48 protein-coding genes, 2 tRNA genes and 1 pseudogene (1 of these 51 only partly in view) are annotated in these 56,925 nt (G+C 70.8%); 28 read left to right on the top strand and 23 right to left on the bottom strand.

Annotation, left to right across the window (positions count from 1 at the left end; translation table 11 throughout):
• Window positions 1-383 carry the 3' portion of a hypothetical protein gene (locus FCN18_RS17605; protein ID WP_112265083.1) on the top strand. The gene continues 76 nt to the left of window position 1, outside the view, so 383 of the gene's 459 nt are visible here — the last part of the coding sequence; its start codon lies off the left edge, out of view; its stop codon occupies window positions 381-383.
• Window positions 384-423: 40 nt separating this feature from the next.
• Here the strand turns inward: FCN18_RS17605 and FCN18_RS17600 are convergent.
• Window positions 424-2,270: pseudogene (locus FCN18_RS17600) on the bottom strand (transketolase).
• Between the two features lie 129 nt (window positions 2,271-2,399).
• Here FCN18_RS17600 and FCN18_RS17595 point away from each other — a divergent pair.
• From FCN18_RS17595 to FCN18_RS17570, 6 genes are all read left to right on the top strand, one after another.
• Complete coding sequence (locus FCN18_RS17595) at window positions 2,400-3,821, top strand: selenium-binding family protein (protein ID WP_112265087.1); 1,422 nt, start codon at window positions 2,400-2,402, stop codon at window positions 3,819-3,821.
• A gap of 248 nt (window positions 3,822-4,069) precedes the next feature.
• Window positions 4,070-4,594: a TetR/AcrR family transcriptional regulator gene (locus tag FCN18_RS17590; RefSeq protein ID WP_228714020.1), complete on the top strand. Its 525-nt coding sequence runs from the start codon at window positions 4,070-4,072 to the stop codon at window positions 4,592-4,594.
• 53 nt (window positions 4,595-4,647) lie between these two features.
• Entirely contained in the window at window positions 4,648-5,529 is an 882-nt protein-coding gene (locus tag FCN18_RS17585; RefSeq protein ID WP_112265091.1) for a sigma-70 family RNA polymerase sigma factor, read from the top strand.
• Window positions 5,530-5,586: 57 nt separating this feature from the next.
• On the top strand, window positions 5,587-6,948 hold the full coding sequence (locus FCN18_RS17580) for an HNH endonuclease signature motif containing protein (RefSeq protein WP_158303136.1): 1,362 nt from the start codon (window positions 5,587-5,589) through the stop codon (window positions 6,946-6,948).
• Window positions 6,949-6,979: 31 nt separating this feature from the next.
• Window positions 6,980-7,639: a GNAT family N-acetyltransferase gene (locus FCN18_RS17575; protein WP_137095641.1), complete on the top strand. Its 660-nt coding sequence runs from the start codon at window positions 6,980-6,982 to the stop codon at window positions 7,637-7,639.
• 36 nt (window positions 7,640-7,675) lie between these two features.
• A tRNA-Ser gene (locus FCN18_RS17570) sits at window positions 7,676-7,765 on the top strand.
• 945 nt (window positions 7,766-8,710) lie between these two features.
• On the opposite strand, the gene FCN18_RS17560 is transcribed toward FCN18_RS17570, so the two are convergent.
• The 3 genes from FCN18_RS17560 to FCN18_RS17550 form a co-directional block, all read right to left on the bottom strand.
• Window positions 8,711-9,595, bottom strand: a complete 885-nt coding sequence (locus FCN18_RS17560; protein WP_137095640.1) for a helix-turn-helix domain-containing protein — start codon at window positions 9,593-9,595, stop codon at window positions 8,711-8,713.
• A gap of 120 nt (window positions 9,596-9,715) precedes the next feature.
• Complete coding sequence (locus tag FCN18_RS17555; protein ID WP_113641296.1) at window positions 9,716-10,558, bottom strand: oxidoreductase; 843 nt, start codon at window positions 10,556-10,558, stop codon at window positions 9,716-9,718.
• A 190-nt stretch (window positions 10,559-10,748) separates the two neighbouring features.
• Window positions 10,749-12,278: an aldehyde dehydrogenase family protein gene (locus tag FCN18_RS17550; protein WP_206077932.1), complete on the bottom strand. Its 1,530-nt coding sequence runs from the start codon at window positions 12,276-12,278 to the stop codon at window positions 10,749-10,751.
• Window positions 12,279-12,593: 315 nt separating this feature from the next.
• Here FCN18_RS17550 and FCN18_RS17545 point away from each other — a divergent pair, with 315 nt between their 5' ends.
• The 6 genes from FCN18_RS17545 (at window position 12,594) to FCN18_RS17520 (ending at window position 18,195) form a co-directional block, all read left to right on the top strand.
• The gene (locus tag FCN18_RS17545) at window positions 12,594-13,250 is read left to right on the top strand and encodes a DUF1326 domain-containing protein (RefSeq protein ID WP_137095639.1); all 657 of its coding nucleotides are present in this window, start codon (window positions 12,594-12,596) and stop codon (window positions 13,248-13,250) included.
• A complete protein-coding gene (locus tag FCN18_RS17540; RefSeq protein WP_112265099.1) occupies window positions 13,226-14,074 on the top strand; it encodes a DUF2182 domain-containing protein in 849 nt (282 codons plus the stop codon). Before FCN18_RS17545 ends, FCN18_RS17540 begins: the two co-directional genes overlap by 25 nt.
• Before the next feature lie 487 nt (window positions 14,075-14,561).
• Entirely contained in the window at window positions 14,562-14,822 is a 261-nt protein-coding gene (locus tag FCN18_RS17535; protein ID WP_110340774.1) for a hypothetical protein, read from the top strand.
• A gap of 2 nt (window positions 14,823-14,824) precedes the next feature.
• The gene (locus FCN18_RS17530; protein ID WP_112265101.1) at window positions 14,825-15,070 is read left to right on the top strand and encodes a hypothetical protein; all 246 of its coding nucleotides are present in this window, start codon (window positions 14,825-14,827) and stop codon (window positions 15,068-15,070) included.
• 7 nt (window positions 15,071-15,077) lie between these two features.
• Window positions 15,078-17,837: an FtsK/SpoIIIE domain-containing protein gene (locus FCN18_RS17525; RefSeq protein WP_137095638.1), complete on the top strand. Its 2,760-nt coding sequence runs from the start codon at window positions 15,078-15,080 to the stop codon at window positions 17,835-17,837.
• Window positions 17,830-18,195 carry a hypothetical protein gene (locus FCN18_RS17520; protein WP_137095637.1) on the top strand — a complete coding sequence of 122 codons (366 nt, stop codon included), beginning with the start codon at window positions 17,830-17,832 and terminating at the stop codon, window positions 18,193-18,195. Before FCN18_RS17525 ends, FCN18_RS17520 begins: the two co-directional genes overlap by 8 nt.
• A gap of 1 nt (window position 18,196) precedes the next feature.
• Here FCN18_RS17520 and FCN18_RS17515 read toward each other — a convergent pair whose 3' ends face one another.
• The 4 genes from FCN18_RS17515 to FCN18_RS17500 all read right to left on the bottom strand — a co-directional run bounded on the left by FCN18_RS17515 (window position 18,197) and on the right by FCN18_RS17500 (window position 25,287).
• Window positions 18,197-20,584 carry an endonuclease/exonuclease/phosphatase family protein gene (locus tag FCN18_RS17515; RefSeq protein WP_228714018.1) on the bottom strand — a complete coding sequence of 796 codons (2,388 nt, stop codon included), beginning with the start codon at window positions 20,582-20,584 and terminating at the stop codon, window positions 18,197-18,199.
• Between the two features lie 126 nt (window positions 20,585-20,710).
• Window positions 20,711-21,970, bottom strand: a complete 1,260-nt coding sequence (locus tag FCN18_RS17510) for a GTPase (RefSeq protein WP_112265107.1) — start codon at window positions 21,968-21,970, stop codon at window positions 20,711-20,713.
• Window positions 21,967-23,769, bottom strand: coding sequence for a dynamin family protein (locus tag FCN18_RS17505; protein ID WP_113641301.1), 1,803 nt, complete (start codon window positions 23,767-23,769; stop codon window positions 21,967-21,969). The genes FCN18_RS17510 and FCN18_RS17505 overlap by 4 nt, the downstream gene beginning before the upstream one ends.
• Before the next feature lie 96 nt (window positions 23,770-23,865).
• Entirely contained in the window at window positions 23,866-25,287 is a 1,422-nt protein-coding gene (locus FCN18_RS17500) for an IniB N-terminal domain-containing protein (protein ID WP_137095636.1), read from the bottom strand.
• Between the two features lie 251 nt (window positions 25,288-25,538).
• Here FCN18_RS17500 and FCN18_RS17495 point away from each other — a divergent pair, with 251 nt between their 5' ends.
• A complete protein-coding gene (locus FCN18_RS17495; protein ID WP_113641303.1) occupies window positions 25,539-26,774 on the top strand; it encodes an Hsp70 family protein in 1,236 nt (411 codons plus the stop codon).
• Complete coding sequence (locus tag FCN18_RS17490; RefSeq protein ID WP_206077931.1) at window positions 26,771-29,203, top strand: LuxR family transcriptional regulator; 2,433 nt, start codon at window positions 26,771-26,773, stop codon at window positions 29,201-29,203. The genes FCN18_RS17495 and FCN18_RS17490 overlap by 4 nt, the downstream gene beginning before the upstream one ends.
• A gap of 107 nt (window positions 29,204-29,310) precedes the next feature.
• On the opposite strand, the gene FCN18_RS17485 is transcribed toward FCN18_RS17490, so the two are convergent.
• The 4 genes from FCN18_RS17485 to FCN18_RS17470 all read right to left on the bottom strand — a co-directional run bounded on the left by FCN18_RS17485 (window position 29,311) and on the right by FCN18_RS17470 (window position 33,362).
• The gene (locus FCN18_RS17485) at window positions 29,311-32,151 is read right to left on the bottom strand and encodes a PQQ-dependent sugar dehydrogenase (protein ID WP_137095635.1); all 2,841 of its coding nucleotides are present in this window, start codon (window positions 32,149-32,151) and stop codon (window positions 29,311-29,313) included.
• A gap of 135 nt (window positions 32,152-32,286) precedes the next feature.
• Window positions 32,287-32,374 (bottom strand) — tRNA-Ser (locus FCN18_RS17480).
• A gap of 23 nt (window positions 32,375-32,397) precedes the next feature.
• A complete protein-coding gene (locus FCN18_RS17475; RefSeq protein ID WP_112265117.1) occupies window positions 32,398-32,883 on the bottom strand; it encodes a nucleoside deaminase in 486 nt (161 codons plus the stop codon).
• A complete protein-coding gene (locus FCN18_RS17470; RefSeq protein ID WP_112265119.1) occupies window positions 32,880-33,362 on the bottom strand; it encodes a tRNA adenosine deaminase-associated protein in 483 nt (160 codons plus the stop codon). The genes FCN18_RS17475 and FCN18_RS17470 overlap by 4 nt, the downstream gene beginning before the upstream one ends.
• Window positions 33,363-33,435: 73 nt before the next feature.
• Here FCN18_RS17470 and FCN18_RS17465 point away from each other — a divergent pair, with 73 nt between their 5' ends.
• Complete coding sequence (locus FCN18_RS17465; RefSeq protein ID WP_112265121.1) at window positions 33,436-34,665, top strand: M20 metallopeptidase family protein; 1,230 nt, start codon at window positions 33,436-33,438, stop codon at window positions 34,663-34,665.
• Between the two features lie 9 nt (window positions 34,666-34,674).
• Window positions 34,675-35,652: a prephenate dehydrogenase gene (locus FCN18_RS17460; protein WP_255565661.1), complete on the top strand. Its 978-nt coding sequence runs from the start codon at window positions 34,675-34,677 to the stop codon at window positions 35,650-35,652.
• 9 nt (window positions 35,653-35,661) lie between these two features.
• On the opposite strand, the gene FCN18_RS17455 is transcribed toward FCN18_RS17460, so the two are convergent.
• Window positions 35,662-35,934: an antitoxin gene (locus FCN18_RS17455; protein ID WP_137095634.1), complete on the bottom strand. Its 273-nt coding sequence runs from the start codon at window positions 35,932-35,934 to the stop codon at window positions 35,662-35,664.
• Between the two features lie 55 nt (window positions 35,935-35,989).
• Window positions 35,990-37,927, bottom strand: a complete 1,938-nt coding sequence (locus FCN18_RS17450; protein WP_137095633.1) for an FUSC family protein — start codon at window positions 37,925-37,927, stop codon at window positions 35,990-35,992.
• Window positions 37,928-37,963: 36 nt separating this feature from the next.
• Here FCN18_RS17450 and FCN18_RS17445 point away from each other — a divergent pair, with 36 nt between their 5' ends.
• Window positions 37,964-38,416: an SRPBCC family protein gene (locus tag FCN18_RS17445; protein WP_113641329.1), complete on the top strand. Its 453-nt coding sequence runs from the start codon at window positions 37,964-37,966 to the stop codon at window positions 38,414-38,416.
• Window positions 38,417-38,481: 65 nt separating this feature from the next.
• Here FCN18_RS17445 and FCN18_RS17440 read toward each other — a convergent pair whose 3' ends face one another.
• The 7 genes from FCN18_RS17440 to FCN18_RS17410 all read right to left on the bottom strand — a co-directional run bounded on the left by FCN18_RS17440 (window position 38,482) and on the right by FCN18_RS17410 (window position 45,113).
• Entirely contained in the window at window positions 38,482-40,974 is a 2,493-nt protein-coding gene (locus FCN18_RS17440) for a CHAT domain-containing protein (RefSeq protein WP_113641330.1), read from the bottom strand.
• Between the two features lie 138 nt (window positions 40,975-41,112).
• Entirely contained in the window at window positions 41,113-41,577 is a 465-nt protein-coding gene (locus FCN18_RS17435) for a carboxypeptidase regulatory-like domain-containing protein (protein WP_112265125.1), read from the bottom strand.
• Complete coding sequence (locus FCN18_RS17430) at window positions 41,574-42,179, bottom strand: RNA polymerase sigma factor (RefSeq protein WP_112265127.1); 606 nt, start codon at window positions 42,177-42,179, stop codon at window positions 41,574-41,576. The genes FCN18_RS17435 and FCN18_RS17430 overlap by 4 nt, the downstream gene beginning before the upstream one ends.
• A gap of 100 nt (window positions 42,180-42,279) precedes the next feature.
• Window positions 42,280-42,630: a protease inhibitor I42 family protein gene (locus FCN18_RS17425; protein WP_137095632.1), complete on the bottom strand. Its 351-nt coding sequence runs from the start codon at window positions 42,628-42,630 to the stop codon at window positions 42,280-42,282.
• A gap of 88 nt (window positions 42,631-42,718) precedes the next feature.
• Complete coding sequence (locus FCN18_RS17420) at window positions 42,719-43,291, bottom strand: hypothetical protein (protein ID WP_137095631.1); 573 nt, start codon at window positions 43,289-43,291, stop codon at window positions 42,719-42,721.
• A gap of 19 nt (window positions 43,292-43,310) precedes the next feature.
• Entirely contained in the window at window positions 43,311-44,462 is a 1,152-nt protein-coding gene (locus FCN18_RS17415; protein WP_137095630.1) for a C1 family peptidase, read from the bottom strand.
• Window positions 44,463-44,591: 129 nt separating this feature from the next.
• Window positions 44,592-45,113 carry a GbsR/MarR family transcriptional regulator gene (locus tag FCN18_RS17410; RefSeq protein WP_113641307.1) on the bottom strand — a complete coding sequence of 174 codons (522 nt, stop codon included), beginning with the start codon at window positions 45,111-45,113 and terminating at the stop codon, window positions 44,592-44,594.
• A gap of 91 nt (window positions 45,114-45,204) precedes the next feature.
• On the opposite strand from FCN18_RS17410, the gene FCN18_RS17405 reads away from it, so the two are divergent.
• The 3 genes from FCN18_RS17405 (at window position 45,205) to FCN18_RS17395 (ending at window position 48,527) form a co-directional block, all read left to right on the top strand.
• Window positions 45,205-46,110, top strand: coding sequence for an ABC transporter ATP-binding protein (locus tag FCN18_RS17405; protein WP_112265137.1), 906 nt, complete (start codon window positions 45,205-45,207; stop codon window positions 46,108-46,110).
• Complete coding sequence (locus tag FCN18_RS17400; protein WP_112265139.1) at window positions 46,107-47,753, top strand: ABC transporter permease; 1,647 nt, start codon at window positions 46,107-46,109, stop codon at window positions 47,751-47,753. Before FCN18_RS17405 ends, FCN18_RS17400 begins: the two co-directional genes overlap by 4 nt.
• 171 nt (window positions 47,754-47,924) lie before the next feature.
• A complete protein-coding gene (locus FCN18_RS17395; RefSeq protein WP_137095629.1) occupies window positions 47,925-48,527 on the top strand; it encodes a Uma2 family endonuclease in 603 nt (200 codons plus the stop codon).
• 4 nt (window positions 48,528-48,531) lie between these two features.
• Here FCN18_RS17395 and FCN18_RS17390 read toward each other — a convergent pair whose 3' ends face one another.
• On the bottom strand, window positions 48,532-49,038 hold the full coding sequence (locus tag FCN18_RS17390) for a hypothetical protein (RefSeq protein WP_137095628.1): 507 nt from the start codon (window positions 49,036-49,038) through the stop codon (window positions 48,532-48,534).
• A gap of 56 nt (window positions 49,039-49,094) precedes the next feature.
• Here FCN18_RS17390 and FCN18_RS17385 point away from each other — a divergent pair, with 56 nt between their 5' ends.
• Both FCN18_RS17385 and FCN18_RS17380 read left to right on the top strand, forming a co-directional pair.
• Complete coding sequence (locus FCN18_RS17385) at window positions 49,095-50,288, top strand: winged helix DNA-binding domain-containing protein (RefSeq protein ID WP_137095627.1); 1,194 nt, start codon at window positions 49,095-49,097, stop codon at window positions 50,286-50,288.
• Between the two features lie 9 nt (window positions 50,289-50,297).
• Window positions 50,298-51,755 carry an NAD-dependent succinate-semialdehyde dehydrogenase gene (locus FCN18_RS17380; protein WP_137095626.1) on the top strand — a complete coding sequence of 486 codons (1,458 nt, stop codon included), beginning with the start codon at window positions 50,298-50,300 and terminating at the stop codon, window positions 51,753-51,755.
• On the opposite strand, the gene FCN18_RS17375 is transcribed toward FCN18_RS17380, so the two are convergent.
• A complete protein-coding gene (locus tag FCN18_RS17375) occupies window positions 51,752-52,687 on the bottom strand; it encodes a hypothetical protein (RefSeq protein ID WP_206077930.1) in 936 nt (311 codons plus the stop codon). The genes FCN18_RS17380 and FCN18_RS17375 overlap by 4 nt on opposite strands.
• A 63-nt stretch (window positions 52,688-52,750) precedes the next feature.
• Here FCN18_RS17375 and FCN18_RS17370 point away from each other — a divergent pair, with 63 nt between their 5' ends.
• The 5 genes from FCN18_RS17370 to FCN18_RS17350 all read left to right on the top strand — a co-directional run.
• The gene (locus FCN18_RS17370; RefSeq protein ID WP_137095625.1) at window positions 52,751-53,017 is read left to right on the top strand and encodes a glutaredoxin domain-containing protein; all 267 of its coding nucleotides are present in this window, start codon (window positions 52,751-52,753) and stop codon (window positions 53,015-53,017) included.
• Between the two features lie 71 nt (window positions 53,018-53,088).
• Window positions 53,089-54,921 carry an NAD(P)/FAD-dependent oxidoreductase gene (locus tag FCN18_RS17365; protein WP_137095624.1) on the top strand — a complete coding sequence of 611 codons (1,833 nt, stop codon included), beginning with the start codon at window positions 53,089-53,091 and terminating at the stop codon, window positions 54,919-54,921.
• Window positions 54,922-54,932: 11 nt separating this feature from the next.
• Window positions 54,933-55,988, top strand: coding sequence for a 2,3-butanediol dehydrogenase (locus FCN18_RS17360; protein ID WP_137095623.1), 1,056 nt, complete (start codon window positions 54,933-54,935; stop codon window positions 55,986-55,988).
• Between the two features lie 184 nt (window positions 55,989-56,172).
• Window positions 56,173-56,706 carry a flavin reductase family protein gene (locus FCN18_RS17355; RefSeq protein WP_137095622.1) on the top strand — a complete coding sequence of 178 codons (534 nt, stop codon included), beginning with the start codon at window positions 56,173-56,175 and terminating at the stop codon, window positions 56,704-56,706.
• 44 nt (window positions 56,707-56,750) lie between these two features.
• A partial coding sequence (locus FCN18_RS17350) for a 4-hydroxyphenylacetate 3-hydroxylase N-terminal domain-containing protein (protein ID WP_323808365.1) occupies window positions 56,751-56,925 on the top strand: 175 nt, incomplete at its 3' end.

Here is a 56,925-nt window from a genome sequence, read left to right as displayed (position 1 = left end):
ACATGGCGGTACGCGGCAGGCAGGCCAGCAGCACACCCGAGCGATCCGTCGAGAAGCTCGCGGCGACCGTCGGCGTACAGGTGCCCGGCAGGGGCGAGACACGACAGAGCCGGTTGTCGGGCCTGGGCTCCCTGCTGGGTGCGCTGACCGGTACGACGGTCGGTGCGGCCTACGGCGCCCTGCGCGGGCTCGGCTGGCGACCCCCGCTGCTGGTCGGCGCGCTCGCCGCCACAGGGGCGGCCATGGTCGCGGGGGCCGGGCCCATGACTGTCCTCGGCATCACGGACCCTCGCCGGTGGAGCGCCGACGACTGGCTCAGCGACGTGGTCCCACACGTGGCCTACGGCCTCGTCACCGCGGCCACCTTCCGCGCCACGGAGTAGGCACCCACACCCGTCAGCTCTGCCACGGAGTAGGCCCCCGTCAGCTGTCCAGCAGCAGTTCGTGCGCCGCCTCGACGATCGCCGTCGAGTCGATGCCCGCGTGCTGCCGCTGCTCCACCGGCGACGCCGACCCCGGCATCGCCAGCACGCCGAGCTTCGCCAGCCGGGGCACGCAGGTGACCCGGGTGAACGCGTCGAAGACCGCATCACCCAGCCCGCCCTGCGGCCAGTGGTCCTCCACGGTCAGAACGCGGCCCGTGTCCGCCGCCGCCTGCTGCAACGTGGCGACATCGACCGGTTTGACGGAGTACAGGTCGATCACCCGCACCGCGACGCCGAGGTCGGCGAGCCGGTCTGCGGCGAGCAGCGCCTCGTGCACCGTGACCCCTGCGGCCACGATCGTCAGTCGATCACCCGGCGACGACCTCAAGACCTTGCTGCCACCGACCGGGAACGATTCGGCCGGCCCGTACAGCACCGGCGTCTCCCCGCGGGTGGTGCGGAGATAGCTGACCCCGGAGAGGTCCGCCATCGCCGCCGTCAGGTGTGCAGTCTGGTTCGCATCGCACGGGTACAGCACCGTGCTCCGCCACAACGCGCGGAAGAACGCCAAGTCCTCGAGGCCCATCTGCGATGGGCCGTCGGGCCCGATCGAGACCCCGGCGTGCGAACCCACCACGCACAGCCTCGCTCCGCTGACCGTCGCCATGCGCAGGAAGTCCGCGGCCCGGCTCAGGAACGCAGCGAACGTCGCCACGTACGGCGTCCATCCCCGCACCTGCAGTCCGACCGCCGCCGCGACCATCTGCTGTTCGGCGATGTAGCACTGGATGAATCTCTCCGGTCGCACCTCCTCGAAGTACCTGCTGCGAGTGGAATCCCCGACCTCGCCGTCCAAAGCCACGACATCGGAGCGGGCCTTGCCGAGCGCCGCGAGGGTTTCGCCGAACGCGGTCCGGGTGCCACCTCGTCACCTTGCTCGTACTCCGGCAGCCGCAGCGACCCCGTGTCCGGCCTCAGCCGTTCGGGCTCCCCGTTCGGTGCCGTCACCTCGACCCGCATCGACCGCCTGCCACCGAGCTCCGCGATCGCCGCCTCGGCGTCCGGCACCGGTTTCCCGTGCTGCCCTTCCCTGTCCTCGACTGCCGCGACACCGCTGCCCTTTCGCGTACGGGCAAGGATCGCCGTGGGCCGGGAGGTGCCGATCGCCTCGGCGTAGGCACGATCGATCTGGTCGATGTCGTGGCCATCGATCTCGATCGTGTGCCAGCCGAACGACCCGATCCTTCGCGCATAGGCTTGCGTGTCCCAGCCGTGGCGGGTCGGCCCGCGTTGCCCGAGCCGGTTGACGTCCACGATCGCGACGAGGTTGCCGAGCCCGGCGTGGCCGGCGTGCTCGAACGCCTCCCACATCGATCCCTCGGCGAGCTCGCTGTCTCCGCACAGCACCCACACACGAAAGTCCCGCCGTTCGAGGTGCCGGCCCGAGATGGCGAGGCCGACGCCGATGGGCAGTCCCTGACCGAGCGACCCGGTCGCCACGTCGACCCACGGCAACTGCGGAGTCGGATGCCCTTCCAGCCTGCTGCCCGCCCTGCGGTAAGTCAGCAGCTCGTCGTCGGAGACGGCCCCCGCCGCGACGTACATCGCGTACAACAGCGGGGACGCATGCCCCTTCGAGAAGATCAGATGATCATTTCCCGGATTCTGGGTTTCCGCGAAGTCGTACCGCAGGTGTCTGCCCAGCAGCACCGCCATCAGGTCCGCCGCCGACATCGACGACGTGGGATGCCCGGAGCCGGCCGCCGCAGCGGCCCTCACCGCGTCCACGCGAAGTTGCCGGCCGAGCTCAGTCAACTGCTCCACGTCGAGGGTCGTCGCCGCCATGGCCCGCGAGTACCCGAGCCGACGGAGCGAAAACGCCACCGGAGCCGGGCCAAGTTTTGCACCGGCCTAGACAGCAGCCCTCCTCACGGAGAGGCTGAAGCTTCCGACGTCTCAGCGAGGAGACGAGCCATGCCTCACGCCAACGGTCACGACATCGACCCGACCTTCTACCGCAGCCCAGCTGACGCCATCGCGGCACCGCCCGAGCGCCTCGCCTACGTCGTCGCGTTCGACCGAACGGCGGAACGACCGGACGCACTCACCGTGGTGGACACCGACCCGCACTCCGATACGTACGGCGAAATCGTCGGCTGGGCCGACCTGCCCACACGGGGTGACGAGCTACACCACTTCGGCTGGAATGCCTGCAGCAGTGCGTTCGCGCACGCAGGCCACCATACGGACGGACTGGAACGCCGCTATCTCCTCCTTCCCGGTCTCCGCTCGTCCAACATCCACGTTTTCGACACGAAACCCGACCCCCGGCAACCGGCACTCGTACGCACGGTTGAAGCCGGCGAGCTCGCCAACAAGGCCGGCTATTCCCGGCCGCACACCCTGCACTGCGGCCCCGACGGCATCTTCCTGTCATGCCTTGGTGGCGCCAACGGGGCCGACGGCCCCGGCGGGATCGCGCTGCTCGACCACGACACCTTCGATGTGTTGCGCGCCTGGGAAACGGATCGCGGCCCTCAGTACCTGGCCTACGACGCATGGTGGCATCTCAATCAGAACATCGCCATCACCTCCGAATGGGGCACGCCGTCGATGATCGAAGACGGCATCAACCCGGATCTGCTGCTGGGCAACAAGTACGGCCACTGTCTGCATTTCTGGGACCTCGCCAAGGGCAGTCATATCCAGCAGGTCGACCTCGGCGCGCAACACCAGATGGTGCTGGAGCTGCGTCCCTCGCACGATCCCGAGGCGACGTGGGGCTTCGTCGGCGTGGTCGTCAGTACCGAAGACCTATCGGCATCCGTCTGGCGGTGGTACCTCGACGGCGCCACCTGGCGTGCCGACAAGGTGATCACAATCCCGGCGGAACCGGCTGACCCCGAACTGCTCCCGCCGGCGCTGAAGCCCTTCGGCGCAGTGCCACCGCTCGTCTCGGACATCAACCTGTCCGTGGACGACCGCTTCCTCTACGTGTCGTGCTGGGGCACGGGCGAGCTGAAACAGTACGACGTCAGCGACCCCACGAACCCGCGCGAGGCCGGGTCCGTCCGGCTCGGCGGCATCGTCGGACGCGTTCCGCATCCGTCCGCAAAGGACGAGTCGCTCGCGGGCGGTCCACAGATGGTGGAGGTCAGCCGTGACGGACAGCGGATCTACGTGACCAACTCGCTGTATGGTTCGTGGGATGACCAGTTCTACCCGGATGGTGTCGGCGCCTGGTTCGCCAAGATCGACACCGATCCGGACAGCGGCGGTGGCTTGACCATCGATGACCGGTTCTTCCCACACGGCAACGAGTTCCGCGGCCTGCGCGCACATCAGGTGCGGCTACAGGGCGGCGACGCGTCGTCAGACTCCTACTGCTTCCGCTGACCACGAACTCAGGGAGGAACGATTCGCTCGCAGCACCCGGGCGACATCGGAACACGACACGGGCACGAGCCGTCGCCTACTTCCCAGTGAGTCATCTTCACCTCCCCTTAAAGCAATGACTCTTGCTTTAAGGGGAGGCTAGCGTGCCGCCACGGCAAAGGCAACACCTATTGCTTTAAGCTGCCCACATGTCGACCCCACGCCCAGGTGGACGCAGCGCACGAGTGGTCGCTTCGGTTCATCGGGCCGTGGTCGACCTGATCTCCCGCGGCGATCTGGACATCACGATCAGCGCCGTGGCACACGAGGCAGGTGTGAATCCCACCAGCATCTATCGGAGGTGGGGCACTCGCGACCAGCTCGTACTGGACGCCACGGCGGCTCACCTGCGCAGAAACTCGTCAACCCCGGACACGGGCTCGCTCCGCGGCGACCTGCTGGACTGGATCGCGGACGTCGAACACAACCTGGGCACACCGGAGGGCCGCGCCCTGCTTCGCACCCTCACGACCGCCGACGACAGCCCCGGTCACGCGCGGGACGTGCTGCGGCATTTCGGTGACATCACGACCGTGCTCGACCGCGCCGGCCAGCGACAGGAGAACCCGCCTACACCCGATCAGGTACTCGACCGGATCCTGGCGCCGCTGACGCTGCGCACACTATTCGACCTGCCCGTCCCGGAAGGATACGGACGACACCTCGTGGAAGGATTGCTCGCAAGCGCGTCGAAGGTGCCTGAGCAGCCGGATCCCGTCGCCGGTCACATCTGAGCACACCGCGGGGTCTACCACTGTGACACCCCTGCGGACGAGGATCGTGAGCGATGAACGAGGGCACCTGGCTGGCGGAGCGATTCGACGCGCAGCGGGGTCGGCTGCGAGGCGTGGCCTTCCGCATGCTCGGCTCCCTCAGCGAGGCCGAAGACGCCGTTCAGGAGACGTGGCTGCGCCTCGACCGGACGGACTCCGAGGGTCTCCAGAATCTCGACGCGTGGTTGACCACCGTGATCACGCGCGTATGCCTCAACATGCTGCGCAGCCGCCGGACGCGTCGCGAGGAGAGCCTCGAGCTGCAGACATCGGACCAGGCCGCGCAACCCGACGAGGTAGGCGACCCCGAACAGGAGGCGGTGCTGGCCGACTCGGTCGGTACGGCCATGCTGGTCGTGCTCGACACCCTGTCTCCTGCCGAACGACTGGCGTTCGTGCTGCACGACATGTTCGCCGTGCCCTTCGACGAGATCGGCCCCATGATCGATCGCACTCCGACGGCCGCAAGACAGCTCGCGAGCCGCGCACGCCGCCGGGTGAAGGGTGGCACCACCGCGCACGAGGCCGACGTAGCCCGGCAGCGGAGCGTGGTCGAGGCGTTCCTGGCCGCCTCCCGAAGCGGTGACCTGGAAGCCTTGGTGGCGGTGCTCGACCCGAATGTGGTGCTTCACGCCGATCGACAGGCGGGTCCGACCGCGGAGCCCATCGTCATCCGGGGCGCCCACCACGTCGCCAGGGGCGCGCGGCTTGCCTCCGAGCGAGCCAAGTCTTCCGAGCCCGCGCTGGTTAACGGCGCTGTCGGCCTCGTGATGGCTCCCGGTGGCCGCCTCTCGCTGGTCCTCGCTTTCACCGTCGCGAACGGGAAAGTCACGGAGATCGACGTGATCGCGGACCCGGATCGCCTGCACAGCCTCGACCTCGCCGTGCTCGAATGAGCCTTTCACTCGATCGTGTCGAACACATGTTCGATCCATTCCGCTATCGTCAGACACGTGGACACGACAACCACCCTCACCGCACCGAGCCGGCTCACAGACGCCGAGCTCGCGACGGAACTCGTCGAGTGCGAAGCCACGCTTCGCCGTCAGTACTCACGAATGTTGACGATGCTCGGCGAAGCGGAGCGCAGGGACATAGCGCGCAAGCTCGGCTATCGCGGCCTGTTCGCCTTTCTCAAGGAGGAGCTTCGTCTGTCCACACGAGACTCTCATGCCAGGCTTCGCGAGGTCGCGGCGACCGAGCCGATCCGCACGATCACCGGCGAGGTTCGTCCGGCGCCACTCGCCGCCACCGGCGCCGCTCTGGCCACCGCGCGGATCAGCCGGGAACACCTGCGGGACATCACGACCGTCTTCTCGCGGGCACCCGCCGAACTGACCGTCGGCGAGCGCATCGAGGCCGAACGGAGCCTGCTCGCTCTCGCGGCGCAGGCGGCACCGGAGACGGTCCGGAAGGCCGGGCGCGAACTGCTCGCCTCCTGGACGACGCGAACCGAGTTGCCCTCGCCGGAAGACCTGGCATCACCACGACGCGAGTTCCGCTACCGCTACTCGAGTGCGGGCCACATGGAGTTCTCCGGATCCCTCGACAGGGAGACCGCAGCAACCCTCCAAAGCTTGTTGGCGCCGCTTGCCAAACCTCGGCCGCGAGACGAGCACGGCAGCCGTGATCCCCGGAGTGCGAGCCGCCGCCGGGGTGATGCACTTGCCGAGATCATCGAGGCCGCGTCACGCGCCGACGAGCTGACCGTTCAGGGCGGCGAACGGGCTGTGCTCACCGCCACCATCTCGCTGCGCGACCTCGAGGACCGTACCTTCCGGGCGATCTTCGACGTACCAGGGATCACCTCACTCGACGAGCTCCGCCGCCTGGCCTGTGAGTCACACGTCGTTCCGGCGATCTTCGGCGCACCGGGAGAGGTGCTCTACCTCGGTCGCTCCAGCCCGCACGCCACCAAGGCACAGCGGCGAGCGCTGGCCCTGCGAGACGGAGGGTGCGCCTTCCCCGGGTGCACCCGTAGCCCGAAATGGTGCGCGCCCCACCACGTCGACTGGTGGCCGCGCGGCGACGCCCCGACCGATATCGACACGATGGTGCTGGTCTGCGGCCGACATCACCGCATGCTCCACCACACCGACTGGCAGGTGCGCATCAACAGAGGTGACGGGTTGCCGGAGTTCGTCCCGCCCGCCTGGCGAGACTCACGACGACGTCCCATGCGCAACACCGCTCACCGCGTGTCGACCAGACGGGCGGGGCCATCGCGGCGGATCAGGTGCCACCAGCGCGCGTCAACGAAGCACAAGGCCGCGGGCAAGGCCGGCCGGACAACTACAGAGCGAAAAAAGGCATGACGCAGCATCAAGTCACGTCGAGAATGGCCGCATGCTGGCCGAGCATTTCCCGCTTGTCGGGCTGCGACTGACAACGCCGCGGCTCGAACTGCGGCTGCCGTCGCAGGAGGAGCTTGCCGAACTGGGCGAGCTCGCGGCCAAGGGCGTGCACGACCCCAGCGTGATGCCGTTCGTGGTCCCCTGGACCGACCAGACGCCCGAAGCGGTGGCGCGCTCGGTCATCCAGTATCACTGGCTGCGGCTCGGCGACTGGCTGCCACAGAGCTGGTCCTTGAACCTCGTCGTGTTCCGGGACGGGGTCCCGGTCGGCCAGCAGACGATAAACGGTCACGACTTCGGCGTCACCCGTGAGGTGAGCACCGGATCCTGGCTCGGGAAAGCACACCAGGGCAAAGGAATCGGCACCGAGATGCGGGCAGCGGTTCTGCACCTGGCGTTCGCCGGGCTGGGCGCCGCGGAGGCGGCTTCGGGCGCGTTCGAGCACAACCTCTCGTCGCTGACGGTCTCCCGCAAGCTGGGATACCGGCCCGACGGCACGAAGCGGCACGCCATCCGAGGCAAGCTGTCGGTCGAGCACAGGATGCGCCTGTCCCGGACGGACTGGGAGCTGCACAGGCGGGTGCCGGTGAGCGTGGAGGGACTGGAGCCCTGCCTACCGCTACTCGGGATCACCGCAGCTCAGACCCCGTAACCGCTGGTCAACGGCGCCCCTGCTACCCTCGTCCACGGAGGATTGGCCGAGCGGCCTAAGGCGCACGATTGGAAATCGTGTTGGGTGTAACAGCCCTCACGGGTTCGAATCCCGTATCCTCCGCCAGCTGAACAGGCGAAACGCCGGGTCACCCGCCAGAGTCGGGTCGCCCGGCGTTTCGCATGGGGCTCAGTTTGGCGCTCAAGTCGTGCCTGTTGCGCGACGGGACGGCGGCAACGCCGCCACGAGCACATCAGGCCGGGGGCGGCACCATCCTGCGGCTTCGTGATCATCGGCGTCACCGCCGTTACCAGATGTGGCCGCCAACCTCGTGGGCGACACCCTGACCACCTCGTCATTCACGCGCATACACCGCTTTGCCACGGCAGCGTCCGACGAGCCCATGAGCTCCATCACAGCCGGCAACGGCACCCTCAGGACGAGGAGAGGACCGTCGCAGCCGTGTGGCGGGCGTCGTGCAATCTCGCTGACTCCCGCAGTGCGGAACAGTGCCTTCCAGGCTTTGTGGTCGTCAGTTGGGTCAATCGGCCGGCCCCGGAGGTTCGTAAACGTCCAGTCACAGTCATTCCCCGGTGTCCGAAGGCCTGCCGCGCGAGCGCGACGACTGCGGTTGGTTCGTGCTCTACGTCGAAGGCCCGGAGGAATCCGCTACGCCCCGGCTCCTGTCGCGCGCCGAACGGCGTGACAGCGGATTGCCGCACCAGGTGCATGGCACACGCGCCGCAACCGCGATTAAGTGGTGCTGTCAAGCGACGCTTCTTGTCCAGACCTGCCGGTGGCCTGCCTTCTGGAGTTGTTGCGCTCGGGCCGTGGCCGCCGAGTCGATGCGATTCCGGCCGAGCCCCCATCAAACCCGTCGCGGTTCAGCACTGATCCGCGGCGGGCAGGCTCGCTCGGCCTGGGGTATCGGCAGTGTGGCAGCTGGCCGGGGCTGGTGCCGATACTGTCAGGTCGACCGATGCGCCCCAGTGAGCGCGAGTGCTTGCCGCTGCGAGCCAACCACCACAGTCGAGAAACTGCACTGCCTGCCCGCTGCACGGGGTTCCCCTGTCAGCTCCTGGTGTATTGCGTGGCAATGTTTACTGAGGGCTCGTGATTGGTCTCGGCCCATCCGCTGAGGAAGGTGAGGGCCTGCGCGGAGCGTGAGTGCGGTTCAGCCGTGTAGATGAGTAGAGTTTGATCGGCTGTACCGCGGACGTCGAGGACTTGGAAGTCCAAGGAGAGGTCCCCTGCGGTGGGGTGGAGGAACTCCTTGCGGCCGGAGCGTTGGGCGCGAACACGGTGGGTAGACCACCAGCGGCGGAAGTCCTCGTCCTTAATGGACAGCTCTCCGATGAGGCGGGCCAGCGCCGGGTCCTCGGGGTAGCGGCCGGCATCCATCCTAAGGTAAGCGACGCACTCCTGGGCAACCTTCTCCCAATCGCGGTAGAGCCCGCGGACTCGCGGGTCCAGGAACGTCAACCAGATGTGGTTACGATTCTGCGGCGCCAGTGCACCGAAGTCCGTGATGAGCGCCGCCCCCAAGGCATTCCACCCGATGATGTCCATCCGCCGCCCCAACACCAGCGCGGGCACGCCGGTCATGCTGTCCAGCAGGACGCGGATGGCGGTGGACACACGCTGCGCGGCAGGCGCCGCCGTATCCGCCCGCGTAGCCGACGAGCCGGTGGCCTCGGCCGCGCACCGCAGCAGATACTCCTGTTCGTCGGCGCGCAGGTCGAGTGCGCGTGCCAGGGCCAGGAGAATTTCCGGTGATGCGGTTTTCGCTCTGCCCTGCTCGAGGCGCACGATGTAGTCCACACTGACCCCTGCCAGCATGGCCAGCTCTTCGCGCCGCAGCCCTGGTACCCGGCGATGCCCGGAACTCGGTATTCCGGCGGCCTCGGGGCTCACCTGGGCCCGGCACGAGCGCAGATAATCACCCAGTTCGGTCACGGCCTCCCCCTCTCCTGGACTCTTCTTCCCCCAACGTGCCCATCCTGCGTTTACTTCCATCCGGAGGCGGCGATCACGGAGGAGTCGCCACCTCCGGAGGAACACCTGCCGTCCTTCCGCTCAGACCAGTGCGTCGTCGTGGTCGGTAGAGAGCGCCAAGTCCCGCCAGGCCTGCGATTCTGTGCGCAGCTGGGTGATCTTGCGGTCTAGCTCCTCCAGGCAGTCGCTGCCCAGCTGGGCACGCAACGGCGGAGCAGCCGCGTCGGCGAGGGTCAGGAAGGCGGTGGCGCCTTTGACGGGGTCACCGGGCTGGGCGTGGTTGAGGCCGGGGACCGCCCCGCGAACCACACCAGCGGTGCTCGCGTAGTCATCGATCACGGTGTCCTCGGTGTGCAGGCTCCGGTCGTCGAGGAAGTCGGTGCGGAAGTAGCCCGGTTCGACCACTGTCACCGCGATGCCCAGCCCCGCCAGTTCGGCGTGCATGGCCTCAGAGATCCCCTCCACAGCGAACTTGGTGGAGCAGTAGATCCCGAAGCCTGCCGAGCTGCTGAAGCCGCCCAGGGAGCTGACGTTGAGGATTCGGCCCGAGCGCTGAGCCCGCATGACGGGCAGCACTGCGCGGGTAACATTGAGCAGGCCGAAGACGTTGATGTCGTAGATCGCGCGGACCGCGGCATCGGAGGACTCTTCCACCGCGCCCAGCAGGCCGCGTCCGGCGTTGTTGACCAGAACATCAATCGAACCGAAGGCCTCGACCGCGGCGGTGACCGCCGCACGTGCCTGTGCTTCGTCAGTGACATCGAGTCCGGCCGCAAGCAGGCGGGCACCGTACCCGGGCAGTGCTTCCTTCACGGGCTCGGGATCACGGGCAGTGGCCACGACGTTGTCGCCGCGATCCAGTGCCTGACGGGCGATCTCGAGGCCGAAGCCGCGCGAAGCGCCAGTGATGAACCAAGTAGTCATGAACTACTCCTAGAAAAACGAGGGACCATGCGTGGTGGTTTTCTCAGGCTGGTCGCTTCCGATCGACTCAGCCAGGGAAGGATTTCCATAGGAACGGCCGGACGCCCATGGCCCGCCACCGTCCGGTTTGCTGACGGGACGAGCCATGGTGTCTGGCCTGGGAGAGCCCTGAGATCGGCGGCTGCGATGGTCAACCGCCGCGGATGACCTTGGTCTCCAGGTACTCGGTCATGCCGTCGAGCCCGAATTCGCGTCCGTTACCGGACTGCTTGTAGCCGCCCCAGGGTGCTGACCAGTCGAACTCGGCGTCGTTGATCATGACGTAGCCGACCCTGATCTGCTCCGCCACCGCGCGGGCCGCCTGCAGATCCTCGCCGGTGACGTAGGCGGCGAGTCCGAAGGGGGTGTCGTTGGCGATCTCGATCGCTTCGTCGACGGTGTCGTAGGCGATCACTGACATCACCGGGCCGAAGATCTCCTCCCGGGCGATGGTCATGGAGTTCTCGACGTCTGCGAACACGGTCGGTTTGGCGAAATGACCTGCTTCCAGCCCGGCCGGTTTGCCCAGCCCGCCGGTCACCAAGCGGGCACCTTCGTCCAGGCCCTGGCGGATGTAGCCCTGGACGGTGTTCCATTGCTCGGCGGAGATCAGCGGACCCATGGTGGTGTCCTCGGCGCGCGGGTCGCCGACGACGATGTTCTCGACCACCGGAACCAAGACGGAGAGGAACTCCTCGAGCCGCGCCCGGGGCACCAGGGTGCGGCTCGGGGCACTGCACAGCTGACCCGTCACGGCCATCAGCCAGGTCATCGCAGTATCCACGGCCACGTCCAGATCGGCATCGGGCAGCAGGATGTGCGGGGACTTCCCACCCAGCTCGGAGGTGACGCGCTTGACCGTCGGTGCCGCAGCGATCGCCACCTGAGTGGCCGCCGCGAGTGAACCGGTGAACGATACGATGCCGACACCCGGGTGTGAGCTCAAGCTCGCGCCGATTACCGAACCGCGACCGTTGACAAGGTTGAACACCCCAGCCGGGACACCGGCCGCTTCCATGATCTCCGCCAGGATGATCGCGGAGTACGGTGTCAGCTGAGCCGGTTTGAGCACTACCGTGCACCCGGCGGCCAGGGCGGACATGGTCTTGCCGACCGGCTGAAGAACCGGGAAGTTCCACGGAGTGATCAGCCCGGCGACGCCGAGTGCTTCTTTGCGGATGCAGGTCTCTCCACGCATCTCGGTGAACTCGTAGGACTTCAGAACCTCGATCGCTGTGGCGATCTGCACCCGGCCGGAGGGCACATGCGCGCCCCGAGCCAGCGCCAGTGGCGCACCCAGTTCCTCGGTGACTGCCTGCGCCAGATCCTCAGACCGCGCATCGTACTCGACCAGCACCCGCTCCAGCAGCGCGATCCGCTCCTGCGGAGTCGTCTGCGAGTACGAGACGAACGCTCGCTCTGCAGCGGCGACGGCGGCGTCGACATCTGCCTCACCACCTAGCACCACCCGGGCGTTGAGATTTCCAGTGGCCGGGGCTGCGAGCTCCATGACCGTCGGGTCAAGCGGGGCACGCCAAGCGCCGTCTAGATACAGCTCATTATGCTCACGCACGATGACTAACCAACTTTCGTTGACAGGAACAGGGTCGCGGCACGAACCGGTTGTCCCGGCGCGCCAAACCTGATCGGCTTCCATACTGGAACCGGCCCAGAAAGCCATCCAGAGACACGATTTCCCAGGCGTGCCCTGCGTAGGAACACCCGTGCCACCCTCATGCGGTAGACAGAGAGCGACCCGTCCACAGGTATTGCGAGACTGGGCCGTCGCTTCGCGGCCGAACGGACGACGGTCACGCTGGCAGCAATCTTGATTGGTCGCTCGCCAGTAATGGTCGAATTGTTCTGCGTGTCAAAAACAATCGATCTGACATGCGCCTGGCGAATAGTTTTCGCGGACGGTCCGTCGCTTGTTCGGGCGAGGGGCGGGAGGGACACTGATGCGACGTAGGTTGATTCCCGAAGGGAGGGTGTGGCGATGACTGATCTGTCCGTACAGCCGTGGCGCTTGCGTGGGGTGTGGTTTGACGCCTGCAAATGCGCGATTCCGTGCCCGTGTTCATTCGCCCAGCCGCCGACCTACGGCGATTGCGACGGTGTCCTTTTGTGGCATGTTCGCGACGGCAATTACGGCGAGGCACGACTCGACGGATTGAACGTCGTGATGCTTGCGTCCTTCGTCGGCAACGTGTGGGGCGAACACAGCGACGCCTACGGCGCGATATTCCTGGATGAGCGCGCCGACGAGGCGCAGCGCGGCGCCCTGCAGACGATCTTCGGCGGCCAGGCCGGGGGCTGGCCCGCTCAGTTCAACGAGATGTTCGGCGGTGAGATGCGCGGCATGGAGTTCGCCGCCATCGAGGCGTCGATCGCCGATGACTATTCCGACTGGAGCGTCAGCATCCCCGGTAAGGCGACCGCGCGGGTCGCGGCGCTGACCGGACCCACGAGCGGGGCGGGCACACGAGTGGAGGTCCACAACCTTCCGGGCGCCGAGGTGGGCCCTGGGCAACCGCCAGCGGTGTGGGGCCGGGTCACCGAGGAATTCGCGGACGCGTTCGGCTTCCGCTGGGAGCGCAGCGGCAACTCCAGCAAACTCATCCCGTTCGAGTGGAGCGGACCGGACGCGGCATGACCGCGCGACCGGGCCCGGATGGTGCGGCGCACGGTGGCACGTCGCGTGCGGACTTGATGCGGCAATGGTCACGCGCCGAGGCCCTGCTGGTGGTCGTGCTACTGGCGCTCGCGGCCGCCGCCTGGGTACTCACGAGCCGGCTCGCGACCGCGGACATGCGCATCGGGGTCCTGACCGGCGGGCCCACGATGAACGAGATGGATGTCGCGATGCGGCCGTGGCCCTGGGAAGCGGCACTGTTCCTCGCAGTGTGGGTCGTGATGATGGCGGCCATGATGCTGCCGAGCATCGTGCCGTTCAGCCTGGGCATGCGCCGGCTCCTCCGCAGCCGCGGCGTGCGCGGCGACGGCCTGTTCGTCGGCTACTTCATCGTGTGGGCCGCAGTGGGGATCGCGGCGTTCGCGTTCGTGCGGGGGCTGGAGACGGTCGTGACCGGCCCCAGCCTGACCGCCGTGCGGGCCGGCGGAATGGTGGTGCTGGTCGCCGGGGTCTATCAGTTGACCCCGTTGAAGCGGGTGTGCCTGCGACATTGTCGATCCCCGATGGCGCTGCTGCTCGAACACAGCAAGACGGCGGTGCACGGCCGCTTCGGTGTCCTTCGGGTCGGGCTCAGCCATGGCGCGTACTGCCTGGGATGCTGCTGGGCGCTGATGGCGGTGCTGCTCGCCGCCGGGATGATGAACCTGGTCTGGATGGCCGTGCTCGCGGTCGTCGTCGCTCTGGAGAAGGTCACCCGACATGGCGAGCTGGTCAGTCGGGTGGTTGGCGGCCTGCTCATCGTCACGGCGATCGTCCTCCTGGCGCACCCCGCCCTGCTGGCCTGAATCGCCGGTGCCCCGCCCGAGCCCTTCAGGACGGGCAGTGCCGCTGTACGCCGATCCAACAGAAGTCTGGCTTCGCCTCAGAACCTGTGGTAACGATCACACCTTGAGCGCCCCGGAGCCATGGGTCGAGCCCGATCGCAACAGACCTTGCGGGACGGCGCTCAGTTCGGGGCTCAGTTCATGCCCGTACCACCTGTCTACTAGTGTCTCTGCCGTCGCACGGACTCCGGCTCAGCGAAGCCAGAGTCGGTGTGGACATCTGGATGCGGAACTGGAGATCGTGTCGGGTGTAACGCCCCTCACGGGCTCGAATCCCGTATCCTCCGCGCGCTGAGCAGAACGCCGGAACCCCTTCTGGGCTCCGGCGTTCTCTCGTAGGCGGGCGCACAGAGTAACCAGCACGTCCCCCCACCTTCATCTGTCCGGAGTCGATCGGTCACGCTAAGTTTGTTACCGATAGACCCGACTTCATCAAGGAGTCCGCCCCATGCCCGGTGTGGAAGAGATCCGCGCGGGGATCGCCCTCGCGAACGAGAAGGCTTCCGCTGGCATTGCCGCACTGCAGCAGGCCGCCCAGTCTCTCGAAGAAGCCCAGCAGACGCTGGCGATGGCGACGTCCGGCAGCACCCAGCAGGAGGTGAACCAGGCTCACGGCCTGCTGGCCGAAGCGCTGCAGGGCATCAACGGCACCCAGAGCACCATCCAGGCCTGCATCTCGTCCGCCGAGAACTATTCCGCCCGGCTCTAGCGATGTCCTTCGACCAGCTGCGCCAGTCGCTCGCCGAGGTCCACAGCGGGCTCTCCGATGCCCGCGCGCACACCGATCGAGCGAAGGAACTGCTGGAGGAATACCGCCGGGTCATGGTCGACGCGCAGGTTCAGGCCCAGCCGTGGCTTCCGCCCCAGCTGGGCCGCGCGCTCGAGCAACTCGATACCGAGACCGGACGGCTCGCCGGCGCCGGCGAGCTGCTGAGCAACTACGAGGCGAGGCTGTAGGCGACACATGGGCAGGAAGGCCGGCGAGCAACGCGCGCGGGTGACGACGGCGCTCGATCACCTGCGGCAGCAGATCGGACTGGCCCTCGGAGCGGCCCGCAACGCCCGGGAGACGGCGGAGTACGAGCTGGCCAGGCTCCAGCTCGAGCAGCTCGTCGTGCGCACCGGGCTCGAGCGGGCCGCCCACGACCCCCAGATCGCCGAGCGCGCCAACGACCCCGCCATGGCGGAGGTCCTGTCCTGGCTACGCAGCGTTCGCAGCGAGTTCTACCGGGAGTGGGCTGACGGACCGAACCGGTTGCGCGAGCTCGTCGCCGCCAGCGCCCCCGGCCCGGCCGGTCGGCCACCCGGTGACTGGCTCGGTCGTGTCGGCTCGTCGCCGGGCGTCTCCGCCCCGCAGCTCTGGCGCATCGGAACTTCCACAGTGGACGGTTCGGCCGCCGGGCGCACCCCGGGCACGGAGCTGACGTTCGACGTCGCTGTTCCGCTGCTGGACGAGTCCCACCTCGCGATCACGTCGGCACCGAACACCAGGCCCGCCGTCGACGCGATCGTGGAGAACCTCCTGATGCGGGTGCTCAGCACGTTCGAGCCCGGCGCTGTGAAGATCCACCTGTGGGACGTCGGCCAGCTCACCGCCGTGCTGCCGAGCTTCTACGCGCTGAGCCGCACCAGCGCGGTCACGGTGCACGACCCCACCCGGCTCGTCGACCTGCTCGACGAGTTCGCCGGGCATATCCGCCGCATCCACAGCCACACCATGCAGGCCGGTTTCCCGTCACTGCGTGCACTGCGCACGGCGACCGGCAAGCGGGCGGAGCCGTGGCGCATCGCCGTGCTCTACGGCAACGGCGAGGACCTGCATCCAGAGCAGATCCGCGACCTCAAACGGGTCGCGAGCGGCGCGCTGGACGCCGGGATCTCACTCATTCTGGTGGACGTTCCCACCGTTCTCGGTGGCTCCGTGGAAACGATCAGCATGCTAGACGAGCGGCACGCGCTCACGAGCATGACCGGCTCCGACCTCGTGGTCACGCTCGATCCGCCGCTGCCGTCCGGCCAGGTCACCACGGCCGCCGGTCGCATCGCCGAGGCGCTCGTGGCCAAGCAGGGCGGTCCGCGCTCCTTCGCCGACCTGCTCCCGACCGAGTACGGCCGCGAAAGTTCGGCCCGTGAGCTCCGCGCCCCCGTCGGCTTCTTCGAGGGCGAGCCGGTGGAGGTGGTGATCGGCGACGCCACCCCGCACGCGCTGATCGGCGGACCGAGCGGATCCGGCAAGACGAACTTCCTGTACGCGCTGCTCGGCAGCCTCACCGCCCGCTACTCGCCGGACGAGCTCGCACTGTACCTGCTGGACTTCAAGGAAGGCGTGTCGTTCGCGGGCCTGGCGCCGGGGCGCAAGGACGAGAGCTGGCTGCCGCACGCCCGGCTGGTGGGTGTCAACGTCAACACCGACCGCGAGTTCGGGCTCGCGCTGCTGCGGTTCCTCGCCGACGAACTGCGGAGGCGCTCGGCCGCGGCCAAGGACCACGAGGTGACCAACCTCGCCGAGCTGCGGGAACAGGACCCCGGGGGCCACTGGCCGCGCATCGTGGCCGTGATCGACGAGTTCCAGTACCTCTTCGCCGAGCGGGACACGGTCACCTCGCTCGCCACCTCGCTGCTGGAGGACCTCGCCCGCCGGGGCCGCTCGCAGGGGATCCACTTGATCCTGGCCAGCCAGGACATCGCCGGCATCGATGCGTTCTGGGGCAAACCGGCGGTGTTCGAGCAGTGCACCCTGCGCATCGCGATGCCGAAGGCTCGCCGCGTGCTCGCAGAGACCAACCAGGCCGCCGTCGCCGCGCCCAAATGGCACGCGGTGGTCAACCACGACTCGGGCATCGCGCACGGCAACCAGCTCGCACACGTGCCCGACGCCAGCGGCAAGGGCGTGTTCCCCGCGCTGCAACGGGAACTGTGGCAGGCCTACGCCGGGCACGGGCAGCCCAGGCTGTTCGACGGCGCGCACGCTCCGGCGCTTGAGGAGTCGGCCGCGTTCACCTCGCTCGGCCCCGCGGAGCGGCCGCGCGCGCTCGTGGGTCAGTCCATCGACGTCGCCGACACCGCGCACAGCGTGGAGCTGTCCGCTTCGCCCGGCCGCAACCTCGCCGTGCTGGGCACGAGCGCCAAGGAGGCACTGTCGATCCTGGACTCCGCGACCCGTTCACTGGCCCGGCAGTACCGGCAGGGCGACGTGGAGTTCGTGCTGTGTTGCCTGGTGGACCGGTGCCTGCCCGCGGTCAGGGAACTGACCGACCGGCTCGTCGCGGAGGGGCACAAGGCCGGCCTCGTCGCCGCCGACGACCTCACCGAGGTGGTGACCACCTCCGCAGCCGCGCTGGCCGACCTGGACACGCCGCGCATCCTGGTGCTCTACGGCGTGGATGCCGCCCTGCCCGCGCTGGAGCACAAGGAGCCGGGCAAACAGAGCGGCCTCGACCACCTGCGCACGCTGCTCAAGCAGGGGCCCGGCCGAGGTTTGCACGTCCTCGGCTGGTGGCGTGGTGTCGCCCGGCTCAAGGACACCCTCGGTTTCGCGGGCACCGACGACATCGGCGCGTGGGCCGCGCTGGACGTGCAGGGCAACGAGCTCGCGCCGTTCTGCGCCGGCCAGGTGGTGCACTGGTCGCCGCGGCAGGATCGGGCGCTGTTCTTCGACCGGACAACCCACTCGTCGCCCGAAGTGATCATCCCCTTCCACCGCACGGAGCCGTCCGATGAGTGACGAACCGACCGCCGCGATGCGGTACAAGGAGATCATCGGCCTTGCCCGCAAGGCGGCCGAGGATCTCCGCACCTGGGAGCTCGCCAGGGCGGAGCAGCTGAACGGCGAGATCGCGGCCAAGGCGGAGGCCGTCACGGCCGCCGAGGAACGCGAACGAGCCATGACCGACCGGGCGAACCGCTGGTGGCGCATGGCGAAGGACAACGTGTCCCGGCTGTCCTGGCTGGAAGTGGGGGCTCCGCCGGAGCCGGCGGCCTCGGCGCGCGGCGAATGGCTCCACCGCTACGCCGAGGACGTCCGACCCGCTTACCACGAGCTGACGCAGGCCATCCTCAAGCTCGGCTGGCGCGCGCGGTAACTCACAGCCACCACCACGACCACCAGCCGCCCGGCCGGAAGCGCACCACCTGCGGGTCGTGGTCGCTGGCCTGTTCGGCGAACTCGGCGTTGATGTGCACCACGTCGTAGTCGACGCCGTAGGGCGCCCGCGAGATCAGCATGTGGTCGAGCACCTGGGAGTTGCCGTCGAAGACGTAGCCGTAGCGCTCCCGCTCCGGCAGGGTGTCGACGAGGACCTCCAGCGGACCGCGGAGCTTGCCGATCGTCGGCGAGAACTGGAAGTCGTTCAGATCGCCCGCCACCACGACGTTGGCCCCGCGGTCGGCGGCCAGCAGCTCGTCCACGAACCCGCGCAGCACCTCGGCCTGCCGCAGTCGCTGCACCTCGGAGCCGCGGACCGGCGGCTGGTTGACGCCGTGCGTCGGCTGGTCGCCGCCCTTGGACGCGAAGTGGTTCGCGACCACGAACACCGTCCGGCCGTGGAACCGGAACTCGCCGGCCAGCGGCTTGCGGCTGTCCTCCCACGCGTCGTTGCCAGGGTCGACCCGGCCGGGCGAGATCGAGAGCCGCGCCTTGCCGGCCTTGCGAACGACCTCGACGGGCGTCGTGGCGTCACCGCCTGGGCGATCCACAAAGGACACCCGCTTGGGGTTGAACAGGAAGCCCACCCTGATGTTGCCACCGGGCTCGCCGCCGTCGGTCCGGTCCTGGGGATCGATCTGCCGCCACTCGTACCGGGGACCGCCGGCCGCCACGATCGCGTCCACGAACCGGTCGAGCGTCCGGTCCGCCGCGACCACACCGTCTTCGACACCCTCGGCTCCGTTGTTGTCCTGGATCTCCTCCAGCGTCACGATGTCGGGCGCCGCCAGGTTCTCCACGACACCGCGGGCGAGCGCGTCGAACTTGGCCTGGTCGTCGACGGCGGACAGGTTCTCGACGTTGTAGGTCGCCACGGCGAGCTCACCGGCCCGCTGCTTGCGCGTGACCTCTCGCTCGAGCCCGTTGTCCTTGACCTCGCCCAGCACGTTGGCCATGAGCGTGTAGCCGCCGAAGCTGTCGTACTCGACCGGGCCCGACGTCACGCCCGCGAGCGTGTCGCCGGTGTTGGCCTGCGGAAACGGCCGCTGGGAGAACGGGATCAGCGACTCGATCTTGACGATTCCCGTGTTGGGCCGGTCGTAGCCGAGGTAGACCGCACCGCCGCGCGCGCTCGGGTTCTGGTCCGGCTTGGTCGTCACGTACAGCTCGTTGTAGTCGGTGCTGCGGCTCACCGCGCGCACGTCGGTGACGCTCACGAGCTCACCCTCGTGCGCCTCCCAGAAGTCCAGCGAGTACTTCTCCGGCTCCAGCGGCAGCCCCTCGATGTTGCCGCCCGGTTGCGGTGCCAGCTCGCCGGGAAGCGTGTCCTCGGTGACGGCCCGCGGCTCGGGGACCGCGTTGCCGCGGGACTCGACCGTCCACGTGGCACCCGTCAGCTGGGTGAGCGACTGCGCACCCGAGGCCGGGTAGTACTCCGCGACCCGGCCGGTGGCCGTCACCGCGTCACCGGGCGCCACCGAGGGTGTGCTCGAACCGGTGAAGACGAAGATCCCCTCGCTGGTACGGGGGTCGTCGTCGGGTTCGGGGTCCTGCAACCAGAAACCGCGCGCGGACCCGAAGGCCCGCGTTGCCGTGACGATGCCTGGCACCCGCACGGTCTCGCCGGTCAGCGGTGACAGCCGCGTGGTGCCCTGCACGTCGTGGATGCGGGCGTCGGTGGGCTCGGGCGCGCCACCGCCGGGTTCCTCGCCAGCCGCGTTGACCGGCGTCGGGTCGCCTGCGGCGAAGTCGGCCGAGTTGTCGTCGGTGTCGGTCAGGGCCGCGCGCGCGACGGACGTCGTGTTGCTCGCCGAGGGCGCGGGCCTCGTCTCCCGCACCACCGCGCTGCCGTAACCGACGAGGTCGACGATCCGGGAGTCGGCCGCGCAGTCGGCGGCGGTCAGGCACGTCAGCGGCGTCGTTCCCGCCACGAGCGCGACGGTGCCCGACCCGGCGGCCATCGAAATGGAGCCCACCGCGTCGGCCTCCGGCAGGGCGACCGTGCCGCCAGAGCCTTTGGCCTGGGCCACCAGGTAGCTCCCGCCCGGCTCGACGCTGCCCTTCAGCGTGGTCGACTGCCAGCGACTCGAAGGACTCGGCGAACCCGGCAGGTACTGCACGCTCAGCCCGTCGAGGCTCGCCGGCGCCGTTCCCACGGTCGCCAGCTCCACGAAGTCGTTGGTCAGGGTGGCACCGGAATTGCCGCCCCCGCCGTAGACCTCGGCGATCACCGGGCCTGAGCTGGGGGCTGCGGTGGCGGGCGCGGCGATCACGGCCAGGCCGGCCACGGTGGCGACGACCGTCGCACGGCGGAAGAGTGTGGTCACCGGGAGATCTTTACCCAGTCGGGTGAACGAAGGAAGGATTCCCGGGTACAGATCGGGAATGGGTCTCGACCACGTTCGAGACGAGCAACGTCGCCGGCGTCTTCGAGGAAGCGGCACGCCGTCCGGTTACAGGCCCGGTGCCATCGCCATCGCTTCGCAGCTCCGGACGACGGTCAGGGCCGCCCTGCGCTCCGCCGCGCCGAGCACTGGGTTCTCGGCGTACTCCTGCCACAGCCGCAGAGCACCGAGTGCCGCCTGCCGCAGTTGCGGCTCCGGGCCCGCGACTCCCAGCCGGGACGGCGGGTCGTCGCCATAGCCTCCGATCAGCCGCAGCGCTTCGTCCTTGAGCCCGTCGGGCAACCGCGCTCGACCGGTGTTCAGCGCCGCGAGCATCCGCAGCTCGGCGAATTCGTGCGCCCCCGCCAGCAGCCGCTCCAGCTCCGTCACCAGCGGCGCCGCGGCGGGCCGGGGCTCCATCCGCAGCACCACCTCGAGCCCGATCAGCGCCGACCTCGCCTTGAGGACCCTCGCGCGGTCGGTGAAGTACCGGGTGATCGCGTCGCGCAGTTCGGAGAGCCCGGCGCGCTGGAGCAGCTGCGCGGCGAGCGCCGCCTGACTGTCGACGCCACCTCGCACCAGGGTCGTCGCGAGCCGGACGCCGAACAGCCCGAACCGGGACAGCAACGCAGCGCGAGCCTCGTCGGCGGCGAACCGGTCGGCGGACAGCAACAGCGGCTCCAGCTCGGCTTTCGGGACCGCGGCGAGCGCCGCGATCGTCTCGAACTCGGCCTCGGTGATCGTCCGGCCGGCCTGCGCCGCCAGACCGGCCACCGGCACGATGTCCTGGCACAGGCCGGCCAGCTCGGTCTCCCTGCGGTAGCGGCGCGCCACCTGCCGCGCCGAGATCAGCGCGTCGACCCGGCCGCCGCCGAGCTCGTCGGCGCGGGAGAGGACCACGAGCGCGTTCACGGGCGCGGCCCTCGCCACCGGGTGGTCCTGCACCGTCCGCAGGAACGACAGGTCGGCGTTGTGCGGGTGCCCCATCAGGTGCAGCACCGCGTCGGCTTCCAGGCAGATCCGCTCGAGCGATCCCGGGTCGGCGCCCTCCGCGTCGACGGGCGGGGTGTCGATCAACGTCAGTTCCGGTTGCGAACGGCTCGCCGGCACGTGGTGGCGCGTGGGCTCCGGCCCGTTCGCCACGACCTCACCGGCGAGCGCGTTCACCAGCGTCGACCGGCCGGATCCGTGCGGCCCCGTCACGGCCAGCCGCAACGGCTCCGTGAACCGCGCGAGGTGCCCGCGCAGCCAGTTCGTCGCCCTCGGGCTGTCCGCGTACGCGTCCAGTGCCCGGCTGAGCAGCGACCAGGTCAGCTCCGGCAGGTTCACGCCGTCAACCCGCGGGCGGCTTGCGTGGTCGCGAGCGCGTGCCCTCGCCGGTACAGCAGGTTCAGCTGCTCGATCGCGCGGGTCAGCTCACGCGCGCTCGCGCCGCGCTCGGCGGTCTCGGCGTCGATGACCTGTTTGATGCGCTTGGCCGTGTCGGCGATCTCGGCACGCAGCTCGTGTGCGACGGCGGTGCAGCGGTCCCGCAGCTCGCGGTGGATGAGGCGGACCGTGTCCTTGCTCTGCTTGCCGTAGGTGAGGAAGAAGTCGTCCACGTGGCGGTGCGCGGCCGTCTTCGCGGCGGCCTGCCGCCGTTTGAGCCGGGCGCCGCGCTCCTCGAAGACACTCTTGGCACCGAACGCGGCACCGGCGCCGATCGAGATCGGGTTGATGAGCGGCATGCCCGCCAACGTCGTGGCCAGCCCGAACATGAGCAGGCCGCTGTAGGAGCCGCGCATGCCGACGAACAGCTTCTGCCCGAGGCTGAACCGTTCGACGTTCGGCATCCGCAGGTCACCGATGTGGTCGCGGGACTCCGCGTCCAGCAGGGCCTCCGGCAGCACGTCACCGCTGCGGGGAGCAACCTGCCGCGCGATCTTGCGGGCGATCCACTCGAACCGGTCGAGCAGCCAGTCCGAGTTCGTCTCCGCGACCGATCGCAGGTTCTCGCGCAGCCAGCCCTCGAACTCGGGCCAGTCCTTCGCCGGATCAGCGACCTCGAAGTACTCCTCGGCCTCCCGCAGGATCCGGCGCGTGCGCTCGCGCAGGTCGAAGTCGAGGTCTGCGATGAGATCGGCGACCTCGTCGGAGAGCACCGTCTGCCAGCGCGCCGACTCACGCTGCAGCTCCTCCAGCCGGTGGCCCGCTGCCCGCCAGCGCGCCGTCAGCTCGTCGGTCCCGCCCTCGCGCAGTTCGGCGAGCCGTTCCCGCAACGGGGCGCCGAGCTGTTCGACGGTCATGTGGATGAGGGCTGCGACAGAGCGCCTGCGCAACAGGTCGACGTGGCCCATCAGGTCCTGGTGCAGGTACCGGACGAGCGCGCCGTAGCCGGATTCCTCGTTGAGGGCCTTGTCGCCGCTGCGGGCAGCGGCGAGGCGGAGGGACGCCGACACCGGGATCACGGTCGCGGGCAGGCCGTCCTGTTGGAGGCGGGCGCGGTTGCGCTCGGCGACGCGGCGCCAGCCGGGCACCAGGTCCGTCTTGGTGAGCACGACGGCAACGGTCGGGCAGAACCGCTGCACCCTGCCGATCAGGTCGAGCTCCGAGGTGGTGAGCTCCTTCGTCGCGTCGGAGACGAGCAGCGCCGCGTCCGCCTGCGGGAGCACCGCGAGTGTGCGGTGGGTGTGCTGCGAGGCCGGGGAACCGATGGGCGGGGAGTCGACGAGCGCGAGGCCCGTTTCGAGGAGCTTGCGCGGCAGGCCGATCTCGGCCCGCACGGCGCCGGTGTCGCGGTTGGCCCGCGCGGTCACCGATTCGACGGGAGTCGGGACGCGGCCGGGGCCTTCGAGGTTGCGGGCGTCGTCGCCGGTCACGATCGCGCCCGCCGGGGCCTCGGCGTGCTGGACGATGGCGGGCACCGAGGTGGTGACGTCGTCGCCGACCGCGCACACCGGAGCGTTGACGAGGCCGTTGATCAGCTGGCTTTTGCCCTGGCCCGACTCGCCGAGCACGAGCACGCGCACCTTCGGTCCCGCCAGCTCTGCGCGGCGGGCCCGAAGGCGTTCGACCAGGTCTGGTCGCGCGTGCGCTCCGCACGCCTGGATGGTGTCATCCAGGACGCCGAGCCAGGGCGAAGCCATCATCGGACGAAGAGTGTGCCTCGGTCACTCTCCGCAGTGGAAGCTGGGCCCGTGATTCGCCCGAGCCCAGCTCGTTACCACTCCGATATCAGTTTGCCCTCAGAGGCCGAGGCCCAGGTCACCCGTGTTCGGCACGTCGGTCGGCAGCGCCTCGGTGGCGTTCGGCACGTCACCCAGCGGGCTCGAGCCGACGCTGTCCGTGACGGTGCCGGCCGGGTCGCAGGTGTCGGCCGGCAGGTCGCCGCGGGCGGCGGGCAGCGGGTTGGCCACCGGCAGCTCCGGCAGCTCGGTGGGCAGCTCGGCCGGGAGCCCTGCGGGCAGGTCCGTCGGCAGCTCGGCGGGCACGTCCGCGGGGACGTCCACCGGCACGGAGCCGACGTCCGGCAGTCCCGGCGCCGGAGCGGCGGGCAGGTCGACAGGCAGGTCACCCGCACCGGCCGGGATGTCGGCCGGGATGTCGGCCGGCAGGTCCCCGCGGGCGGCGGGCAGCTCGGCGGGGAGCTGCTCGGCGGCGGGCAGCTGCACCGGGGCGAGACCACCGAGAGCGGCACCGTCCGAGGTCACGTAGGTGGCGAGCGTGCTGGCGGCCGGCTCGGCGCCGCGGGTCAGGCTCTCCGAGTCAAGGGCGCCGGCGAGGTCACCCGTGGTGGCGAAGTCCGGCAGCGGGGCGTCGGCGGGCTCGCCGGCGAACTCGACACCGTAGGTGCCCAGCGGCGACTCCAGCTCACCACCGGCGGCGAACTCGTCGGTCGAACCGCCTGCGATGCCCTCGGCCTCGACGGCCTCGCTCTCCAGCGCCACGCCGCCCGCGGCACCGTCGGCGCTGCCGTCGGCGAAGCCCGCGACGCCGCCCTGCTCGGTGACGAACGACAGGTCGCCGGTCACGCCGTCGAGGCTCGCGTCGAGCATGCCGCTGCCGGTCGCCGCGTCGCCCTCGTAGGCCAGCGCGCCGCCCGAGCTCTCCAGCCCGGCGCCGCCGATGCCGGCGAAGTGGCCGAGGAGCGAGTCGCCGCTGGAGGCGAAGCTGGCGCCGTCCTCGCTCGCCTCACCGGCGAACTCGCCGGAACCGGCGTCGGAGTCGATGGCCGAGGCGACCGCGCCACCTTCGGTGGAAGCGGTGGCGGCGCCAACGGCGTCGAGGTGGTCGGTGAAAAGCTCGCCCGCACCGGCGATGCCCTCGGCGGTGCCGCCGAGCTCGGCGTCGAAGCCGCCGAGGTCGAGGCTGTCGTCGGAACGGCCCTGGCCCGCGGCGTCAGCGACGGTCCGCAGCTGCGCGATGGCGCCGTCCAGGCCCGCGACGTCGGCGGGGAGGTCGCCACCGAGCGCGTCGGCGCCGGGCAGCTGGCCGCTGTAGTCCATGACGAGCGGGACGACTTCCTGCACGTCCTGCGCGGTGATGTCACCGAGGCCCGCGCACTCGAGCACGTGAGTCGGGTCCTGGGTGAACTCGAGCCGCGAGGCGGGGTCGTTCAGCAGGCCGAGCACGAAGTCGTGCAGCGTCTGCTCCTCGTGGATGGACAACTAAATCTCCATTTCGTGGGGGGATCATCTGGGCGCTCGGGGACGCCGACCCGAGCAAGTTATGCCTCCGCTACGAGGCGGTCATCGGGGATCACTCCCTGTTGTAGGCGCCACACCTTGGGGGATTCGTTAGGGGGTTAGGGGATCGGCCTCCGGCCGGGCGGGGGCTGTCATCCGGCCGCAAGCCTTTGGTACGAAAGGACGCACATCAGGCCCGGCCACCAGAGAAGAAGTGAGGAAACCGCGGAAAAATGCGCTATGTCCTGGGTGTCCATCTCGGCACCACGCGCACGACCGCGGCCGTCTGCCGATCCGGTGGGCCCCACTGGGGACGGCCCGAGACGGTCCCCCTCGGGGGTGGGTTCCCATGGCTCGACTCGGTGTTGCACGTCGGCCCGAACGGCGACGTCCTCACCGGTCAGGCGGCGCTCCGGCGCGCGGCCACGGAGCCAGACCGGATCGCCCGCGGGCCGCTGCGCCGCACCGGCGACGCCGTCCCGTTCGTGCTCGGCGACATGTCGTACCCGGCCGAGACACTGGCCGCGGCGCTGATCGGCTGGGTCGCCGACCGCGTCGCCGACGCCGAGGGCACCGATCCGGAGCGGATCGTGGTGACCCACCCGCCCGGCTGGTCAGGGCACCGGCGCGGGGCCCTGCACGAGGCGCTCGACGCCGCCCAGCTGCCCGCTGTGCTGGCGTTGCCGAGCCCGATCGCAGCCGCGGAGAGTCACCACGCCCGTGAGCACGTGGACGTGGGCGCGACGCTGGCGGTCTGCCGCATCGGCGGGGAGGGCACCGACGCCGCGCTGCTGCGCAGGGGCCCACGCGGCTTCGAGCTGCTCGCCCACGCCGAGGGCCCCGAGCACGCCGCGGGCACGCACCTGGACGACCTGCTCGTCCGGCACCTGGTTCGCGCCGCCGGGGCGGACGAGAAGGACCCGGCGGCGATGGCACGGCTGCGCGCCGCGTGCACCGCGGCCAAGGAGCGGCTCTCACAGGTGCCCGAGACGACGGTGCTCGACGACGTGCCCCTCACCCGCAGCGAGTTCGACGAGCTGGCGCGGCCCGTGCTGGCCTCGGCGATCTCGTCGCTCGAGCGGCTGGCCTCCACCGTGCCGTCCGGGGATCTCGCCGCGGCGGTGCTGGTGGGTGGCACGGCGCGCACCCCGCTCGCGGCGCAGCTCGCGGAGACGATGCTGTCGTGCCCGGTCGCGGTCGACCACGACCCCGGCACTGCCCTGTGCCGGGGCGCGGCGCTCGCCGCCCGCCCCGTGCCCGAGCCGGAGCCCACACGGGAGAGCACGTCGACGTCGCTCGTCTCGGGCTCGTACGAGCTGCCCGTGGTGTACCGCGGCGACGACCTGGACGACATCGAACCGCCACCGGAGCGACCGCCGGTGGAGATCACGCCGCTCGAGCCGCCGCGGCGCCGGTTCTCGCTGGCCCGCAAGGCGGCTTCGACCACCGATCGAGACGAGGAACGGTGAGCCTTACCGGGATCAGGACCGAGCTGCTGCTCGACGAGCCGACGCGCGAGCTGTGCGCGGCCGTCGCGAGCGGGCGGCTCGCCCCCGCGCGGCTGGCGATCGTCGCGCCCGGCGGCTATGGCAAGACCGCGTTGCTCGACCACCTCGCCAGTGCCCGAACCCGCTCGGACCTGCCGGTCGCCCGCTTCGGCGAGCACACCGGCGGCTCGGAGCTGGTGCTGGTGGACGACGCCCACGAACTGGGCGACACCGGGCTCGCCGAGCTGAGTGAGCTGGCGGCCGACGACCGCACCGGGCTCGTGATCGCGGCCCGGCCATGGCCAAGGCCCCCCGCGCTCGACACCGCGCTCACGCGGCTGCGGGGTCAGATCGTCCTGCGCCCGCTGGACCGGCGCCGGATCGCGGCCCTGCTCGGAAGGGCGCACGCCGGGCTCGCGGAGTTCGTGCAGGCGGAGACCGCCGGCGTGCCGGGGTTCGTCAGCCGCCTCGCCGGTGTTCTCGAGCCGGAGGCGGAGGTGCCCTCGGCCGCGCTCGCGGAGTTCCGCCCCGAGTTCGACAGGCTCGCGCCCGACACGCTCCTGGTCCTGCTCGCCGCCGAGGCCGGCGCCGGGCTCGACACCGGGCTGCTCTCGGGCCTGCTCGGCAAGGCCGAGAACGAGGTCGCCGGCGCCGTCGACGCCGCGCGCTCGACCGGGCTCCTCGGCCCCGACGGCACGCTGCTGCCCATCGCGAGGCGCGCGCTCGCCGCGCTCGTTCCCTCCGACCGGCGGCTCGCCGTCTACCAGCGGCTCGTGCGGCTCCAGCTCGACCGGCGCGGCCCCGTGCTCTCGCTCGTGCGGCCGCTGCTCGGCAGTGGGCTCACCGGGCCGGAACCCGCCGCGGCGTTCGAGGCGGCGGCCGACGAGGCCGCCGGGACCGACCCGGCGCTGGCCGCGCGCCTCTTCGACGCCGCCGTGGCCGCTGGCCTGCCCCTGACCGGCGTCGGCACCCGCTGGGCGGAGGCCGCCGCGCGGGCGGGTGACCTCACCACGGCGGCGCGACTGGCCGACCAGGTGATCGCCGATCCGGAGGCGCGCGACCGCAGGGACGGCGCACGCGTGGCGGGCATCGCGCTCGTGCACCTCGGTCAGCTGGCCCGCAGCGCGGAGTTGTTCCGCTGGTCCGGCACCCGGCTGTGCACTGTGTACGCCGCCATCGGATTGCTCGGCAACGGGCGGCTCGCCGAAGCGGAGCGGGCACTCGACCCGCCTGCCGACGCCGACGAGCCGCCGACGCTGCTCTCCGGCTCGATGACCGCCGCGGCGCAGGGCGTGCTCGAGTCGGTGTCGGGCCCCCCGGCCGCCGCGTTGTCCACCTTGGTCAGCTCGGCGGAGATGCTGGAGCCCGTGGGCCGCTCGGCCCTGCTGCCCGACAGCCCGTCCGCACTGGGTGCGCTCGTCGGCATCCACTGTGGCGAGCTGGGGGTAGCCGAGACACTGCTGGAGCGGGCCGTCGCGGCGGAGTCCGGCGGCGCCGCGCTGGCCCCGCGCCACCGGTTGCTGCTCGGCTGGATCTCCGTGCTGCGCGGCAACACCGAGCTCGCGGCGGAGCGTCTCGCCGCGGCGGGCACCGATCTGTCGCCGCGCGACTGGCTGTTCGCCGCCGGCCTGCGGGCCGCGCTCGCGCGCCGGACGAGCGACCTCGCCGGCCTGCGCACCGTCTGGGGCGAGGCGTGCGACGCCGTCATCCGGCATCCCGTCGACCTGTTCGCACTGCTGCCCTTCGGTGAGCTCGCGGTGGCGGCCGCGCGGCTCGGCGACCGCGAGCGGCTCGCCCACCACCTGCGCCAGGCGTGGCGGCTGCTCGACTCGCTGGGCAACCCTGCACTGTGGACAGCGCCGCTGCACTGGAGCGGTCTGCACGCGGCGATCATGGCCGAGCAGTCCGACGAGGCCCGCGAGCATGTCACCGCGCTGACCTCGGCCGCGGGGCACAGCCCGTTTCACGCCGTGGTGGCCGCGGCCGCGGACTGCTGGCTGCACGTGGTGGCGGGCGAGGTCGACGCCGACCGGGTCGAGTCGGCGGCGCGGGGCCTTTACGACAACGGGCTCCGCTGGGACGCGGCGCGACTGGCGGGCCAGGCCGCGATCCGCACCACGGACCGCTCCGCGATGGTGTCGCTGTTGGACTGTGCCCGTGAACTGCGGGGCCGCGAGCCCGGCGAGGCGGTGACCGACGCGGGCGGCGCCCCGAAGCTGAGCGAGCGCGAAGCCCAGGTCGCCGAGCTCGTTGTTTCCGGCATGACGTACAAGCAGGTCGGCGACCAGCTGTTCATCTCGGCGAAGACCGTCGAACACCACATGGCCCGCATGCGCCAGCGCCTCGGCGCCACGAGCCGCAGCGACCTGCTGGCCCAGCTCCGCGCCCTGCTGGCCTCTCGCCCGCAGTGAAGGCCACCATGCCTGCGTTGATCGAACACAGCGGCGCGGAGCGCCTCCGTTTGGGGTGGTGGCGGGAGACGGGTGGGCGCAGTGAAGGTGGCCTTCACTGCAGTCGGCTAGTACCTCCGGTCGATCACGGCTCCCGTCGCGGCGGTCCACTGGATGTAGCCGTGCTGGAAGTTGTTCCTGCGCCCGCCCGTGACGGCGAACTCGCCGCTCGTCGGGTAACCGAGGTAGGAACGTTCCCACCCGAGCGCGGCCCAGCGGGTCCGGATCGCACCGTAGATGTCGCGGGCACCGGTGCCCGCGGTCCAGTAGATCGACCCGGTCTTGGAGAAGTGGTTGTACCGCCCACGACCGTCCGGCGTCACGCGCTCGTCCGTGGTCGGGTAGCCAAGCGGCCCGTTCTCCCAGCCCAGCGCCGCCCAACGCTTGCGGATCTCGCCCCAGATGCCGTGCGCACCCGTGGCCGCGGTCCAGTAGATCGACCCGGTCTTGGAGAAGTGGTTGTACCGCCCACGACCGTCCGGCGTCGCCGTCTCGTCGGTGGTCGGGTAGCCCAGCGGCCCGTTCTCCCACCCGAGCGAGGCCCACTTCTTGCGGATCTCGCCCCAGATGCCGTGGGCACCGGTGCTCGGTGTCCAGTAGACGGACGCCGGGCCACCGCCGGGCAGGCCGGCGAAGTGGTTGTACCGGCCGACGCGGTCCGGGGTCGCCGTCTCGTCGGTCATCGGCGGGCCGAGTGTCCGGTGCGCGCCGAGCGCGACGTACTTGTCGTGGATCGCGCCGATGACGGCCTTCGTGCCCGTCGACGCCGACCAGTAGAGGCGCCCGTTGGCGTACGGGCGGTAGTACACGCCGCCCTCGATCACCTCGGGTCCCACGGGGGAGCCGAGCACCGAGCGCAGCCCGGGATCAGAGTCGTAGCGCTGCTGCACCGGGGTCGTGTACTCGGCGTTGAGCGTCAGATCACTGTCGCCCATGGTGATCGTGCGACTCGCTGTGGCCGGGCCGTCGGTCCACCTCGCGAACTTCGAGAGCCCGTCGCTCGCCGTGACCGCGGCCTCGATCTTCAGCAGCGCGCCCTCGGTGACCATCGCGGTGCTGCCGCCGACCCCCTCGTCGGGCATCTGCAGCGCGGTCGGGACGTTGCTGGTGAGCGTCACGCGGTGTTCCCTCGGCGCGGCGACGTAGGTGTATGTCGTGGACACTCCGTCGCTGTCGGTCGCCTTGGCCGTGAACTCCATCCGCGAGTCCGGATGGTCGGTGAACGGCATGGTGATCGTCGGACCCGCAGCCGCGGGGCCGCTGTGCACGTGGCAGGTGTCCTCCTCCGCGCAGTGCACGACGGCACTGGTCCATTCCACGTCGAGGGGGCCGTCCTCGGCGTCCGTCGCGTTCACCGTCACCCGGACCTGCTCGCCGACGGCGAAGTCGAGCCCCTCCGGGGTCACGGGTGTGATCACGGGGGCGTAGTTGCCGGGCACCACGGTGATGTCGAGGCTCGCGGCCAGCCCCAGCTGGTCGGTCACGGTCAGCCGAGCGGTGAACCTGTCCGGCGTCGACGGGTAGGTGTGCGTGGCCCGCACGCCGGTGCCGGTGGTGCCGTCGCCGAAGTCCCATCTGTACGTGAGCCGGTCGCCGTCGTAGTCGATCGACTCGGAGGCGTCGAAGGTCACCGTGCGGGTGGCCGGGTCGGTGCTGGTGGACGCCTTCGCCACCGGCTCCGAGTTGCCCGGCACGTAGCTCAGCCTGCGCAGCTGGCCCGAGAGGATGTCGGCGTAGACGATGTCACCGCCCGGTCCGGTCGCGAACTTCACCGGGCCGCCGATGTCGAGGCCGAACGGCGGGTTCTCAATCGGCCTCGTCACGGTGCCCTGCGGCGTGAACTGCATCGTCCACAGCTTCTTGCCGACGTAGTCGCCGAAGAAGTACGTGTTCCGGTACTGCTCGGGGTAGGAGGTGCCGGTGTAGAAGACGCCGCCGGTGACGCTGTTGCCCTGGTCGATGGCGCTGCCGTGGCGGTAGGCCACGAGCGGCGGTGTGTTGCCGACGCCCGTGCACGCGGCGAGGCTGCTGTAGCCGGGCGTGCGCGAGTTGCCCTCCCAGCACGGCCAGCCGTAGCTCGCGCCGGGCTTCACGAGGTCGACCTCTTCCCACGTCTGATAACCGACGTCGCCGACCACGGGGTGTCCGGTGCGAGGGTCGAGCGAGAACCGGAACGGGCTGCGGAAACCGCTGGCGAACACTTTGCTCCTGGCCGAGCCGGGGTTCGCGGCGTCGTAGTACGGGTTGCCCGGCACGCCGTTGCCGTTGGGGAGGATGTGCAGGATCTTTCCCTGCACGGCGTTGACGTCGAGCGCGCGCAGCGCTCTGGTGTCGGTGCCGACGAAGTGGGCGACGTCTCCGATCGACACCCAGAGCGTGCCGTCGGCGGCGGCGATGATGCCCGTGATGCCGTGCACGGTGGCGTCGCCCGGCACCTGCAGCAGCGTGGTCTCGCCGGTGATGCCCGTCGGCTCACCGGAGCCCGTGACGGTCCAGGCGGCGAGGCGGATGTTGTAGGCGCCACCGCCGGTGGGCACCGAGCGCGCGAGGTAGATTTTGCGCGAGGTCTCGTAGTCGGGCGCGACGGCGAGGCCGACAAGGCCCATGTCCTGCACGGGCTCCACCGGGAGCGTCGCGACCGTCCTCGTGCGGGAGCCGTCCGCGGAGACCCAGGCGAGCTTGCCGCGCTTGCCGGTGGTCAGCACGCTGCCGTCGGGCAGGTAGGCGAAATCGGTCAGGTCGAAAGCGTCCTGGCCGCTCTGCTGGTCCCTGAGCACGAATCCGTCGGGCAGCGCCGGCGCGGCCGCGGCCTGGCGAGGAGCGAAGCCGACGAGCAAACCGACGGCCATGAGGGTGACCCCGAACAGCGCAAACGCGCGCGAGAACGAGCGCTTCCATGCGGACGACATGCCCGCTTTTCGCTAGATCGAGTGAGAATGTTTCACCTGACTGGGTGAAGTAATTCGACTGTGACCACAACAGGTAGCCCGTAGAAATGCGATCGGGGCGGGCATCCGCATGGGAATGCCCGCCCCGATCGAGAGCGGTAGCGGTGGGATTTGAACCCACGGACGGGGGTCACCCGTCACACGATTTCGAGTCGTGCTCCTTCGGCCGCTCGGACACGCTACCGCCGGATACGATACTGCATCGGCTCAACGCGCTTCGAATGGGTCGCCGGGTGCGCGCCTGCCTGCGAAGAAGTCCTCCAGCAGCGCCGAACACTCCTCGGCGAGGACCCCACCGACCACCTCCGGCCGGTGGTTCAGCCGCCGGTCGCGCACCACGTCCCACAGCGAGCCGACCGCGCCCGTCCTCGGCTCCCACGCCCCGAACACGAGCCGAGCCACGCGTGCGAGCACCAACGCGCCGGCGCACATCGTGCACGGCTCCACCGTCACCGCGAGCGTGCAGCCCTCCAGCCGCCAGCCGTCGCCGAAGCGGCTCGCCGCCGCCCGCAGCGCCAGCACCTCGGCGTGCGCGGTGGGGTCGCCGAGCTCCTCTCGGGCGTTGTGCGCACCGGCGAGCTCGGTGCCGTCGGGGGCGAGGACCACCGCCCCGATCGGGACGTCCTCCGTGCCCCGCGCGCGCCGCGCCGCGCGGATGGCCGCCCGGACGGCATCGGTGTCTTCGGGCCTCACAGGTCGTCGAGCAGCTTGCCGAACTCGTCGGCGAACCCGCAGCGCTGGGCGATCATCTGCAGCTGCTCGTCCGGGTACAGCTCGACCTCGTTGACGATGACCTCAAGCTCGGGGCCGGGCATGCCGAGATCGGCCAGCACCTCGAGGTCGCCCTCCGGCCAGATCACGTCGTCGTCCTCGTCGGGCGGGTCGACGCGCAACAGGTCCAGCACGTCGGCCGCGATGTCGTAGTCCAGCGCCGCCGCGGCATCGGAGAGCAGCAGCGCCGCGCCTCCAGGCGTCGGCCGGACGATGACGAAGAACTCGTCATCGACGGCGAGCAGGCCGAAGACCGCTCCGGTCGAGCGCAACTTCCGCAGCTCCGTGATCGCGGCATCCAGTTCGCTGAGAGCGGCCGTGTCGAGCGGACTGCACCGCCACTTGCCGTCCTCGCGCACGACGGCCACCGCGAACCCCGTGATCGGCTCCTTCACCGCCATGGGCCCACCGTATACCCGCAGGCCCCCTCCCCGATCGCCGAAACCACAACCGGGTCCGTGTCAATATCGAGCCATGACGGGACCCACCGAGTTGCCCTCCCTGCCCGACGCCCGCTTCGCCGGGCTGCGTGCCGAAGCCGAGGCCCTTCAGCCGACGACGATCGCTCTGCGCAGGCGGCTGCACCGGCATCCGGAGATCGGGCTGAGCCTGCCCCGGTCGCAGGAAGCGGTGCTGGCGGCCATCGACGACCTGCCGCTGGAGATCACGCGCGGTCGCTCGACCACCTCGGTCACGGCCGTGCTGCGTGGTGCGCGTCCGGGACCCGCCGTGCTGCTGCGCGGCGACATGGACGCGCTGCCGATGCCCGAGGACACCGGCGCGGAGTTCGCGTCCGAAGTAGCCGGTGCGATGCACGCGTGCGGCCACGACACGCACGTCGCGATGCTCGCCTCGGCGGCGCGCCTGCTCGCGGGACATACCGAGGAGCTGGCCGGCTCGGTGGTGTTCATGTTCCAGCCCGGCGAGGAGGGTTATCACGGAGCCAGGCACATGATCCACGAGGGTGTGCTCGACGCCGCGGGGTCGCGCGTGGAACGCGCGCTGGGGCTGCACATCTTCGCGAACCTGCCGAGCGGGCGGATCGCCACCAGGCCGGGGCCGATCATGGCCTCGGCCGACAGCTTCCACGTCAAGGTCACCGGCAGGGGCGGGCACGGCTCGATGCCGCAGAACGCCGTGGACCCGGTGCCCGCGGCGGCCGCGATGGTCGGCGCGCTGCAGACGATGATCACGCGCCGGATCGGTGTCTTCGACCCCGCCGTGCTGTCGGTGACCAGGATCGAGGCGGGCACCACCACCAACGTCATCCCGGAGACGGCCGTGCTGGAGGGCACCATCCGCACGCTGTCGGAGCGCACACGCTCACTCGTGCACGCCGAGCTGCACAAGGTGTGCGAGGGTGTCGCGGCAGCGCACGGCTGCCGCGTCCTGCCCGACATCGAGCCCGGCTACCCCACGACCGTCAACGACGCGGAGGAGGCGTCGCGGGTGCTCGCCCTCGCCGGAGAGGTACTCGGCGCGGACAACGCCGTCGAGATGCCCGACCCGATCATGGGGGCAGAGGACTTCTCCTACGTGCTGCAACGGGTGCCGGGCGCGTTCGCGTTCCTCGGCGCGTGCCCGCCGGACACCACACCGGACGAGGCCGCGCCCAACCACTCGAACCGGGTCCACTACGACGAGGCCGCGATGGCGAACGGCGTGGCGATGTACGCGGCCTTCGCACTGGACGCCTTGCGCTGATGCGGCAGGATGGGCGCCGTGCGTGACGTATGCGTGATCGGACTCGGGCTCATCGGCGGTTCGGTGCTGCGGGCCGCCTCGGCGGCGGGCAGGACCGCGTGGGGCGCGACTCGGTCCACTGTGGACACCGAGGCGGCGGTGGCCGACGGCTACGACGCGACCACCGACGTGGCCGGGGCGGTGCGCAGAGCCGGGGAACGGGACGCGCTCGTCGTGCTCGCGGTGCCGTTGCCCGCCGTCGAGGACGTACTGGCACTCGTCGGCGAGCACGCGCCGGAATGCCTGCTCACCGACGTGACGAGCGTGAAGATGCCCGTGCTCGACGCTGTCCGGCGGCACGCGCCGCGAACCCGGTACTGCGGAGGGCATCCCATGGCCGGGACGGCGCTGTCGGGGTGGGCCGCGGGCACACCGGCGCTGTTCTCGGGTGCCGCGTGGGTGGTGTGCGCGGAGGAGGACACCGATCTCGGCGCGTGGCGGGAAGTCGCCGCGCTCGCGCTCGACGCGGGTGCGCACGTGGTGCCGCTGCGTGCGGCCGCGCACGACGAGGTGGTGGCCCGCATCTCGCACCTGCCGCACCTGCTCGCGGCGGTGCTCGCCTCCGTCGGCGCGTACGGCGGACCGCTCGCGGCCGCGCTCGCCGCCGGTTCCTTCGCCGACGGCACCCGGGTCGCGGGCACCCGGCCCGAGCTGGTGCGGGCGATGACCGAGGGCAACCGCGCGGCGTTGCTGCCGGTGCTCGACGAGGCGCTCGGCAAGCTCGGCGCCGCGCGCGGGTCACTCGCCTCGACCGGTGGGCTCGCGGCGACCATCGACGCCGGGCACGAGGGTCTGCAGAGGCTGGACAAGCACAGAACGGCACCACGCACCGGGGTCCGCGTCGACCTCGGTGCGCCCGACGCTCGCGACGGGCTGCTCGCGCTGGGCGAGCGTGGTGGCCGGATCACCGGCCTGGACGGCGACGTCCTGACCGGTGAGGTGGGGTAGCGCCCGCCGCTACGGGTTCTGCGGCGGGTTCGGCGGCTGCGGCGGGTTCGGGGGCGGGGTCTGCGGACCGCCCTGGCCCGGCTGGCCGCCACCTTCGCCGCCCGCGTTCTTGTGCAGGAAGTCCTTGGCCTTCTTGGTCGCGTTGTCGATCTGGTCGGACCTGTTGCCGAACTTCGACTTGGCGAAGCCGCTCGCCTTGTCGAGACCCTGTTCGACCTTGTCGCTGTTCTTGCTCAGCGCGTCCTGAGCCTTCTTCTTGAGCTCGTTGAAGTTGATGCCCATGTACCCAATCCACCAGTATCCAGGGCCGAGCGCAACGGGAGGACTCCCTTCGTGGTCACCCTCGGCGCCGGAAAGTGAAGCGTGACCTGGTGAAATCCGGGCCCCGGACCGCGTCGAGCGCGTTTTCCAGCTGGTCTGCGACGCCGGAGAGCTCGTCGCCTCCGGGCAGGTCGACGTCGGCGGGCTCGCGCTGCTCGCGCACCGCGGCGGCCAGCACGGCGAGCCCTTCGACGAGCAGGCGGACGTCCTCCTCGGCCGGCGGCTCGGCGCCGTGCTCGATCGTCACCACCACCGCGGTGACGGCGTCGGTGAGCTGCTCCAGCGCCACGATCGCGGGCCACCACGCCGCGGCCTGCCGTCCCGCGGGCGAGGGCTCCACCACGAGCTGCTGGAAGGCCGTCCGCAGATCGGCGAGCCCGCGATACGCGCGGCGCCGCCGCCTGGACCGCTCTGTCCGGTCCTGCGGCGTCTCTGCCGCCCTTAGCCCGTACTCGACGTAGAGCGCGACGGTGTCGGCCACCTCCGCGAGCCGCCCGCCGACCCGTGGCTGCCTGCTGCCCGGCCACAGCAGGTAGCCGAACACGAGCACGATCGCGCAGCCGATGACGGTGTCGACGAGCCTCGCGAGCACGAGCGGCCAGTCCCCACCCGCCGTCAGGTCCATCTGGACGATGATCAACGGCGTCACGAAGGCGCTGAGGATGCCGTAGTTGCGGACCTTGCCGATGGCCGCGCCCGCGGCGAACAGCGCGACGAGCACCACCAGCCCGAGCCCGCTCGTGCCGATGCCCAGCACCGCGGCGCCGATCCCGACGCCGACCACCGTGCCGAGCCCGCGCAGGACCGCCCTGCCGAAAACCGAGCCGAAGTCGGGCTTCAGCACGATGCCGACGGTCAGCGTGATCCAGTAGGAGCGTTCCACCGGCACCAGCAGGCTGACCAGCTCCGCGAGCGCGACGCACAGCGTGAGCCGCAGCGCGGCGATCCAGGTGAGCGGCCCGGAGGCCAAGAGGCTCAGCCACTCCCGCATGCGCGTGCGCGCCGGCACGCGGTCCCTGCGCTGCCGCTCCTGCTCGGTGCTGATCTTGCCGAGGGCGTGGTACAGCGCGGCGACGGCGGGGTCGTCGTGGTCGCGGCGCGGCGGCTCGGGCAGCGGCGCACCGGCGAGCACGGCCGCGGCCAGGTCGGTGAAGTGCTCGATGACGTCCCTCGGCGCGCGTGCGCCCGCGTTGACCATCGCCACCGATGCCTCGACGGCGGGAGTGCTGGCGGAGAGCAGGTTGAGCAGCTTGCGGTAGGTGACGTCCCGCCCTGACAGCCACGACCGGGCGTTGAGCAGCCGGTCGTAGGCGGTGTTCATGGCGGCCGTGAGCTGCTGGCGCGACGCGAGCGAGGTCGCCTCGTCCTGCGCCGAGTGCAGCGCGGCGAGCTCGATGTAGACCTGGGCGACCGCGTGCCGCTCTGGCGACGTGGCGTGCACCGTCCAGCCTGCGAGCGCCACGACCAGTCCCCACGCCGCGCCGCCGACGAAGCAGGCGAGCGCGGCCTCGGCCTCCGTGCCCATCGTGTGCTGGCCGGTGCCGAGCACGGTGAACACGAACAGCTGCAGCGCGGCGATCGACGCGTTGTTGCCTGCCGCGCTGATCAGCGCCGAGATGGCCGACACGAGCACGACGAGCGGGATCGACAGTGCCAGCTCGCCACCGGTGAACAGGCCGAGCGCGAACCCGATGACCGCGGCGGACGCCGCTCCGCACAGCCGCACCGCGCGGTAGCGGTAGGGGCCCGCGGCGTCGGCGAGCACGGTCGGCAGCGCGCCGCTGGAGACGAGCGCACCGAGCTGGAGCTCGTCGAACGCGAAGCCGACCGCGATCGGCACCGCCAGCGCGAGTGCCGCGCGCACCGCTCTCGCCCATGGGATCGGCGCGGGGGATGAGCGGAGGAGGTGAACGAGCCAGCGCGGCGCGGGCAGGTCGGCACGGGTCGAGCTCACCCCGTCATCTTCGCCCATTCCAGTATGTTCGCTGCGATGGTCGGCAAGACGTTCACGTTCGAGGTGCGGCGGACCAGCACCGCCGCGCCGGAGACCCTGTTCGCGCTGGAGACCGACGGCGAGCGATGGTCGAGCTGGGCACGGCCACTGGTGCTGCAGTCAAGCTGGGCCCGTCACGGCGAGCACGCGCCGGGCGGCGTGGGCGCCGTGCGCAGGGTCGGGCTGTGGCCGGTGCTGCTCGGTGAGCAGACCGTGGTCTACGAGCCGCACCGCAGGCACGTCTACACCTTCGCCGACGGGAGCGCGCCCGTGCGCGACTACCGAGCCGAGGTGCTGTTCACGCCGAACGACGCGGGCGGCACGGACCTCACCTGGCGCGGCTCGTTCACCGAGCGCGTCCCTGGCACCGGCCTGCCGCTGCGTACCGTCCTGCACGCGGCGGTCCGCTTCCTCGCCACCCGCCTGATCGCCGCCGCCGAACGCGAGTGACCGCCCCCCAAGGCCACCTTTGTTGCGTTGAACGCAACAAAGGTGGCCTTGGGGGACGTACGGAGTCAGCCGGCGCCGAGGCAGAGGAACGGGCGGCGCAAGGGGTCCGCGGCGGTCGCCTCGGCGAGCGCGACGGCGGGTGAGGTGCCCGCCGCGAGCTGCCGGTGCAGGTCGGCCATCGCCTCCGCCGCGGCGCCGTCGCCGACCCGTGCGACCGCGCCGACCACCGTGCGCGAACCGCTGGCCAGCAACGCGCCCGCGAAGCCGAGTGCCTCCTCGCCAGGCCGGATGTGGCTGAGCGCCAGCTCGCACGCCGCCAGCACGACGCGCTCCGGCGGGTTGGCCAGGCGGGCGGCCTCGTGGGCGAACAGCGGGCCGTCCACGAGGTCCAGCCGCGAGAACAGCGCGTTCGCCGGCTCGTGCGCCCCGTGCGCCACCAGGTGCGCGACTCCGGAACCGTCCAGGGCGGCGAGCACGTTCGCGCTCGTCGCCAGCTCGCCGTCGACGATGCTCGCGCTCGGGTACACCGAGCGCAGCTGCCGCACCTCGCCGACGGCCCCCGGCACGCCGGGTCCACCGACGAGCACCACCGACTCGGGACCGGGGTTGCTGGCCGCGGCCACCCACGCCGTCGCCGACGGAGCGATCGACAACGCCCGCCCGCGCAGCGTCGGCAGCGCGCCCCACGGCAGCGCGTGCAGGGAGCCGGTCGGGACGATCACCAGTTCCCGATCGCCGAGCACGCCGCGCAGCGGCCGGATCAGCAGCTCGTCGAGCGCCGCCGCCCTGCGCCGCGCCGACGCCGTCACGGCGGTGGCCAGCGGGGCGGGCAGGTGGTCGGGCGCGAGCGCGTCGAGGTCGGCGTGCAGCTGCTGCGCGGTTTCCTCGGCCTCACCCAGCGAGCCGAGCCGCACGAGCCGGAACCGCCCGTCACGCACCACCACGGCCGCGAGCGTGTCGCCGTGGCCGACGAGGCTCACCAGCACCCGCTGCCCGAGCGTGTCCGCGACCTCCTCCGGCGAGCTCACGGGCCGGGGCCTGCCCCAGCGGCTCGTGTACCAGCCGAGCCTGCTGGCCTCCCGCTGGAGCCAGGCGTAGCGCTGTTCGAGCGCGGCGACGGAGCGGCCGGCGAGCCGGTGCTGCTGCACGGTGCGCTGGACGTGCCGCATCTCGGTGATGTGCTTGGCCAGCACGGGATCGTCGATGGCTGGCATGGGCTCGTACCGGTAGACCTGCGCGCGCGTGCGCTCCTGCCACGCGAAGAGCCTGCGCGCCCCGGCTTCGCCATTGGCGGTGTCGAGCACGAGCCCGACGGCGAGGGCGCCGAGCTCTTGGCCGTGCACGGCGGTGCCGCACAACAGGTCCAGCCCGCCCATGCGGTCACGGGCCCAGCCCAGCTCGGTCAGCCCGCCCCTCGCCTGCGCGAGCGCTGAGCGCGTCCGCCCGGTCGCGACGGCCAGCTCCGCCCGGCACAGCCGCAACAGCATGCGGTGGTCGACAGGCGTCGTACGGCGGGGCCGGGGCACCCTGGCGAGCTGTGCGGTCGCGGCGTCGACCTCACCCCTGCGCAGCAGCAGACGCACGGCGAGCAGCCGGGCCGCGGCCGCCTCGTCACGCAGCCCCAGCTCGGCGAGCCGTTCCGCGAGCCGGACGAGACCCGAGGGCAGGCGTGCGGGAGGGCGCGTGCCCGACTCGAGTGCCTCCATCGCGTCGGCCCGGTGCCGGGTGAGCGCTGCGACCTCCGCCCACGGCACGTTGCCTCGGCGCAGGAACCGGCGGCGCGCGGCGACGGCGAGCTTGCGGGCCAGCGCGATGTCGCCCTCCAGCAGCGCCGCGGCCGCCCTGGCGACCTCGGCCTCGGCGACGTCCTGGATCACGCGGTTGCGGCGCAGCTCGGGCAGCGCCTCGTCGAGGTGGCGGGCGGCTTCCGCGGCCAGCCCCGCGACGAGCAGTGCCCTTGCCTGGTCGATGCGGACCCTCGCCAGCCAGCCCGGTGCGGCCGACTCGAGTATTCGCGTGGCCTCGTCGTAGTGCCGCAGTGCGCCGGGGATGTCGCCGGCGAGCTGGGCGAGGTCGCCGAGCCCGTGCCGAGCCTTGCCCTCCAGCCGGGTGTGGTCGTGCTCGGCGGCGAGTTTGATGGCGCGGTCGAAGTCGCGCGACGCGGCGTCGAGGTTGCTCATCTCGGCGTGGATCTGCGCGCGGTTGAGCACGGTGCGTGCGAGCAGCAGGCCGTCGCCGTCGTCGAGACGCTCCAGCGTGGGGATGATCGCGTCGAACAGGGCGAGCGACTCGGCGAGGCGGCCGACGCGAAAGAGCAGCAGCGCGCGCTGGCCGGACACCACGGCCTGCAGCTCCTGCCTGCGCACCCCGTCGGGCAGCAGGTCGAGCTGCGCCTGCGCGCGTTTGAGGCCACGGAAGCCCTCAGCGGTGGAGCCGACCTCGGCCGTGGCCAGCGCGAGGCTGATCAGCACGCGAACGCGCGCGCCGATCCACTCGGGCCCTTCGCCGCCGTCCTCGAGCGCCCGCAGCGCCTTGCGCAGCAGCCGGATGGCCTCCATGTTGTGCGCGCTGCCCGCCGCGTCGTTGGCTCGCCGGTGCACGTCGAGAACGGCGGCCAGGGCTCGATTCTGTTGTCGATCGCCACGCACGGGGTCTATGGGAGCACATCCACCGCGTCGCGACGCAAGCTGGATCCTTTACAACACAACCGCCGGAGTGACAACGGTTCGACGGCACGAATTTCCGTCGATGTACACCACTATCTGGGTGGTCCCGCAGGGAACATCGTGCAGGACGAACCGCCCGCCGTCGTCCGCGACCGTCGAGACGGAGTCGTGCCCGGCGACGCGGACCTCAACTCCGTACTCGCCCTCGGGCACCAGCCAGCCGTCGATGCGGTGCCGGGCGCCGACCTTGGTCAGGTTGATCATCACGGTGAGATCGCTGACCGTGAACGTGATCGTGCCCTGTGCGACGCTGCGGACGCCGACCAGTTCGTCGGCACGCTCCCAGCGGGCGACCTCGACGTCGAGGTCCTCCAGCTCCAGTGCGAACTGCACCCGCTCGACCAGGCCCTCAGGCGGGGGATCGAGTTCGTGCACGAGCCGGTCGAGCTCCATGAGCAGCGTCTGGTCGTCCGGGAAGGTGCTGCCTTCGTTCATGCGCTGCCCCCTTGAGCGTCAAGCAGTCCCCGCATGCGTTGCAGGCACCGGCCCCGCGTGGGCCCGATGCTGCCGTGCGGCATGCGGAGCACGTCCGCGACGAGCCGGTACTCGACGCGTCCCGCGAGCACGGTCAGCCGCAGCAGTTCCTGGCACCGCTGCGGAAGCTGGGCGAACGCGGCCCACAGCCCGCGATCGCGTTCGGCCCGCAGCACCTCGGCATCCGGGGCGGGCTGCGTGCTCGGCACGGTCTCGGCGAGCTCGTCGGTGAGCGGCACCGGCGACGGCTTGCGGCCACCGGCCCGCTGCGACTCGCGCCGGGCCGTGGTGATCAGCCACGCGGCGAGCGCGCGCGGATCGGCGAGCCGGTCGAGGTTGCGGAACAGGGCGAGCCACACCGTCTGCACCACGTCCTCGGCGGTGTGGCGGTCGAGCCCGTTGCCCCTCGCGACCTGCCACACCAGCGGCGTCAACTCGGTGACCAGGCGGTTCATGGCCAGCCGGTTGCCTGCGCGTGCCTCGTGCATGCACGCCGCGTAGAGCTCGTGGCCGTGCAGTCCCTCCCACGGAGGGTCCGCCTCGGCGGTTCTCGCGTCGGTCACCGCACCCGCCCTTCGCTGTCGCACTCTTCAAGTCGGCGCAGGCAGTATCTCGGTCTCGTGAGAACAGAGGAGAGGGGTGACGGCTGTCAGATACATGAGGTCACTCGTTTGGAGTAGCAGTTACGACGAAAGTGACCGAGCGGCGCGGTCTGTCCTCCCACGGCCGCGCCAACTCGGCCTCTATGAGGTGCCGGCCGGCGTCGACAACGTCGAACGCCAGCCGACGGACCCCACCTTTTCCCGGCGGTCCCTCCCCCTGAGACCTCCGGGCCGGATGGTCGACACCCCCACGGACGTACTCGTCGACGACCAGCCGGACCCCCTCCGGCAGGCGCAGTGACCACTGGTAACCCGACGTCCGGGTCTCCGGGAGCCGAAGCTCCACGGTGTCCCCGACACGCAGTTCCGCTGTTTTCCCCGCATCGGACTGCGCGAGCCGGACCAGTGCCACTGCTCCTCCCGTTCCTCTTCCCCCTGCGACGGTGGTGGCCGACGGCCCCCTCGACTGTCGGCCACCACCTGCTTTCCTCGCGTGGAACTCAGACGACCAGCTGGTCGATCTCCCCGCGAGCGTCTTCGTGGTAGGACACCGGCAGCCGGTAGTTCTTCGCCAGGAGTGCGAGCAACGTCAGGTGGCTGTGGCCGGACTCCGAAGCCGGCGAGAGCCGCTTCCAGCCGACGCCCTGCACCGCGATCCACACCCCCGGCGAGCCGCTCGCCGACCAGAGGTTCAGCACCGCCCTGCCGGTGACCCAGCCGGTCGGCGGGTTCTGCCCGTTCTGCACGGGCGCGGGCCGCTGCTGGCCGGAGCCGTCGACAGGCGGCGTGTAGGGGTCCCAGCCCATCGGCACCGGAGCGGGCGGCGGGGTGTACGGATCCCAGCCCGTTGGCGCGGGCGGCGGGCTGTACGGATCCCACCCCATCGGCGCCGGAGCCGGGCGCGGCGGGCTGTACGGATCCCAGCCCATCGGCGCCGGAGCGGCCGGGGGCGGGGCGTACGGATCCCAGCCGGTGGGCGGCGCGGGCTGCGGCGTCTGGGTCGGTGTGTCCTCGACCGGTTCGGCAGGCTGCTCCTGCGCCGGCGGGTTCTCGGTCACCGTGTCGTCGGTCATCGGCCTTCTCCGTGGTTCGTCAGTGGGCGGGGTGGATCATGCTGAGCTCGTCGTCGTCGATGAACGGCACGAACGCTCTTCCGCTGGCCCTGGCGGTGCTGAGCAGGGCGAGCGTGGCGGTGGTGCCGTCCGGCCCGCCGGAGAGCCGGGTCCAGCCCAGGTTCTCCAGGTAGGCCCAGCCGTTGGCGTCGTGCGCGGTGGCGAACAGACCGAGTGCGCGCTGCGCGGGCAGCCACGCGCGCAGGCTCACCCCGGTGCAGCCGAGAGTGGTCGGCCTCGGCTCGGGGTAGTCCTCGATATAGGCCTCGCCGTAGGCGATGCGGAGGAACCCGTTCTCACCCCAGTCGGGGCCCCAGGAGTTCTTCGCGATCCAGCAGCCCGCGTCGTCGTCCCACCCGATGAGCGCGACGCAGTGTCCACCGCTCGTCTCTTCCGTGGTGTGCCGGTAAACGCCGCCGGTGTAGTGGAACAGGTCGTCATAGACGACGAGGCAGGCCGTGACAGCTCCGTACGTGTAGAGATGCTGCTTGATGGCGGCCGGGTCCTGGCTGAGGTCCACCACGCCCTCGGCCTTCGCCAGCCGGTCGCGCCACCCGGGGTTGAGCGCCCCTGAGTCGTCGTCGTAGTACGGGTAGTGGTCGTCGAAGGTGACCCCGATCCGCTCGCAGTCGACGAACAGCTCGTCCGGCCACGTACCGTCGGGCGTGATCGCCTCGCGTGCCGCGGCGTGCCCGAAGAACAGGTGCGCCTCGGAGAGGTTCAGCCGCAGCCCCGGCGCCCTGCGCGTGTAGGCCGCGGTGGTCTCCAGTGCGGCGATGGTGCCGAACGCGCTGCAGGAACCGATCTCCCCCTGGTCTTTGACGTCGGTGACGTAGGCGCGTCCGTCGACGTCGCGCAGGTCGAACCGCCTCGGGAGGTGGGGCGTAGGCTCGTGCTGCACTTCCGCGGGCTCGCGGGACACCGCCAGCGCGGCCTCGGCCATCCGGCCCGGCAGGTCCGACCTTGTCCTGATCTCCTCGGCGGCGGGCGGCGGAACGCCCAGCCTCGCCTTGCGCGCGTCCTTCGACAGCCTGCTCAGCCGGGTCTCACCGCAACGCCACGGGTCGCCCAGCGCGGCGAGCGAGTCGCGAATGCCCGCGATCTCGGCCACGCATGGGTGGTCGGGGCTCATGTGGGTCCTCCAGAGAGCGGTGGAACGTGCCGTCGCCCATAGGACGCGGCTCGACCCCTCTCAGATACACCCCGGGTAAGACTTTTTTCATCTCGAGGCCGTCGGCAGGGTGAGGAGGCGGGGGCTACCTCACCCTTCGGCGTCGCGCTCGCGCCGGACCCGCTCCCGGTGCCAGCGGTCGAACAGCGCGGGGATCTCCTTGACGATGAAGTCGAGGAAGTCGGCCATGCGGGTCAGGCGCACCCCGGCCGGGGTCTCCGGTCCGACGGCGTCGACGCCTTCGAGGGTCGCGTCCAGCCACATCCGGAGCATGCGGTCGCGTTTGAGGAACGAGGCGAACCAGAAGTCGTCGTAGAGCCGGTAGTGGTCACGGCGTTCGCCGGGCTGACGTTCCTTGCTGATCAGGCCGACCTGTTCGAGGTAACGCACGGCGCCCGAGATCGCGGCGGGGCTCACGGAGAGCGTGCCTGCCAGGTCGGCGGCGTTCATCCGGCCGCTGTCCGAGACCGTCAGCGCGGCGAAGACCCTGGCCGGCATCCGGGGGAAGCCGATCTGCGACAGGGTCAGCGCGAGGTTCTCGACGTAGGCGCGAACTCGCTCCTCGTCACGGTCTGCGGCCGGATCACGTTGCGACTGCGGTCTGCTCGACATGCGAACCATCCTTCCCGAGGTCTGGTCGATCACCCAATCCATACGTTTTCTTAACTTCACAACTTTGTGAAATGAGTGTAGCTTCGGTCGCATGGAAAACGCCATCTCCGTCAGTGGCCTGCGCAAGTCGTTCGGGTCGACCGTGGCCCTCGACGGACTCGACCTTTCCGTCGCCACCGGCGAGGTTCACGGTTTTCTCGGTCCGAACGGCTCGGGCAAATCGACCACCATCCGCGTGCTGCTGGGACTCCTGCGCGCCGACGGGGGCACGGTGCGCCTGCTCGACGGCGACCCCTGGCGCGACGCGGCGAGCCTGCACCGGCGGCTCGCCTACGTGCCCGGCGACGTCAACCTGTGGCCCAACCTCTCCGGCGGCGAGGTGATCGATCTGCTCGGCAGGCTGCGCGGCGGGCTCGACCAGCGGCGCCGCAACGAGCTCATCGAGCGCTTCGACCTCGACCCGAAGAAGAAGGGCCGCACCTACTCGAAGGGCAACCGGCAGAAGGTCGCCATCGTCGCCGCGCTCGCGTCCAACGTCGAACTGCTGCTGCTGGACGAGCCGACCTCGGGCCTCGACCCGCTCATGGAGGCCACGTTCCAGTACGCGATCCAGGAGGAACGCGAGCAGGGCCGCACGGTGCTGCTGTCCAGCCACATCCTCGCCGAGGTCGAGGCGCTGTGCGACCGGGTCAGCATCATCCGCAACGGGCGCACCGTGGAGACCGGCACGCTGGCCGACCTGCGCCACCTGACCCGGACATCGATCTCCGCCGAACTGGCCGGGCACCCCAACGGGCTCTCCAAGCTCGAGAACGTCCACGACCTGCGGATCGAAGGCAATCGGGTGCAGTTCGACGTCGAGACCCACTCGCTCGACGAGGCGCTGCGCAGCCTCACCAGCATCGGGGTGCGCAGCCTGACCAGCCAGCCGCCGACGCTCGAGGAGCTCTTCCTGCGGCACTACACCGAGCATGCGAAGGCGGGCTCGACATCATGACCAGGACGTTGGAGCGTCCCGCCGCCGCGCACGAGGTCTCCGGAAGGGGCAACCACCTCGCGGGCACGTGGCAGCTCGTGCGGCTGGCCCTGCGCCGGGACCGCGTCGTGCTGCCCATCTGGGTCGTGGTGCTCGGGGTGATGGCCTCCGCGGGCGCCGGCGCGTACGAGACGCTCTACCCCACGCAGGCGGAGCGGGAGGCGCTGACCGCGACGATGGGTGCCAACCCGTCGCTGACGCTGCTCTACGGTCCCGCGTTCGACCTGGGCACGGCAGGCGGGTTCGCCGCGTGGCGCTACGGCGCCATCCTCTCCCTGTTCATCGCTCTGGCCTGCATCTTCACGGTCACGCGCCACACAAGGCAGGAGGAGGACACCGGGAGGCAGGAGCTGCTCTCCTCGGCCGTGGTGGGCCGCTACGCCGCTCTGACCGCCGCTGTGCTCGTCGCCGCGTTCGGGGCGGTGCTCACCGGCGGGCTCATGGCCGCCAGCCTGATCGGCGTCGGCCTGCCCGCGACCGGCTCGCTCGCGTTCGGCGCGAGCATGGCGCTCGCCGGGCTCGTGTTCACCGGTGTCGCCGCGATCACCGCTCAGGTCGCCGAGTACTCGCGCACCGCGAACGGCATCGCTTCCGCCGTGCTCGGCGTGACGTTCCTGATCCGCGCCGTCGGTGACGCCGCGGTCGACGCGAGCTGGCTGTCCTGGCTCTCGCCGATCGGCTGGGCCACGCAGGTGAGGGCGTTCGCCGACGAGCGGTGGTGGGTGCTCGGGCTGCTGGCCTTCGCCGCCGTACTGCTCGCCGCGGTCGGCTACCGGCTGCTGCCCATGCGGGACGTGGGCATGAGTCTGATCCCGGCCCAGCCGGGTCCGCCGCACGCGGCTGCCGGGCTGCGCACGCCCTTCGCCCTCGCGTGGCGGATGCAGCGTGGGGTGCTACTCGGCTGGGGAATCGGGTTCGCGGTCTTCGGCGCGCTGTTCGGCTCGCTCGCGGCGGGGGTCGGCGACCTGCTCGGCGACAGTGCGCAAACGCAGCAGATAATGGCGCGACTGGGCGGTTCGCAGAGCATGGTCGACGCCTTTCTCGCGTCGATGGGCGGGATCATGGCGATGATCGCCTCGCTCTACGTCGTGCAGGCCACCCTGCGGCTGCGGGCCGAGGAGACGGCCGTGCGGGTGGAACCCCTGCTGGCGACGCGAGTGAGCAGGTTCCGCTTGGCAGCGAGCCACCTCGTGTTCCCACTGCTGGGCAGTGCCCTGCTGCTGGCTGTCGCCGGGTTCGCCGTCGGCCTGTTGCACGGGTTGCGCGTGGAGGACCTCGGCGGCCAGCTCCCCGCCGTGTTCGGCGCGGCGATGGCCCAGCTCCCCGCCGTGTGGCTCGTGGCCGGGGTGGCCGTGGCCCTGTTCGGGCTGCTGCCCAAGCTTTCCACCGCGGCGTGGGCGGTTGCGGCGCTGTTCCTGCTCATCAGCATGTTCGGCCCGGTCGCCAACCTGAGCCAGACGGTGCTCAACCTCTCGCCGTTCCAGCACATCCCGAAGCTGCCGAGCGCGGAGTTCACGGCGACGCCGCTTCTGTGGCTGACCGGGCTCGCGGTGGTTCTCGTCGGCGCGGGTCTGGCCGGGTTCCGCCGTCGCGACATCGGTTAGCGGCTGGGGTGAGTCGAGCCCGGGTCCGTCGGGGGGCCCGGGCTCGACTCGCGTGTGGACGGTCGCACACGTGGGTGTGAGGGCTCCGTTCGCGCAGATCGCTGGCCTTGTCACGGGTTCGCGGGGCACACTCGGAAGCACGTTCCCCAGTATTCGGAGAGGAGGAGTGCGATGTCCGCGCCGATGAGCCTTCCGTCGCGGCTCGACCCGCTGGTCGAGTTCTACGGCCGATGGAACACCGGGCGTGCCGAGGACTGCCTGCCGCTCCCCCTGGCTCGTGCGGCCAAGTACGAATGCCTGGGGGGCTACCTGACCACCAGCCCACATGCCGGTTCCGCCAACTCCTACGGGGAGTTCCGGCTCGCGGCGTTGCTGGACGGGCCGGTCCGCGCGGCCGGGTTCGTGCCGTACGGCACCGTGAACCTGCGATTCGCCGACGACACGTGGATCCAGCCGGAGCTGGCGGTGCTGCGCGAGCCCGCCGGCGGGGTCACGTGGGTGTCGCCGGAACAGGTGCTGCTGCTCGTCGAGTTCGCGGAGGGCGAGCGGCACGGGCAGCACCGGATCGACAGGCCGGAGTTGTGCGCCCACGCCGGTGTCCCGTGGTACCTGTGGGTCGAGATCGACTACCCGGCCAGATCGGTCTACGTGCGGCTGAGCGGCCTCGTCGACGGGCACTACGAGGAGCGGGTGGCAGCGGGCTCCGGCGAGCGGCTCCGGTTCACCGAGCCGTTCCCGGTCGAGCTCGATCCCGCCGAGCTGCTGGAACCATGAGCGCTCACGTGCCGTCGCGGACGGTGCCGTCGGCATCCACGGTGAGCTTCGCCTGCGGTCCCATCGCCGGGCAGTGCGGGCCGTTCGGATACACCGGTTCGGGGGTGATGTCCAACGTCTGACGGGATGTCTCCGCGCCGTCGTCACCGGTGATCGTGAGCGTCACTCGCACCGGCAGCTCGGGCAGGTCGTCGACGGTCGCGAAGCCGTGCTTCCCTCCGGTCTCCCGCACCTCGGCGGAACAGACGGCGTCCGGCTGGTCGCCGCCGCAGCCGGTGTCGATCGCCTCCGTCGAGGGGGACAGCTCCAGCGGGTAGGTCCGGCACTTCCCGGCCCAGCAGGCTTCGAGTGCCGCTGTGCTCGCCGCCGCGGCGGACGGGCCCGGTGCGAGGTCGACGCTCACGCCGCGAGGGGCGCCGATCTCGGTGCACGCGACCTGACCACCGCCGGTGCCCGCCGAGGTACCGCATCCGGCGACGAGCAGGAGCGCGAGCAGGGAAAGTCTTCGCATGCCGCGAAGACGGTCGAAGCCCGGCCTCCGGTTGCACGTCTGGCTACCGTTTTCGGATGGAGACCACGGATCGGCCGCGAGCACTCCGGTTCCGGCTCGCCGGGCAGTCGCTCGGCCGGCGGTCACCGAAGAGCGAGCTGGGAGCCGTCGCCGGTGCGGTTGCCGTGCAGAACACACCGCCCGGCTCGGCGGGGCAGGCGTTGCACGCCCGGCTCACCGGGCTCACCCCGCGCGGGCTCCAGGCGGAGGTGGAGACCGGCAGGACGCTCGTGCAGCTATGGGCGATGCGTGGCGCGCCGCATCTGGTGCCGGTCGAGGACGCGGCGGTGTACACCACCGGGTTGCTTCCCGACGGCGAGGAGTCGTGTCTGCACTTCATCCAGGGTGCGACCGACCACCTCGCCCGGTTCGGACTCGGCGCGACCGACGCCGTGGAGTACACGTGCGAGGCGCTGCCCGGGGTGCTCGACGGGCGGCACCTGAGCAAGGACGAGCTGGGCGCCGCGCTCGCCGAGAAGGTGGGCGAGCACCTGCCACGGCGGCTGCGCGGGGCGTGGACGGAGCCGGACGGGCTGGGCTCCAACACCTACGGGCAGAGCGTCGTGCGGTACGCGCTGTACGTGGTGTCTCTGCACGGCGTGCTGTGCATTGCCTCCCAGCCCAGGGGCAACGCGCGGTTCGCGCTGACCGAGCAGTGGCTGGGCAGGCGGTTGCCGTCGTGGGAAGCGGGCCGGGCGCGGGCGGAGCTGGTGCGGCGGTATCTGCGCTGCCACGGTCCGTCCACCTCGGCGGAGTTCGCGACGTGGTCGGGCACGGCGCCCGCGTTCGCGGCGGCGTCGTGGGAGCTGGTGGCCGGTGAGCTCACCGAGGTGGGTTACCGCGACGGCTCGGCGTGGGTGCTCACCGAGGACCTGCCGACGCTGCGGGAACCGCCCGCGGCCCAGGGTGTGCGCCTGCTGCCGCCGCACGATCCGCTGCTCGCGACCAGGGACCGCGCGGCGCTGGTCGCCGGCGACCGGGCGCGCAGGCAGGTCTGGCGCAGCCAGGGCAGCCCGGGCGTGGTGCTCGCCGATGGCGAGGTCGTCGCGCTCTGGCGGCCCAGCAAGAAGGGGAACACGGTGACGATCGGTGTCGAGGGGTTTGGCCCGCTCGACGACGAGGTGAGGGAGACGATAACCAGGGAAGCCGAGACGCTGGCACCGTTCCGGGGCGCCAGGGACGCGCGTGTCACGGTGACCTCACCGGGGTAGCCCAGCTGTATGGACGACGTGATCGGACGCATTCCCAAACAGCTGCTCATCGACGGCAAGTGGCAGGACTCGGCCGACGCGAGCACGTTCGGCGTCGACGATCCGGGCAACGAGCGGCGTCTGTGCGAGATCGCCGATGGGCAGGCCGCCGACGCGGAGGCGGCGGTCGAGGCCGCGGTCACCGCGCAGGAGAGCTGGGCGCGCACGCCACCGCGCGAGCGCGGCGAGATCCTGCGCCGGGCCTTCGAGCTGATGACGGAACGCGCCGACGAGCTGGCTCTGCTCATGACGCTCGAGATGGGCAAGAGCCTCACGGAGTCGCGGGCCGAGGTGACCTACGCGGCCGAGTTCTTCCGGTGGTTCTCGGAGGAGGCGGTGCGCATCGACGGCCGGTACTCGCCGAACCCGGCGGGTGGTGGGCGGACGATCGTCACCCGGCAGCCGGTGGGCCCGTGCCTGCTGGTGACGCCGTGGAACTTCCCGCTGGCGATGGGTACGCGCAAGATCGGTCCGGCGGTGGCCGCGGGCTGCACGATGATCGTCAAGCCACCGCAGCTGACGCCGTTGTCGATGCTGAACCTGGCCGCGCTGCTCACCGAGGCCGGGCTACCCGACGGCGTGCTGAACGTCGTGCCCAGCACCTCGGCGACGCGGATCGTCAACCCGGTGCTCGGCGACGCGCGGGTGCGGAAGATGTCGTTCACCGGCTCGACGGAGGTCGGGCGCAAGCTCGTGGAGCAGTGCGCGCCGAACCTCCAGCGGATGTCGATGGAGCTCGGCGGCAACGCGCCGTTTCTGGTGTTCGCCGACGCCGACCTCGACGCCGCGGTGCAGGGGGCCGTCACGGCGAAGATGCGCAACAACGGCGAGTCGTGCGTGGCCGCGAACCGGTTCCACGTCGCCGAGCCGGTCGCCGAGGAGTTCACGCGGCGGCTCACCGAGAAGCTGGGACAGCTTCGGATCGGTCACGGAACCGAGGAGGGCGTGTCGGTGGGGCCGCTGATCAACCAGGGTCAGCGGGACAAGGTGATCGAGCTGGTCGACGACGCGCTCGGCCGCGGCGCCACCGCGACCACCGGTGGCGAGCCGCTGGAAGGAAAGGGGTTCTTCTACCGGCCGACGGTTCTCTCCGGCGTACCGGAGGGCGCGCGGATCCTGCGGGAGGAGGTCTTCGGCCCGGTCGCGCCGGTCACCACGTTCACCGACGAGGACGAGGCCGTCGCGCTGGCGGGCGACACCGAGTTCGGGCTCGTCGGCTACCTGTTCACGCGGGATCTCGACCGCGCGATCCGGGTCGGCGAAGCCCTGCAGACCGGCATGGTCGGAATCAACACCGGCCTCGTGTCCAACCCGGCCGCGCCGTTCGGCGGGGTGAAGGCGTCCGGTTTCGGCCGCGAGGGCGGGCACGAGGGCATCGACGAGTACCTCGACACGAAGTACCTGGCGGTGGCCGTCGGAGCGTCCTAGAGCAGCTCGGACAGCACCGCCTCGGCCTCGTCCACGCGTTCGTCCGCGGCCGCGAACCGCTTGCGGGCCTCCATGGTTCGCTTGCGTGCCTTGGCTTCCGCTTCCTCCGCGAGGCGCAGCTCGCGCGCGGCGTCGTTGCGGGCGGCGCGAGCCTTCGAGAGCGCCTCGCGGGCGCGGTGGCGCTCCTCCCGCAGGCGGCGGGCGTCGTCGTCGCCCCGCGGTTCCTCCTGCTCGGGTTCCTTCGGCTCCGGCTGCTTCTGTTTCGGCTCGGCTCGCTTGGGCGCGGGCTTCTCGGGCTCGGCCCGTTCCGGCTCCGGCCGCTTCTTCGGCTCCGCTCGCTTCGGCTCGGACCCCTTCGGCTCCGCCCGCTTCGGCTGGGACCCCTTCGGTTCCGGTCTCTTCGGCTGGGGCTTCGGTTCCGGCTTCCGTTCTGGCCTGGCCGGTGCGGGGCCGAGGGCCATCCAGTCGCCTGCGAAGGCGTCGCCCGGCCGCAGTGCGGACGTGAGCCTGCCCTCGGTGACCGCCCTGGCCGACTCGGGATCGGTGAGCGCGGCGTCGAGGGTGTCGTAGACCTCCCTGACCACCGACTCACCGGGCTTGTCGTCGCCCAGCTTCGCCGCGCGGTCGGTGAGCGTCTGCACAAGCTCGTGCCTGCGCCGTGACAGGGCCCGCAGGTCCTCGCCGGCCAGCTCGGAGTGCGCCCGGCGCAGCGCGTCGCCGAGCTCGGCCAGCTCGGCGACGTCCTCGGGACGGCTCCTCGCGAGCCGGTTGACCAGCCACGCCGCGCTCGTCGGCTTGCGCAGGCCCTTGATCCTGGTCGCGAGGTCCTTGTCACCCGCCTTGCGGGCCTCGGCGGCCCGGCGGTCGCGAGCCGGGGTGAACTCGTCCCGGTCCAGCTCGTACAGCTCATCGGCGACCGACTCGAAATCCATGCCCTCCAGCCTGCCCCTTCGTGGCGGCCGTGGCGGCGCGAAACGGCGATTAGGGTGGGTGACGTGGGAGTGACGGAGATCGAGTTCTACTGGCGGCCAGGCTGCGGATTCTGCGCGATGCTGCGCCGGCAGCTGGACGGCAGCGGACTGCCGGTGCGTGCCGTGAACATCTGGGAGGATCCGGACGCCGCGGCCCGCGTGCGGTCGGTCGCGAACGGCAACGAGACGGTGCCGACCGTGTTCGTCGGGGAGCGCGCGCTCGTCAACCCCAGCATGAAGGAGCTGCTCGCTCTGGTGGGCGCCGAAGCCCCTCATCTGCTGGAGAAGTAGGGGCTGCAACCCCCTGCAACCCTTGTCGCGCGCGCCGGGGCGCGCCGACAGTGGAGCCCGCACAGCTCGCAATGTGGCGAATTGCTGGATCGGAGGCTCCGTTGACGATCGACCACCCCGCCGAGGCCACCACCCGCGCGGACACCTGGCTCACCGCTTTCCAGGACGCACTCAGCGCCCGCGACGTCGAGCGAGCCGCCTCGCTCTTCGCCGACGAGTGCTACTGGCGCGACCTCGTCTCGTTCACGTGGAACCTGCTGACGGTCGAAGGCCGGGACAGCGTCGCCGACCTGCTCAGGGGCACTCTCGAGCACACCGACCCGCGGGGCTTCACCATCACCGGCGAACCCTCCGAGGCCGACGGCGTCACCGAGGCGTGGCTGAGCTTCGAGACCGCCACCGGTCGTGGCACCGGGCACGTGCGCCTCGTCGACGGCAAGGCCTGGACTCTGTTGACCACCCTCGACGAGCTCAAGGGGCACGAGGAGCCGCGCAAACTCAACCGGCCGAAGGGCACCGAGCACGGCGCCAACCGCGACCGCGTGACCTGGCTGGAACAGCGCGAGGCGGAGCAGGCCGAGCTCGGCTACACCCGGCAGCCCGAGGTGGTGGTGATCGGCGGCGGCCAGGGCGGCATCGCACTCGGTGCGCGGCTGCGTCAGCTCGGCGTGCCCACGATCATCGTCGAGCGCAACGAGCGGCCAGGCGACTCCTGGCGCAAGCGGTACAAGTCGCTCGCCCTGCACGATCCCGTCTGGTACGACCACCTGCCGTACCTGCCGTTCCCGGACAACTGGCCGGTCTTCGCGCCGAAGGACAAGATCGGCGACTGGCTGGAGATGTACACGAAGGTCATGGAGCTCAACTACTGGGGCTCCACCACCGCCCGCAGCGCCACCTACGACGAGCGCGCACAACAGTGGGAGGTCGTGGTCGACCGCGCGGGCGAGGAGGTGACGCTGCGGCCCCGCCAGCTCGTGTTCGCCCTCGGGGTTTCGGGCAAGCCGAACGTGCCGGTGTTCCCGGGCCAGGACCGCTTCCTCGGCGAACAGCACCACTCGTCACAGCACCCCGGCGCCGACGCGTACGCGGGCAAGAAGGCCGTGGTGATCGGCTCGAACAACTCGGCGCACGACATCTGCGGTGCGCTGTGGGAGGCCGGGGCCGACGTCACGATGGTGCAGCGGTCCTCGACGTGTGTGATCAAGTCCGACTCGCTGATGGAGCACGGTCTCGGCCCGCTGTACTCCGAGCAGGCCGTGGCGTCCGGTGTGGACACTCGCACCGCGGACCTGATCTTCGCCTCGCTGCCGTACCGCATCATGGCGCAGTTCCAGAAGCCGGTCTACGACACCATTCGCGAGCAGGACGCCGACTTCTACGAGAAGCTGGAGCGAGCCGGGTTCGAGCTCGACTTCGGCGACGACGACTCGGGCTTGTTCATGAAGTACCTGCGCCGGGGATCGGGCTACTACATCGATGTCGGCGCCGCCCAGCTCGTCGCCGACGGCAGCGTGAAGCTCGCGAAGGGCCAGGTGGCCGAGCTGACCGAGCGCGAGGTGGTGCTCGACGACGGCACGCGCCTCGAGGCGGATCTCGTCGTCTACGCCACGGGCTTCGGGTCAATGAACGGCCTCGCCGCCGACATCGTCGGGCAGGAGATGGCCGACCGCGTCGGCAAGGTGTGGGGCCTCGGCTCCGGCACCACCAAGGACCCTGGCCCGTGGGAGGGCGAGCAGCGCAACATGTGGAAGCCCACGCAGCAGCAGGCGCTGTGGTTCCACGGCGGCAACCTGCACCAGTCGCGGCACTACTCGCTGTACCTCGCGCTGCAGCTCAAGGCCCGCGCCGAGGGCATCCCGACGCCGGTCTACGGCCTGCAGCCCTCCCATCACACGTCCTGAGGAGGAAACCCGTGAAGGCAGCACGGTTCCACGGACGGGGCGACGTCCGCGTCGACGACCTGCCCGAGCCGCATCCGGGGCCGGGTCAGGTGCAGATCGCGGTGGAGTGGTGCGGCATCTGCGGCACCGACCTGCACGAGTACCTGGACGGCCCGATCTTCGCGCCGACGCCGGAGTCGCCACACCCGCTCACGGGCGGGGCGGTGCCGATCACGCTCGGGCACGAGTTCTCCGGGGTCGTGGCCGAGCTCGGAGACGGTGTCACCGGGCTGAAGGAGGGCGACCGCGTGGTGGTGGAGCCCTACGACGTGTGCGGGCACTGCGTCGCGTGCAAGGCGGGGCGGTACAACATCTGCCGCTCGCTCGGGTTCATCGGGCTCGACGGCGACCAGGGCGGCTTCGCGGAGAAGGCCGTGGTCGACCAGCGGTGGGTGCATCCCATCGGCGACCTGACCACAGAGCAGGGCGCGCTCATCGAGCCGCTCTCGGTGGGCTACCACGCGGCGAAGCTCTCGGGCCTGCGCGAGGGGGAGACGGCGGCGGTGTTCGGGTCCGGCCCGATCGGTCTGGTCACCGCCGCCGCGCTCAGGGCGGTCGGCGCGGGGCAGGTGATCGTGGTGGAACCGGCCGCCGCGCGGAAGGCCAAGGCGCCGGGAGCCGGTGCCCACACGGTGCTCGATCCGTCCGAAGTGGATGTCGCGGAAGCGATCCGCGAGCTCACGGGCGGCGCCGGCGCGGACGTGACGTTCGAGTGCGCGGGCATCGACGCGGTGCTGGCCTCGGCCATCGCCTCGACCAAACCGGGCGGCGCGTGCGTCAACGTGTCGATCTGGGGACACCCCGCGACGCTCGACGTCAACTCGCTCGTGCTGTCGGAGATCAGCCTCATCGGCTCGCTCGCCTACGCCAACCGCCACCCGGAAACCATCCGGCTCGTCCAGGACGGCGTGGTCGACGTCGAACAGTTCATCACCGGCCGCATCGGCCTCGACGACATCGTCGAACACGGCTTCCGCGAACTCATCGACCACAAGGAGAGCAACGTCAAGATCCTCGTCCACCCCTGAAAAACCCACAGACGGCGTGCCGCTGCCCCTGGCACCTGACCGGGCAGCGGCACTGCCCCGTGCGCTGAGCACGCCGGCGGTTGACAGGCGAGTGTGTCGAGGGTCACAGTTAGCCATACAACCGGATAGCGGCCAAAGCGTACGCAATGCGTACACGTTCGACTGCACTCGATGAGGAGGCGCCGTGCGAACAGACCCGCGAACGCTGCGGACGTGCCTCGGCCACTTCGCCACCGGGGTCACGGTGGTGACATGCGAGGGCGACGGCACGGCACACGGCGCGACCGTGAACTCCTTCACCGCCGTGTCACTCGAACCTCCGCTCGTCCTCGTGTCCCTCGACCGCAACACGAAGGCGTGCAAGTACCTCGACGGCAAACCCTTCACGATCAACGTCCTGCGCGAGCGGCAACAGGACCTCGCGCTGCACTTCGCGGGCAAACCGATGGCCGACGAGCCCGAGTGGGAGCACCCCGGTGGCGACCTCGCCCCTCGGCTCGCGGGCGCGCTCGCCACGGCCGCCTGCGCGCCGTGGCGCAGCTACGACGGCGGCGACCACGTGCTCTACCTCGGCGAAATCCGCGAGATCTCGTTCAGCGACGGTGATCCGCTCGTGTTCTACGCCGGAAAGTTCCGCCACCTCGGCAAGGCCGTCGGCACCGTCCCGTGGCTGGAGTCCGGCGACTGCCCCAGCCTGTCCTGGTTCCCCGCAGGCTGAACCGGGCTCGCTTAGCTGCCGTGAACCATGCAAAGGAGCAGAAAGTGACGGCACAGCAGGAAACCTCCACCAGCACCGAAGGCCCGCGCACGACGCGCCCGATGACAGGTGACGAGTACATCGAGAGCATCCGCGACGGCCGGGAGATCTTCATCTACGGCGACAGGGTCGCCGACGTCACCACCCACCCGGCGTTCCGCAACTCGGTGCGGATGACCG

It is taken from the genome of Prauserella endophytica (assembly GCF_005146945.1).
Lineage (GTDB): Bacteria > Actinomycetota > Actinomycetes > Mycobacteriales > Pseudonocardiaceae > Prauserella_A > Prauserella_A endophytica.
This window is presented reverse-complemented; position numbering and strand designations above follow the sequence as displayed.

What these genes read in the sequence shown, in the direction of transcription:
- FCN18_RS17595 (WP_112265087.1), top strand. Translation starts at nt 2,400, where the DNA reads ATGCCTCACGCCAACGGTCACGACATCGACCCGACCTTCTACCGCAGC.
- FCN18_RS17585 (WP_112265091.1), top strand. Translation starts at nt 4,648, where the DNA reads ATGAACGAGGGCACCTGGCTGGCGGAGCGATTCGACGCGCAGCGGGGT.
- FCN18_RS17575 (WP_137095641.1), top strand. Translation starts at nt 6,980, where the DNA reads ATGCTGGCCGAGCATTTCCCGCTTGTCGGGCTGCGACTGACAACGCCG.
- FCN18_RS17555 (WP_113641296.1), bottom strand. Translation starts at nt 10,558, where the DNA reads ATGACTACTTGGTTCATCACTGGCGCTTCGCGCGGCTTCGGCCTCGAG.
- FCN18_RS17550 (WP_206077932.1), bottom strand. Translation starts at nt 12,278, where the DNA reads ATGGCTTTCTGGGCCGGTTCCAGTATGGAAGCCGATCAGGTTTGGCGC.
- FCN18_RS17545 (WP_137095639.1), top strand. Translation starts at nt 12,594, where the DNA reads ATGACTGATCTGTCCGTACAGCCGTGGCGCTTGCGTGGGGTGTGGTTT.
- FCN18_RS17535 (WP_110340774.1), top strand. Translation starts at nt 14,562, where the DNA reads ATGCCCGGTGTGGAAGAGATCCGCGCGGGGATCGCCCTCGCGAACGAG.
- FCN18_RS17530 (WP_112265101.1), top strand. Translation starts at nt 14,825, where the DNA reads ATGTCCTTCGACCAGCTGCGCCAGTCGCTCGCCGAGGTCCACAGCGGG.
- FCN18_RS17525 (WP_137095638.1), top strand. Translation starts at nt 15,078, where the DNA reads ATGGGCAGGAAGGCCGGCGAGCAACGCGCGCGGGTGACGACGGCGCTC.
- FCN18_RS17520 (WP_137095637.1), top strand. Translation starts at nt 17,830, where the DNA reads ATGAGTGACGAACCGACCGCCGCGATGCGGTACAAGGAGATCATCGGC.
- FCN18_RS17505 (WP_113641301.1), bottom strand. Translation starts at nt 23,769, where the DNA reads ATGATGGCTTCGCCCTGGCTCGGCGTCCTGGATGACACCATCCAGGCG.
- FCN18_RS17495 (WP_113641303.1), top strand. Translation starts at nt 25,539, where the DNA reads ATGCGCTATGTCCTGGGTGTCCATCTCGGCACCACGCGCACGACCGCG.
- FCN18_RS17485 (WP_137095635.1), bottom strand. Translation starts at nt 32,151, where the DNA reads ATGTCGTCCGCATGGAAGCGCTCGTTCTCGCGCGCGTTTGCGCTGTTC.
- FCN18_RS17470 (WP_112265119.1), bottom strand. Translation starts at nt 33,362, where the DNA reads ATGGCGGTGAAGGAGCCGATCACGGGGTTCGCGGTGGCCGTCGTGCGC.
- FCN18_RS17465 (WP_112265121.1), top strand. Translation starts at nt 33,436, where the DNA reads ATGACGGGACCCACCGAGTTGCCCTCCCTGCCCGACGCCCGCTTCGCC.
- FCN18_RS17460 (WP_255565661.1), top strand. Translation starts at nt 34,675, where the DNA reads ATGGGCGCCGTGCGTGACGTATGCGTGATCGGACTCGGGCTCATCGGC.
- FCN18_RS17455 (WP_137095634.1), bottom strand. Translation starts at nt 35,934, where the DNA reads ATGGGCATCAACTTCAACGAGCTCAAGAAGAAGGCTCAGGACGCGCTG.
- FCN18_RS17445 (WP_113641329.1), top strand. Translation starts at nt 37,964, where the DNA reads ATGGTCGGCAAGACGTTCACGTTCGAGGTGCGGCGGACCAGCACCGCC.
- FCN18_RS17440 (WP_113641330.1), bottom strand. Translation starts at nt 40,974, where the DNA reads ATGGAGGCCATCCGGCTGCTGCGCAAGGCGCTGCGGGCGCTCGAGGAC.
- FCN18_RS17435 (WP_112265125.1), bottom strand. Translation starts at nt 41,577, where the DNA reads ATGAACGAAGGCAGCACCTTCCCGGACGACCAGACGCTGCTCATGGAG.
- FCN18_RS17420 (WP_137095631.1), bottom strand. Translation starts at nt 43,291, where the DNA reads ATGACCGACGACACGGTGACCGAGAACCCGCCGGCGCAGGAGCAGCCT.
- FCN18_RS17415 (WP_137095630.1), bottom strand. Translation starts at nt 44,462, where the DNA reads ATGAGCCCCGACCACCCATGCGTGGCCGAGATCGCGGGCATTCGCGAC.
- FCN18_RS17410 (WP_113641307.1), bottom strand. Translation starts at nt 45,113, where the DNA reads ATGTCGAGCAGACCGCAGTCGCAACGTGATCCGGCCGCAGACCGTGAC.
- FCN18_RS17405 (WP_112265137.1), top strand. Translation starts at nt 45,205, where the DNA reads ATGGAAAACGCCATCTCCGTCAGTGGCCTGCGCAAGTCGTTCGGGTCG.
- FCN18_RS17400 (WP_112265139.1), top strand. Translation starts at nt 46,107, where the DNA reads ATGACCAGGACGTTGGAGCGTCCCGCCGCCGCGCACGAGGTCTCCGGA.
- FCN18_RS17395 (WP_137095629.1), top strand. Translation starts at nt 47,925, where the DNA reads ATGTCCGCGCCGATGAGCCTTCCGTCGCGGCTCGACCCGCTGGTCGAG.
- FCN18_RS17390 (WP_137095628.1), bottom strand. Translation starts at nt 49,038, where the DNA reads ATGCGAAGACTTTCCCTGCTCGCGCTCCTGCTCGTCGCCGGATGCGGT.
- FCN18_RS17385 (WP_137095627.1), top strand. Translation starts at nt 49,095, where the DNA reads ATGGAGACCACGGATCGGCCGCGAGCACTCCGGTTCCGGCTCGCCGGG.
- FCN18_RS17380 (WP_137095626.1), top strand. Translation starts at nt 50,298, where the DNA reads ATGGACGACGTGATCGGACGCATTCCCAAACAGCTGCTCATCGACGGC.
- FCN18_RS17375 (WP_206077930.1), bottom strand. Translation starts at nt 52,687, where the DNA reads ATGGATTTCGAGTCGGTCGCCGATGAGCTGTACGAGCTGGACCGGGAC.
- FCN18_RS17365 (WP_137095624.1), top strand. Translation starts at nt 53,089, where the DNA reads ATGTGGCGAATTGCTGGATCGGAGGCTCCGTTGACGATCGACCACCCC.